Source organism: Anaerosalibacter bizertensis, assembly GCF_009696605.1.
GTDB lineage: Bacteria > Bacillota > Clostridia > Tissierellales > Sporanaerobacteraceae > Anaerosalibacter > Anaerosalibacter bizertensis.
The window spans coordinates 57,672-109,979 of the sequence record NZ_VULR01000009.1 but is presented as its reverse complement, the minus strand read 5'-3'; the positions used below and the strand labels follow the sequence as shown (position 1 = coordinate 109,979).

The window sequence follows — 52,308 nt, the reverse complement described above, 5'->3', positions numbered from 1 at the left end:
CGTATAAGCCTTAAGTTTTAAATAAAATATTTGACCTTCTATTAAAAATTGATAGTATCTAGACCACTTTAATTTAAAACTTCTATGTCTACGCATTGTTTAAATCCCTCCGGATATGTTATAATAAATTAATAATAGTTTTTCTTTAATTGACCTTTTCAGACTGCCATCTGAACTGGTCTTTTTTTATTCTTTTAATCATTTTTTCAGTTTCTCTTTTAGCTCTAATCTGTCCCTTTCTAGCATTTGCTTTTTTAGCTCTATCTCTCTTTGACACTTGTCCACCTCCTAATCATTTTCCCTATGCATATCTATAGCTAAAAGCACCAGGTACGATATGCCTAAGATAAAAGCTACTGCAGGACTTAAAGGACTAGTCACAAAGTTGACCATCTATTCCACCTTCCTTTTCCAACAAAATTTATCCCATTTGATATCCATAATCTTTTTATCCAACTTTGACACTTCATTTAATTTTTTCTTATAAGGTTTTAAAGTTTCTTCAGATATTAGCCCTGCATTTAATTCTTCCTCTACATCTAAAAAATCATTTAATTCTCTTTCATAGCCTGTCAATGCTCTATTTAATATGTCCAGCTCTTTCTTAGTTAGACTAATTGAAATCTTGTCCATTTATTCCGCCTCCTAATCAATGTTTTTAACGTTATTTAAATCTGTTAAATCCTTGCCTTTGTAAGCTTCTACAAAGGCTATTAGTTCATATCTAGATACCTTTAGTCTCCCTAGTTTAAGTGGTACAAGTAGTCCTGCCTTAAACAGGTCATATACTTTGTTGTTATTAACTTTTAATATTTCAGCTACTTCTGGAACTGTAAAAAGTAAATCATCACCCATGTTTAGCCCTCCTTTTTCTTTGTAAAAAATCCAGCTTCCAACAGATAAAAAATTATATTTGCAATTAGTAAAAACGCTACAAAACCCCAGTCAATTTTTATGCTTAACGTCTCCACTCCCTCTCGCCCCCTACATCACCTTTTCTAAATTTAATTGTTTATTCATTTCCTCTATTTCTCTTAAAAGCTTGCCTTGTGGCTGCCAGTTATCTAAGAATTCTATGCCTTTATCAAATTCTTTTTTTAAAGTATCCCTATAACTCCCTATCATGAAATAATCTTTGTAATCTCTCCAAATGCCACTAAATACCTTAGACCTTATACTTTTATCTTTATAAGCATGACTTTCTATACCGCCCAAACTTTCTAAAGCTTTTGACTTTGCTTTATTTTGTAACCTTCGTTGTTGCCCAAAATCTACTGTCATATTATCCTCTAGATAGTCCACTCTTTCATCTATTTGTTCCACAGTTCCAAGTAAAGCCCCAACTTGTTCATTTACTAATTTGATTGCCTGTAATGAATTATTTGTTCTTGCTAAGTAACTGCCTGTTTTTCTGATTGATGGTAATACTTCTGATGTAACCCAATCTGTAAATTTTTCTGCTTCTGGCTTTCTAGATTGAAATACTACTTTGTAAAAATTTGATTCATTTATAAATGTAGCTTGTTGTTTTCTTCCCATTGAGTCAATGACCTCGGTAGTACCTACCCCATCTTTATTTAACCTTGATTTTGTATCGCTTACATTTTTAATACCTAAAACTTTACAAACATCATTTAACATTAAATATGGTTCATTATTCAAAATTGCTGTTCTTATTTCCCCAAACTCATTATTTTTAAAAATCTGTAACTTATTTTCCATTTTCTTTTCTTCCCCCTTTGCTTTTATTTAATTGCTTACTCGCTACACGTTTTGTGTTCATTATGGTTAAAAAAAATTCTATCAACATCAATCATAGGAAATGTTTTTTTGAAAGCTGTAATAAAATTAAAACTTGGGTTTCTATCTCCATATTCTATCTTTTCATAGAATGATGTAGACACTCCAACCCTCTTAGCCATTTCCTCTGTAGTTAAACCTAATGACTTTCTAAATTCTATTAACAAAGTATTCATGATTCACACCCTTTCCTTACACATTTCGTGTATTTAATTAATATTCTACTACACCTTGGGTGTAATGTCAATGTTTTTCCACACTTTTCGTGTAAAAAGATTTTATTACACATATTGTGTGGTATAATTTAAGCAAATACACGAAAGGGGACATAATATATGTTTGGTGATAGAGTTAAAAAAGAAAGGATTTTAAGACAGATGACACAAAAAGAATTAAGCGAACTTTTAGGTGTATCTCCTAGCACTGTTGGAATGTATGAACAAAACAGGAGGCAACCAGACAGCGATACAATAATAAAACTTTCTGAAATATTCAACGTATCAACCGACTATCTTCTAGGCAGAACAGATATAAAAAACCCATCTGATGAAATATCTAATGCAGTAGAAGACGATCCAGAATTAATAGAATTTTGGAATGAATTAAAAGAAAGAGAAGATTTACAACTACTATTTAAGCAAACAAAAAACCTATCTCCTAAAGATATTAAGCAGATAATTAGAATAATAAAAGCTATTGAAGATGAAGAAGATATGCTAGATCAATAACACGGTTCAAAGGGGGAGATTACAATGAATATAGATATCTTAGATAAATCTTTACTTAAATCACTTATAGATGGAAATATTTCTTTTCATGAAGTAATGAATGCATATAATATTAAAACTTCTATAGCATGTAATATTTCTTCTAATGTACTAGGATTTGTTTATGTTAGTAGAAGGGGAAATTATCATTTAATATTAAATGGTAACGTTAACTATGAGACTCAATGTAAAACTTTTATACATGAAATTAAACATATTACATATGATTTGCCTAGCATGGGTTATATAATAGGTTTGGACATGCAGCATACATATTTTGAGGGTGAAGCAGATAGGGTGGCAGAGAAGATTGTACATTATGGAAAATGAAGGAGGATAGTCATGGGATTATTTAATTTTTTTAAAAAAATTAAAACAGAAAATGAAGTTAGGAAATGGCAAAACCGAGAAAAACCTTACTTTAAAATTGAAACTATTGGACCAATAAATGGTTTAGTCACAGAATATGATTTAAATAACATTCGAGCTATAGGAACAAGTAAAAGAACATGGTGGTATTTATTAGAAGGGTCAAATAAGAATGTGGCAATAAAAGACATACTGTTGCTAAATAAATATATAGCCGAATATGCCAAGAGTAATCCAAAAATATCCAAAGTTCGTCTCTATGAGAGTTCAATAAGGTTCTATGAATATGGAAGAGCTACTGAAAACGATGATTTTACAAGGCTATTAGTTAATCCTTACACCGAGAAAGGTAATCTAAAGAAATACCCTCTCATATTAAAATTTAAGACACTATCAAATGACGAAGATTTTGCATCAATGGCTAATGGTAAACCAAACATATTCGGTGATATTCACTATTTAAAAAGTGGAGATATTGGAAAGTATAGAGTTATTATATGGATACAGCACAATATGTACGAAATCAAAGGAAATTGTAAATAATAAAAAAGGAGGATTATTATGTTTTTTTTCTTTAAATCCCAAAAGCAAAAAGAAGCTAAATTCATGGCTTCCCAATGGATAAAACAAGTTAATGAAAGTGCTAATTTAGTAAATAACACTAAAAATCCCGATACCTTTTTCTCTAGATATGAGTTCATGATTGAAAAAGTTAATGATCTGATTAGTATCCAAAAATATTTAAAATTCAAAGGTGATAAACCTACTGATATGCTTAGACAGATTAACGATAAAAAAATAAATACTATAAATGATTTTATTGACAGATACTACAGTGATATTTTAGAACAGATTAATAAACTCAAAACAGATAAAGCAAAACAAAAAAGAATTGATAAGTTTTATTCATCACTAGTACCATATTTTGATCAAATGGAAAAGGAAAACATTGATAAAATAGATAAACTAAATCTTAATTTAAAAAATAATTCAAGCTTTAATTTAGGCAATAACAACGGTTTGATAGAAAAAAGCAATGAAGTAGAACTTTCAAATCTTAAGTGGTACATAATGATATCTTTTGGGAAATCAACATCTAAAAGCTATAATAAAGCTGTTTATTTAGCCCAAAATAGCCCAAAATATGATGCGATTACAGATGAAAATGGTAACATTACTCATACTGCTACATACACAAGCTCAAAAAAAGATTTCTTGGATTTTATTATTCTATACGATCTAGTTTCTAACTGGAAATCTACCTTTTTTATTATAAATGGTGATTTAGTTGATAAGAAAACAGTTGGCAAAATTAAATATTGCTATGGAGATAAATGTAGGAGTGTAAAATCTAATTTCTGTTATGGTGCTAGCTATATGACTGCTAATCCTTTTGGCTGCCATAGATTACAGATAAGTCAATGTAATAATCCATGGTGGGAATATTACATAAAAGAAGGTGCTCACTATAAATTAGATAGAGACAAACTCATAAAAAGAATCGAACTAACAAAAGAAACTTTCAAATATTGTCCATCTTTTAACGTTGAAAATATAATGAATGTGGCTATGTCATTTCCACTTATATTAAAGAAAAATGAATATAAAAAAATTGTTAGTGAAGAAAGTAATATATATTTATAGCAATCATATGTTCTGTTGGTAAGAGTTTTATTTTTAATTTGGACATGCAAGGTAAAGCTGATAGGGTGGCAGAATGTATTTCAGGATATGTTTATAAAATAAGGAGGTTTTAATATGCAAGGCGGAGTAAGAAAGAGAGGTAAAAGGTGGTATTATTATTTTGATGTTGGAACTATTGGTGGTAAAAGAAAGAAAATAGAACGAGTTGGAGGTGACACTAAGGCAGAAGCCCTGAAGGCTTTAAGAAAAGCAATCACTAAGTATGAATATGGTTATGTAGAACCAGAAAACATGACTGTTGAAAAATACTTTGTAGATTGGCTAGAAAACTTTATAAAAGCAAATAGAAAAATAAACACATACAATCGCTATAAAAGTATTATAAACAATAGTATAACACCTAATATAGGTGGAATTAAATTAAGCAATTTAAAACCTATCCATATTGAAAATCTTCTGTTAGAAGAAAAAAAGAAAGGTTTAAGTGGTTCTACTTTACAAAACATATATGTAGTTATGAATTCAGCCTTAAACAGAGCTGTTAAATTACAAATACTATACAATAACCCCTGCCAACATGTAGAAAGGCCCAAAAGAGAAAAATTTGTTGCTAGTACTTTAACTATTGATGAGTTTCACCAGATACTAAATTCTTTAAATGAAGATAAATACAATGATTATATCTTTAGCTTCATATTAAAAATTGTATTAGAAACTGGATTAAGACGGGGTGAACTTGCTGGGCTTGAGTGGGAAAATATTGACCTTGATAATAATATTCTAACTATAAAAAATAATTTGGTTTACTCTCATGGAAAAGTTTATCTTGATACGCCAAAAACAGAAGAAGGGGAAAGAACCCTATATTTTTCAGATACAATAAAACAGCTCTTTAAAAAGCATAAAGAAATACAAGATAAAAACAAAGAGAAATATGGCCAATATTATATAAAAAATATTTTTAATAATAGGGAATGTGATTTTATTATAACTTGGGAAAATGGAAAGTATTTGCACCCTAGCTATTATACAAAAAGATTTAATAGAATACTAAAAAAACTTGATTTAAATGAAAAAGTAAGATTTCATGATCTAAGGCATACTAATGCTTCCTTCCTATTAAGTTTAGGAGTAGATTTTAAAACCATTCAGGAAAGGCTTGGCCATTCAGATATAAATACAACTCTTAATATTTATTCCCATGTAAGTATGGAAATGCAAAAAGAAGCCGTTAATAAACTCAATAAAACACTACTTGGTGGCAAATCGGTGGCAAAATAAAAAAACGCCATATGAAATGGCGTAATTTTCAATAACGAGTAGATCTGTAAGCCGAGTTCTGTCTTAGATGGTCATCTATCTATGACCTATTGTTACCAATAGGTTCATGCGACCTACCATTGGGACGACAGCAGGCAACTGTCACCTTTTGTCCCTACTTGGTCTTGCTCCGGATGGGGTTTACATAGCCGACTAGTCACCTAGCCGCTGGTGAGCTCTTACCTCGCCTTTCCACCCTTACCTGATAAATCAGGCGGTATCTTTCTGTTGCACTATCCTTAGGGTCACCCCCACTGGGTGTTGCCCAGCATCCTACCTTATGGAGCTCGGACTTTCCTCATGCTAAAAGCACGCGACCATCCGATCTACTCATTTTATTTCGTTTTTTAACATTACTACTATAACATAAACTAAATGCCTTTGCAAAGGTATTTTATGGATGGATAGGGGAAAATAGTATCCTACCACAGTTTTCACATTGTATTATTTCTTCTCTACTTTTAACCTTATCAAGTAAATAGGTAGGTATTATAACATGACAGCCACTACATTCATCCTCTATCACTTCAGCTATAGCATATCTTTTATTGTTTTTAATAGTATTGTATTTTTCGTACAATTCTTTTTCAATTTTTGATGATACATTATAGATTTGATCCATATCTTTTCTAATCTGTTCTCTTAATTCATCAGTTAATTTTTCATATTCTATAGTAGTTTCCTTAAACCGTTCTTTATTTTCTCTATGCTCTTTTTCTATTTTTTCTATTTCTATTCGTATATCTTCTATATCTTCCATTAGTGATATTATTTCCAATTCTAATTCATTTATGCTATCTTTAATAGATTCACTTTCTTTGTCCATATAGTCCAGTTGTTTTATATCAGTAACAACACCACTATATAGTTCTTTTTCTATTTCTTTTAATTGAAAGTTTAGTTCTTTAAGTGTGGAATCATTTTTTCTTAGTAGTTTATTATTTTCTTCTAAAGATTTTTTCCTATTGCTTAATTCTTGCTCTAAATCTTCCATCTTTAAAGTCATGGTCTCTATATAACTTGATTTAGCTAAATTTTCTAATTTTTCTTTTAGAAGTCCTAAATGCTTTTCGTGCTTTTGTAGTTCCCACAAAAGTTCTAATTGATTCATAATTAAATTCCACCTCCATTATTAGTATATTACAAATGGAGCTGTGCTTTTTTCGTATAGGATTATATCTATATCTTCTTCTATATTTTGTAATAGTTTTTCTTTAATTACTGGCAGTATAATTTTTTCCGTATCAAAATGATTTCCATCTACTAATAAAAGTCCCAGTTCCTTGGCAAGCTGTCCATCATGGTACTTTATATCTCCTGTTAGGTATAGATCTGCCCCTTTATAATAAGCGGATTTTATAAAATCACTTCCACTTCCCCCACATAGGGCTACCCTTTTTATCTTTCTATCTATATCTCCATAGACCCTTAACTTATCTAACCTTAATTCTTCTTTTATTTTATCTAAAAATCTATTTAAAGGTATTTCTTCTATATTTCCTACCCTTCCATATCCATATTGGACACCAGTATTTTCTAAAGGATAGATATCATAAGCTACTTCTTCATAGGGGTGAGCTTTTATCATTTCATTCAATACCCTATTTAGATTTCTTTTTTCTATAATGGTCTCTATTCTAGTTTCTTCTACCTTTTCAAGTTTATTTAAACTTCCTATAAAAGGATTGGTTCCTTCCCTAGGCATGAAAGTACCTATGCCATCTATATTGTATGTACAATGGCTATAGTTGCCTATCCAACCTGCTTTTGCTTCTCCTAAGGCATTCCTTACTTCTTCTACATGGGTTCTTGGTACAAATACTACTATTTTATATAGTTTTTCTTCGTAAACCTTTTCCAATACTTCTATATCTCTTAAATTTAATAGGCTAGCTAAGGTATCATTTATACCTCCTATAGCTAGGTCTAAATTTGAATGGGCATTGTATACTACTATATCTTCTTTTATTAAATCATATACTAATCGTCCTTTATAATCTTCTTTAGTTATTTTAGCCATAGGTTTAAACAATAGTGGGTGATGGGTAATAATCATATCTATATTCTCTTTTTTTGCCTTTTCAAAAACTTCCCTATCTAGGTCTAAGGATACTAAAATCTTTTTTATATCCTTATTTGGATCTCCAATTTGAAAACCTGTACTGTCCCAACTATCTATTAAATAAAGGGGAGCCCATCTGTTCATAATATTTATTATATCAATTGCTTTCATACGTTTTTAGCACCTCCTTATATTTGTCAATTTTTAAATATAGTCCTCTTCTTCTTTCAGCTACCTTTTCTGTATCTTTTTTTTCTAGTTCTTCAAGTATTTTCTCTGTTTTTTCTATTTTAAACTCTAAAAATTCTTTTAACAGAGGATCTTTTCTATCTAATAGCTTTTTGCTGATTTCATAGTATATTTCGTCTTCAATATAGTCTTTACCCCATTTAACATATATTATTTCATAGTATCTGTCTTCTTCTTTTATTATTTTTTCATCTACTATTTTTAAATTATTATTATATAGATATTTTCTAAGCTCTTCTGCTGCTACCATAGGTTGAAATATAAAGTTATTAATAGATTTTGCTATTTCTATATCTTTTTCTATTATATCACTTATTAACAGTCCACCCATTCCTGCTAATATGAGAGTATCTACTTCATAGGGTTTTAGAACTTCTAATCCATTCCCCAATCTAGTATCTATATCTTTTTCATATCCTAGTTCTTTTACATATTCAATTGCTTTATCTAATGAGCCCTTACTAATATCTGTTGCAATGACTTTTTTACTTATATTATTTTCTATTAAGTGGACTGGTATATAACCATGATCTGTCCCTATATCTGCTACTATTGAATTCTTTTTTACAAAATATTGTATAGCTAAAAGTCTTGGTGATAGTTTCATATATATTTCCTTTCTATTTTAAGATAAAAAGTTAAAATTAAAGATTCGCTTATGGCGAATCTTTAATTTTATTCTAAGAAATCTTTTAACTTTTTACTCCTACTAGGGTGTCTAAGTTTTCTTAAAGCTTTTGCTTCTATTTGTCTTATTCTTTCCCTTGTTACATCGAATTCTTTACCTACTTCTTCTAAGGTTCTTGCCCTTCCGTCGTCTAAACCAAATCTTAATCTTAAAACTTTCTGCTCTCTTGGAGTAAGAGTATCTAGTACATCTAAGAGTTGTTCTTTTAACAAAGTGAAAGTGGCAGCTTCTGCTGGTGCTTGCGCTTCGTCATCAGGTATAAAATCTCCTAAATGGCTATCTTCTTCTTCTCCAATAGGTGTCTCTAAAGAAACAGGTTCTTGGGCTATCTTCATAATATCTCTTACTTTTTCTACATCCATATTCATTTCTTTAGCTATTTCTTCTGGTGTTGGATCTCTGCCCAACTCCTGTACTAGTTGTCTTGATACTCTCATAAGTTTATTTATAGTTTCAACCATATGAACTGGTATTCTAATAGTTCTTGCTTGATCAGCAATAGCTCTTGTTATAGCCTGACGTATCCACCAAGTAGCATAGGTACTAAATTTATATCCTTTTTTATAGTCAAACTTTTCAACAGCCTTCATTAAGCCTAAATTTCCTTCTTGAATTAAATCAAGGAATAACATACCTCTTCCCACATATCTTTTTGCTATACTTACTACCAATCTTAAGTTGGCTTCAGCTAATCTACTTTTCGCTACTTCGTCTCCTGCTTCCATTCTTTTAGCCAATTCAACTTCTTCTTCTGCTTTAAGCAAAGGTATTTTTCCGATTTCTTTTAAATACATTCTAACAGGATCATCTACGCTAATCCCTTTTGGCGGCTTTATAACTCCACCTTTGTCTTCTTCATCATCTTCTTCATCTTCAATATCATCTTTATCTAGTAGCATATCTTCGTCTTTATCTCCTACAAGTTCAATACCCATTTCTTCTAGACTTTGATAAACTTTGTCTATTTGTTCTGAGTCTAAGTCTATATCCTCTAAATTATCCATTATTTCTTTATAGGTAAGCATTCCTTGCTTTTTACCTTTTTCCATAAGTTTTCTTACTGCTTCTATTCTCTCTTTTTTATTTTTACCATTTTCCATGTGGTCCACCAGCACTCCCTCCTTTCAGCAAAACTATTGGTGCAGTTTTAGTTTCCTGTCTATTTCCACAAGCTCTGAGCATAACTGTTTTAATTTTTCCACATCCCTTTCATCCTTTTCTTTTTTTATATCAATATTATAAATTTGCTCTGTTATTTTTTTTCTCTCAAATTTTAATTTAGAGGAAATTAGAGTTTCAATTAAATCTTGTATAATTTTATCTATATTTTCATCTGAAGCATTTATATCTAGTTCCAGTATTTCCAATACCTTGTCTAAATCCACATCCACTATGTCATCTAAATATTCAATAAGTCTTTCTTTATTTAATTCCTCATTATCTTCATAACTTTTATATATATAGTTGGCTAAATGTCTACATTCATAGTTCATAAAATCCTCTGGATTTATATGTTCTTTAATTTTTTGAAAAGATTTTTCATCTTTAAAAATAAGATTTATAATAGTTTTTTCAGCAATCAAATGTCCTGATTCCAATACAGATCTTACAGGAATTATTTTATCTTTATTATATCTATAATTAGTATTTATATACTTGTCCTTAGAAATAGTCCTATTATCTATATTTCTATATCCTCTTCCAATTTCCTTTTTTATAGCTTCTTTTGATATATTTGTTTCTTGGGATATTTTATCTAAGTATACATCAATTTCTATAGGGCTTTTTATTCTTTTAAGAAATTTGGCTACATTTTTTGTAAATTTAATTTTTTCATCTAAATTATTTAAATTATATTGTTTTTTATAAAAGTATATTTTAAAGTCTATATAGCTTAATGAGCTATCAAATAGCTGTTCAAACTTTTCTTTTCCTTCTTCCTTTATAAAATCATCTGGATCTTTTCCTGAAGGTAATGGTAGAACTTTTGCATTTATACCTTCTTTTTTTAATATTTCTAAGGCTTTATCTGTAGCTTTAAGTCCAGCTACATCTGAATCATAGCATAGATACACTTCATCTCCATACCTTTTTAAATATTTTGCTTGTTGTTCTGTAAAAGCAGTTCCTAGACTAGCTAGTGTATAATCTATGCCTCTACTATATAAAGAAATTACATCCATATATCCTTCAACCAATACTACTTTCTTTATATTAGAATGTTTCCTCAAAATATTCAGTCCAAAGAGATTATTCCCTTTTGAAAATACAGGGGTCTCTGGAGAATTTAAATACTTAGGATTGGATGAATCTATTACCCTACCTCCAAATGCTATGACTCTCCCCCTCGTATCTATAATAGGAAATATGATCCTATTTCTAAATCTATCATAATAACCATCTTTTCCTTTTTTCTTGATTATTAAACCTGCTTTCTCAATATCTGCCTCTTTATAGCCTTTTCTAGTTAAATAACTGTATAGGCTATCCCAACTTCTATCTGCAAATCCCAATCCAAAAACTGTGGCTGTTCTTCTATCTATAGCTCTTTGTTTTAAATAAAATAGTGCCTGATTGTTTGCCTTTAAATTTTTATAAAAATATCTAGCAGCTTCCCTATTTATTTCATAAAGTTTTGCTTTTTTATTTTCTAGCTCTTTATTCTTTTTAAATCCTTTCTCTTTTAGAGGAATACCTACTTTATCTGCTAAAAATTTAACTGCTTCTGGAAAAGATAAGTTTTCCTTTTTCATAATAAATGAAATTACATCTCCACCTTCTCCACAGCCAAAACAATGATAAAATTGTTTTGTATCTGATACAGTAAAAGAAGGAGTTTTTTCACTATGAAAAGGACATATTCCGACATAATTAGAGCCTGTCCTTTTAAGATTTAGGTACTCTGAAACAATATCCACTATATTATTACTCGAACGAACCCTTTCTATTGTGTCATCATCAATATAATAGCTCATAATAAATCACCCTTACTTCCAATATAAGAAGTAAATACAAAAATAATAATTATATCCGACAAATAATATTCGACAAATCTTCTTGTTTTCCTTCTTTTTTTAATATTTTTTCCACGGTTTAGGTATGAAAATATTATAAAACAGATTTATTGCATATCTATCAGTCATTCCTGCTATATAGTCGCAAACCATATCTTCTTTTGAAAAACTTTTATCTTTATAAATTTTCTTATGCTCATAAGGAAGATTGTCTGGATTTTTCAAATAATATTTATATAGCTCTTCAATAATATATTCTGCCTTTTTTTCTTCTGATTTTGCATGGTTGTCTAGATATACTTTATCAAACATAAATTTTCTTAATTCATTGGTATACTTACTTATACATTTACTCATAGATACCCACTTTTTACCTGCACTATTTCTAATTATATCCAATATCATAGTATTGATTCTTTCTCCATGGCTTTTCCCTAAAACTTGCACACATTCTTTAGGTATATCTTCTATAGAAATTACATTTGCTCTTATAGCATCATCTATATCATGGTTTATATATGCTATTCTGTCAGCATATCTAACTACTATTCCTTCCAGAGATTCTGAATCTTGTTCACCAGTATGACAATATATGCCATTTCTTACTTCATAAGTTAAATTAAGACCTTGTCTTTTTTCATTGTGCTCAAGAAAATCTACTACTCTTAAACTCTGTTCATTATGTCTAAATCCATTGGAATGAAGTGTGTTCAATACATTTTCCCCTGTATGGCCAAATGGTGTATGTCCTAAATCATGGCCTAGTGCAATTGCCTCTGTTAAATCTTCATTTAATCCTAAAGCTCTAGAAATAGTTCTAGATATCTGTGATACCTCTAATGTATGTGTAAGTCTAGTTCGATAATGGTCTCCTTCTGGGGCTATAAATACTTGTGTTTTATGTTTCAGCCTTCGAAAGGCTTTTGAATGTATGATTCTATCTCTATCTCTCTGGAAATCAGTCCTTATTTCACATTTATCCTCTTTTATAGTTCTTCCTTTTGTTTGTGAACTTAAAGTGGCATATTTTGAAAGAACTTTTCTCTCCATTTGTTCCGTTTTTAACCTAACATCCATGTTTTATATACCCCTTTTATTACTTCTTAAAATTGGCGTTGTTATTATATATACAACAAAATTGTCCATAATCCTTTATTTTTATAAGTTTTTTTATAAAAACATTTAACATAAAAAGAAGTGCTGTTATAACAACACTTCTACTTTAACTAATCTTCACCAAAATTTTCTTTCATTATATCTATTATAATACCTGCTGTTTCTTCTACTGCTTTATTTGAAACATCTATAACTTTACATTGTAGTCTTTCCATTATTTGCTTAGAATATTCCAATTCTTGTTCTATTCTATCTATACTAGCATAGTTTGCATTATTGCTAAGCCCTAAAGACCTTAATCTTTCCTGTCTTATTTCATTTAGCTTAAAGGGATTTGCTATAAGTCCAAAAACCCTTTTAGTATCTTTTTCGAACAACTCATCTGGCGCTGGTACCTCTGGAACTAAAGGTACGTTAGCTACTTTATAATGTTTATGAGCTAGATACATACTTAAAGGCGTTTTGGAAGTTCTAGATACCCCTACCAATATAATATCTGCTTTTTTAATACCTCTAGTATCTTTTCCATCATCATATTTAACTGCAAATTCAACAGCTTCTACCTTTTTAAAATATTGTTCATCTAATCTTCTTATAAGACCTGATTCTCGTTTAGGTTGAAAACCTACTACAGTTTGTATGGAATCTAAAACTGGAGTCATCAAGTCTACAGCAGGTATTTCATACTCTTTTGCTTTCATAATAATGAATCTTTTTAGTCTTTCTATCACAACTGTAAAAACTATTATGCTTTTTTCTTCTTTTGCTTCTTCAAAAATTTCAACAATCTGTTCTTCATCTGTTATATAGGGAAATCTCCTTATTTCATATTTACCTGAATTAAATTGACTAGCTGCAGCTCTAGCTACCTGTTCTCCTGTCTCACCAATAGAGTCTGATAATACATAGATTACTACATTAGTGTCCATAAACCTACCCCCCTTAATTACTTTCCCCAAGTTCTACAAATAATCGGGTAATATTAGTTTTTGATAATCTTCCAATAATCTTATATTCTTTTTTCTCTTCATCTACTTTAACCTCTTCTACTACAGGTATAGAATCTACTTCATGATCAATCAATTTTATAGCTGCATTTAGTACACTTTCATCTGGAGTTATAGTTACAATATTAGGCATTCTTGTCATTATCACACCTACAGGTATTTTATTTAAGTCTATTCCTCCTATAGCATTTTTAAGAAAATCTTTCCTAGATACTACACCTGTTAAATATCCATTAGATGTTACAAATATAGTACTTACATCTTCTAGAAAAAGGGTTACTATGGCATCGTATATACTAGTTTCTTCATCTATAGCTACAGGAACAGATTTTATCTCTGATACTTTTATCTTTCTAATACTTTCTGATACGAAGCTTAGAGCAGTCTTTCCTGTATAAAAATACCCTACTTTTGGCCGAGCATCTAGTATACCAGACATAGTTAATATTGCCAAATCTGGTCTTATTGTAGCCCTTGTTAATTTTAAATGTTTTGCTATAGTTTCTCCTGTAATAGGTTGATCATTTTTAACTATATCTATTATTTTTTCTTGCCTTTCACTTAATTGAATATTAATCACCACCCCTTACTTCCAATGGGTATTTAAAATAAGCCCACTGTAGTGGGCACTATTTATTCATTATTTTGGATAGGTCACAGATTAAGAGCATAGTATTTGAAATTTGTTTGACTAATCCTAGTCTATTATTTTTCAACTCTTCATCTTCTACCATAACCATAACATTGTCAAAGAACTGATCTATAGGCCCTTTCAATGAAACCATATAATCTAAAGCCTTGTCATACTCTTTACAGTTTAAAGAGTCTTTTACTTTTTCTTCTACAGAATTAAATGTTTCATAAAGTTTTATTTCCTCTTCCTCTACTAACAATTCCCTTTTCACTTCATCAGTTTCTGCTTTTTCCGCTAAAGTTTTCACCCTATTAAAGGCTGATAAAACTTCACTTAAACCTTCTTTATCTAACCATAGGTTCAATTTATCTGCCCTTAGTTTTAAATCGAAAACATCATCAATATCAGTTCCCAATATGGCTTCAACTACATCATATCTTATACCCATATCTATAAACATGTTCTTTATTCTTCCATCAAAGAAGTTTAGTATTTCATCTTTTACTTTATAATAGTCAAAAGCTAAGCCATTTTCTTCTACATAGATGTATAATGCAAAGTCTACTAATTCTTCTAAAGAAAGATTAAGTTTTTTATCTAATATTATATTTATTATACCTAGAGCTTGCCTTCTTAAACCATAAGGGTCTTGAGAGCCTGTAGGTTGTATACCTATTGCAAAAATACCAGCTATTGTATCTAACTTATCCCCTATACTTAGGATAGCTCCTGCTGTTGTTGTTGGAAGTTCGTCATTAGAAAATCTAGGTAAATATTGTTCATATATTGCTAAACTAGTGATTTCATTTTCTCCTGATTCAGCTGCATATTCTCTTCCCATTATACCTTGAAGCTCTGAAAACTCGCCAACCATATTGGTTACTAAATCTGCTTTTGAAAGATATCCTGCTCTTTCTATATTTTTCTTAGTTTCTTCTCCTACTTCTAGATAACTGCCTATTTTTCCTGCTAATTTTTGTACTCTCATAGTTTTATCATATAATGTACCTAGTTTTTCTTGAAATACTATGTCTTTTAAATCTTCTACATAGTTTTCTAAAGGCTGTTTTATGTCTTCATAGTAGAAGAACTTAGCATCTTCTAATCTTGCCCCTAATACTTTTTCATTCCCTTTTACTACTATATCTAAATACTCTTCATTTCCATTTCTTACAGTTATAAAATATGGAAGAAGTCTATCTTTATCATCTACTACAGGAAAATATCTTTGATGTTCTTTCATAGGTGTTATTAAAACTTCCTTAGGTAAATCTAAATATTCTTCTTTTATTCTCCCTATCATAGGTGTTGGATATTCAACTATGTTAGTTATTTCATCTAATAATTCTTCATCAAATAATAGATTTCCACCTTTTTCCCTTGCTAATTTTTCACAACCATATTTTATTTTTTCTTTTCTTTCATTCCTATCTACCATTACATAATTATCCTTAAGAGCCGTAAAATATTCATCTATATTATCTATTTCTATATGGCTGCTTCCTAAAAATCTATGTCCTCTTGTTATATTGGCTGCTACTATTCCTTCTAAGTTAAATTCTAATACCCTATCATTAAATAGAGATAATAACCATCTAATCGGTCTTGCAAAACGTAGGTTTTTTCCTCCCCACTTCATAGATTTAGGAAAAGAAATAGATTTTATCATATCTGGCATACTGTCTTTTAAAATTTCTTCAACTGATCTACCTTTTTCTATTTTATTTGCAAATATATATTCTACATTGTTATGCTCTCTTGTAGATATATCCTCTAAGGCTACCCCTTGGCCTTTCATAAAACCTTCTAAAGCTTTTGTTGGATTGCCTTCTTCGTCAAAAGCTATTTTCTTTGAAGGACCTTTTACTTCTTTTTCTAAATCTTCCTGTCTTTCTGGAAGACCTTCTATAAGTAGTACCAATCTTCTTGGAGTGGAATAAAACTTCATTTCATCAAATGGTATTCTTTTTTCATTTAATTTTTCTGATACATATTTTTCCATTTGAGCTAAAGTAGTCTTAACAAATCTAGCTGGCAGTTCCTCTACTCCTATCTCTAACAAATATCTATTCATTAGATACACCTCCCTGTTTTATAAGAGGATATCCTGATTTTTCCCTTTTCTCTAAATGTTTTTGAGCTACTAGTTTTGCTAAATTCCTAACCCTACTTATATAATGGGTTCTCTCTGTTACAGAAATAGCACCTCTTGCATCTAGTACATTGAATACATGGGAACATTTTAGTACATAGTCATAGCATGGAATTACTAAATCCCCTTCAATTGCCTTTTGAGCTTCTTCTTCATACATATTGAATAGCGTTGTAAGATTTTCTATACTAGCTTTTTCAAAGCTATAGACAGATTGTTCATATTCTGCTTGTTTAAATATTTCTCCATATTTTATTCCTTCACACCATTCAATATCAAATATATTGTCCACATCTTGAAGATACATGGCTATTCTCTCTAGTCCATAGGTAAGCTCTGCAGATTCTAAATCACAGTTTATACTGCCAATTTGTTGAAAGTATGTAAATTGAGTAATTTCCATTCCATCTAACCACACTTCCCAACCTAAGCCCCAAGCACCTAGTGTAGGAGCTTCCCAGTTGTCTTCTACAAACCTTATATCATGTTTTAGTGGTTCAATTCCTATTGCTTTTAAACTGTTTAAATAAAGATCCTGAACATCTTCTGGAGAAGGCTTCAGTATTACTTGTAATTGATGATGCTGATAAACCCTATTGGGATTTTCACCGTATCTAGCATCTGCCGGTCTTCTTGAAGGCTCTACATAAACTACCTTCCAAGGTTCTGGCCCCAAAGCTCTTAGAAAAGTATGAGGATTCATAGTTCCTGCCCCTTTTTCTATATCATAGGGTTCTAATATTAAGCATCCCTTACTTCCCCAATATTGAAGTAATGTCAGTATCAAGTCCTGAAAATACATTTTCTTGACCTCCTTGATCTTAGTTCGTATTATTAATTATAAACATAAAAAAACCTTTACATCCCTATAGGGACGAAAGGTTACTTCCGCGGTTCCACCCTACTTAATACCTAGCTAAGGTATTCCCTCAGTTATATATGCTCAGAAGTGCCTTTCACCAATCTATTATACTAGGCTTTCACCGTCCCTAGCTCGCTATTATAATATATATTGATTACCTTCTTCTTCACAGCATATAATTATTAATTAATCTATAGTTAATAATCTAGCAAAAAAAATCTTCATTGTCAATATAGATTTAAAGCTCTTCTTTATCCTCTTTATTGGTAGAACCCTTATCTTTACTGAATTCTTTTTCTACAGCTTCATTTATATTGATTATTTCTCCATCTTCTTTTACTATCTCAAACGTACATTTAGAAAGAAAGGCTACACTAAATCCTAACAAGGCTATTTGTGGAGCTAGAATAGTTCCTATTGTTCCAGCAGATACGGGAATATTCATTATAGTTTCTCCCTCTTTTTTTATTATAATTTTAGTTACGTTGCCTTTTCTTACATATTCCTTTAACTTATCTAATAACTTTTCTCCTTTGTTCCCTATATTTTCTGTAAAACTCTTGTTTTTATTTTCAATATATATTATAGCTTCCAATACATCACCGTTATTTTTTTCTAAAGCTTCCTTTGCTTCTTTATAGCTAACTCCAGTCCTTTCCACTATCATATCAATTTTATCTAAAGATGTATCCATTCTATAACCCTCCATTTTTTTTAATAGATTCCATAAAATCTAATGAATTAAATTTATTTTTTTCAATATTGGTTAATATATATTTTATCATAATATCTTGTATTTTAATCATGACATCTTTAGGAATTTTTATATTGTCTAATTCATCAAGGGATGTATATAATAACTGTTTTAAATAGTTTAGCATGTTTTTATCCATTTTTTTACTGCCAGGATCTAATTTAAAGCATCTTTCACAAATTACCCCTCCATGGGATATGCTAAATTTCAATGTATCATTTATATCTTCTCCACATAGTACACATTTATTTAAATATGGTCTATAACCTAGGAAAGATATGTATTTAATTTCAAAACCTATAATAAATTTTAAAAAATCTTTGTTTAAACTGGATAGTACCTTTAAGCCTTTTTTTAACAATTCAAAAAGCTTTTCACTTGGAACTCCTTCTACTGTAGAAGAATCTACAAGTTCTAATAAATATGCTCCATATAGAAGTCTATTCATATCTTCTCTAATAGGATAAAAAGAGTCTATAATGTCTCCTTGGTTTACATGATAAAAACTTTTCCCTTTATAAAAATTATAATCACTATATGAGAAAACCTGACTACTGGCTATAAGAGGACTTCTTGGTCTTAAAGCTCCTCTTACCATAGCAGTAATTTTTCCATATTTTCTAGAAAATATGGTTAATATTTTATTTGTCTCTTCAAATTTTACTTCTCTTAAAACTATTCCTTCTGATTTTACAAGCATTTAGTCACTCCTAGTACTATTCGTAACCAAAGTATTTTATTTTATTTTCCTTGTCTCTCCAATTTTTTTCTACTTTAACCCATAGTTGAAGATTTACTTGGCTACCTAAAAGTCTTTCTATATCTATCCTTGCACTTTTTCCTATACCCTTTAACTTTCTACCATTTTTACCTATGATCATACCTTTGTGAGAAGGTTTTTCACAGTAAATAGTAGCGTATACATCTATTATTTCTTTTTCTTCCCTTTTCTTTATACTATCTATTGATACAAATATTCCATGAGGAATTTCTTCATGAAGATAGTATAGGGTTTTTTCCCTTATAAGTTCTGATATAATAAATCTTTCTGGTTGGTCCGTGATCATATCTTCAGGAAAATATTGTGGTCCCTCTGGCAATATTTTTTTAATTGTATTTAAATACTCTTCTATATTAGTTCCATTAATTGCAGATACAGGTATAATGTCATCAAAAATATTAAACTTCTTATACATATTCATTAAATTAGCAATATCTGTTTTTTTCACTTTATCTATTTTATTTATAAGGAGCACTTTAGGTGTATTTATACCTTTCAATTGAGATATTATATATCTATCTAAATCATCTATTGTTTTATTATTGTCAACCATAAATGTAATTAGATCTACTTCTCCTAAAGTACTTTTTGATGTTTTAACCATATGTTCACCAAGCCTATTTTTAGGTTTGTGAATACCAGGTGTATCTAAAAAAACTATTTGATAATCTTTTTCTGTATAAACACATTGTATTTTATTCCTTGTAGTTTGAGGTTTATCTGAAATAATTGAAACTTTTTCTCCTATTATATGGTTTAATATAGTTGACTTTCCTACATTTGGTCTACCAATTATGGTTACAAATCCTGATTTGTACATAAATCTCCTCCTATTTTTTAGCGTTATTTAAATCCTCTGGTCCAAAACTATATGGCAACAACTCTTCTAATGTATACTCCTTATATTCATCTTCAGATTTAGCAATTATAACAATTGCATCTAGGCCAAACTCTCTTATAACTTGTCTACAAACTCCACAGGGATAAGTATATCCTGAATCCCCTACTATTGCTATGGCTTTTATTTTTCTTTTTCCTTCCGATACAGCTTTAAATATGGCTGTACGTTCTGCACAATTTGTTGGACTATAAGAAGCAGATTCTATATTACAACCTGTATAGATAGATCCATCCTCCATTAAAACAGCTGCTCCTACATGAAAATTAGAATAAGGTACATAAGCTTTTTCTTTAGCTTTAAATGCACTTTTTATAAGCTCTCTTTTGTCCAAGGCCATCACTCCTACTCAATTATTATATCTGATTTTTCATCTATTATTTGAATCCACGTAATCCCTTTGTTTAAAAATATCTCTTCCCCTTCTTCGTCATAATACATAGTCTTTCCATCTTTAGAGCCTTTTGTCCAACTAATATCTTTAAATTTTCCATTAGATATGTATATGCCTTTTCCACTATCTACTAAATCGATTTCTAATCTTCCTTCATTATCTATAGGTTTAGTCTTTACTTGTTGAATAATAATATTCTTTGCTACAATTGGAATATTATAATATTCGTCTATATGGGCTTCTCCGTCCTTATACCTTTCATATACCCTATCTACTTCATTATAAATATAAGAAGTAGAATTTTCCCTATTATATTTTATTTCAATTGTAGTTCCATTGTCTCCTTGTATCTCTGTATCTTTTTCATAAAAATTAAATCCTTCATAATCTCCCGTAGAACTATAACCTCTTCCTATTTGAGCATTTCTTATATTTTCCATATTTGTATAAAGGTTGTGAGGACTCTTCTTTCCTACTTTAGTATTCCTAAAAAAAGCATCTTCTGAGTTAGTCAAACCATCTATATCTGCTATTTCTAATTGTTCTATATATTCTTTTGCCTCTTCACTTCCTCCTGCTCTTACATATATAGGATCATATTCAAGTAAAGTTGTTATAAAATAAGGTCTTGCACTCCTTATAGGTCCTAATTCTTCTGGATCATTTATAAGATATATACCCATGTATCTTGTATAAGGATATTCCACAAAAAATTCATATACAATTTCTGCTTGACTAAGTCCTGCTTGCCATCTAGCATTTGGATGGTTGTCAAACATAACTGCCACTGGACGCCTTTCTACTTTAGATATTGAGGCAGAAATACCACTTAGTGGAGATAAAATTTTATTTTCATTCTCCTCTTCTAAAATCTGATCATTCTCCTTATCAGATATATTGTATATCAAAAGAACTGCAACTAAACAAATTAATAGTATAAATACTATTTTTTTCATAAAATCCCCCTACTAACCTATTATTTGGAAAACTAAAATTCCCATTAGTACCCCTAGTATACTTCCCATAAACACTTCAAAAACACTGTGAATCTTCCCTTCTATTCTACTTTCTCCCACCAATATAGCTATAAAATAAGCTAAGGTTGTAATTAAAACATTTTCACCTAAAAAACTAATGCTAGTAGCAAGTAAGAATGCTACTGCTGCATGTCCACTTACAATTCCACCTTTAAATGGAGTACCACTTTGGGCTATGGTTTTTATAACTACAGTTATAATTATAACAAGTAAAAGAGATACAAATGTTAAGTGTACTGGAGAATTTTTTAATTTAAATAGTATCAAATTTGAATGAAGATTTATTCTGTCAAAAAAAAGTAAATATCCAACTACTATAGCATTTATAGCTGAGATTAGAACAGCTCCTGCTGCTACATTTTTTGCTATCTTAGCCAGTGGATGATATTCTTCTGTAATCATGTCAATAGTTTTTTCTATAGAAGTATTGATCATCTCTGATACCATTACAAAGGCAATAGTTAAAAGAAGCATTAAAAATTCTAATCTGCTAAAATCTAAAAATAGGCTTGTGAACAATACTACTGTAGCTATGCTAAAATGTATTCTCAGATTTCTTTGAGTTTTTAATGCATATATTATTCCAGCAACAGCATAGTTAAAACTATCTATTATATTTCTAGATTTCATCTTATCACCTAGTTTATTCTAAATTATTTTTAAATATTCCTAATGATTTCATAACCTGTTTTTCCTTCTTCCTCATGACTTGTTTCTCATCTTCCTTCATATGATCATATCCTAGGAGATGGAACATACTGTGAGCTGTTAAATAAGCTACTTCTCTATTGAAAGAATGACCATATTCTTCTGCTTGAGATAAAGCTTTCTCTAAGGATATTACAATATCTCCTAAAATAGGTATATGGCTTAAGGAAAAATCATCTGTCATTGGAAAAGATAGTACATCTGTAGAGGAATCTACATTTCTATATTCTCTATTTAGTTCCTGTATTTCCTTATTATTTACAAATGAAACACTTATTTCAGTATCGAGACTCTTTTCTTCTAATGCTAAGCATTCTTTCATTACTTTTTCCATTAATTCTATAAGTTCATCATCTATTGTTATTTCATCTTGTCTATTGTCTATATAAACTTCCATTTAATTCTCTCCTTTTACCTCTTTTATATCCAATTTTGGATATTCTATTCTATCATGAAATATTCCTAGAAGTACATTGCTGAAAGTATTGGCTATTATACTCAAATCTTTTAAAGTTAAATTACAATCTTCTAATTGTCCGTCTTCTAATCTGTCTTTTATTATATTTCTTACCATCTCTTCAATTTTCCCTTTATTAGGGTTTTTTATAGATCTGACTGCCGCTTCTGAAGAGTCTGCCAACATTATTATAGCTGCCTCTTTCGTTTGAGGCTTAGGCCCTTTATATCTAAAATCTTCTAATTTAACATTTTCGCCATCTTTACCTTTTGAAGCTTTATAATAGAAAAAGGTCAATACAGTCTCTCCATGATGTTGTACAATAATATCTTTTATCTCTTGTGGTAATTCATATTCTTCTCCCAATGCTAGTCCATCTTTCGTATGATTGGTTATTATCAAAGTGCTTAAAGTAGGATTTAGTTTGTCATGGGGATTATCCATCCCAAACTGGTTTTCTTTGAAAAAATAAGGTCTTTTAAGTTTCCCAATATCGTGATAATAAGCACCTACTCTAGCTATAAGAGAATCAGCACCTATTGCTTCAGCTGCAGCTTCACTTAAATTACCTACCATCACACTATGATAATAAGTTCCTGGAGCCTCCATTAAAAGCCTTCTAAGTAATGGTTGGTTTGGATTTGAAAGTTCTAGAAGTTTTAAAGGGGTTAGTACTTCAAATATATTTTCCCACAGAGGTAATGTTCCAATAGTGAGAATAGCACAAAATATCCCATTTAATAAGCCATGTCCACTTCTCAGTACAATATCTAAAGCATCTGAATTCTTTATAAGTCCAAAAGAAAAAATAGTTATAATATGTGCTACCCCTAAAATTAATCCATTGAAGAATATATTATATCTCTGGGATGAATTCATCACGCTAAAGGCTACCACACTTCCTCCTACTAACATGGTAGCTATTACGCTGTCATCAACTCCTAAAATCATTCCCATTAAAAATGTTAAAATAAAGTTCACTATTAATGCTAATTTAGGATTTACAATAAGGGTTATTAGCATAGAAGATGTTGCAATTGGCATTAAATAGGGTGAAATACCATAGACTACTTTTGATATTATGACTATGGAAATAAAAATAATATCTAGTATTATTATCTTTGATGTATTTAATACTTCCCTATTAAAATTGTAAAGGTACAGACCTATAATAAATTGAATGATTAATATAATAATTAATGTGCCTAAAATTGTACTAATTTCATAGCCATCTTTTTGCTTTAATAGTCCTGATTCTTTTATTAATTCATAGGTATGGGAATTTACCTTTTCACCTTTTCTAACTATTACTTGGTCTTCTTTTATAATTATTGGCTCAATTTTTTCCGATTCTTCTACTTTCCTTCTTTGAGTAGCTTCTACATCTAAAAACTTATTTGGTTTAATAGTTGTATTTATGATTTTTATTCCTAATTCTTCTTGATTTTTATCCATATTTAAAGAATCAAAAATACTTTTAACATTACTTTTTTCATATTCTAACTCTTCTTCTTTAATTCCACTACCCATTATTTGGTCTATTATGTCATGTATAGTGGTTTCTAGATTGTTTAAATCTTTATTTTCAAGTTCTAAAGCTACCCTATAATCTTTTTGTGATAGATTTAGATTTGATTGTTCTTGCAAAGTAGATACTTTTTTATTTATATCCATATTATCTAAGTTTTTTACATCCTTTACTAACCCAAAAAAAGTTCTTATATCATTTTTCATCTGCATCTGTATCGAGGGATTGACCCTATTTATAGGTTCAATCTTTTCCATAGCTTCATTCTGCAATTTTTCTGTAGTCCTTTTGTCTTCTATATCTTTTGTAGCCCTTATTTCATAAGGGGATATATTTCCTATTTTTATGTTGACTTTTTTAGGCTCTATATTGTCTATTATCACTAAAAATAACAATATAGTAAATATACTTTGTAAAACAATTAGACTAATCTTTGTATTCTGAGAAAAGAAGGAAAAAATTTTTCTAGTTTTACTATTCTTCCTTTTCTTTTCTTTTTTCTCTTTTATGTTTTCTTTTAACATGGGATAACCTCCCTGTAGAATGGTTTTTTAAGCCTTTCCTTCGTATTCATCATATGCTTCTATTATTTTTTGAACCAATGGATGCCTTACTACATCTAGTTTAGTAAGGTTAACAAAATCTATTCCATCTACTCCTTCTAGGATTTTTGAAACTGTTTTGAGACCTGAAGACTTCCCTTTTGGCAAGTCTACTTGAGTTATATCCCCAGTAATAATAGCCTTGGAACCAAATCCTAATCTAGTTAAAAACATCTTCATCTGTTCATTTGTAGTGTTTTGAGCTTCATCTAATATAACATAGGATGAATCTAGGGTTCTCCCTCTCATATAAGCTAATGGAGCCACCTCTATAAGCCCTTTTTCTACAAATTTTACATAAGTTTCAAAACCTAATATATCAAATAATGCATCATATATAGGCCTTAGGTAAGGATCTACTTTTTCTTGCAAATCACCAGGCAAAAATCCTAAACTTTCTCCTGCTTCTACTGCTGGTCGAGTTAATATTATTCTCTTAACTTCATTGTTTCTAAAGGCATTTACTGCCATTGCCATAGCAAGATAAGTCTTTCCTGTACCTGCAGGCCCAATTCCAAATACTATATCATTGTTTTTTATTGCATCTACATACCTTTTTTGTCCTAATGTCTTAGGTTTAATAGCTTTTCCTGAAGCTGTTATGCAAATAATATCATCTAATAATTCTTTAACCTTATCTTCTTTTCCCTTATAAATAAGTTGAATTGTGTACATAAGTTCTTGTTTAGTTAGCTTTTTTTGTCTTTTGAGTATATCTGCTAGTTTATAGATAAGTCTTTCTACTAGCTCTACTGCCAACTCTTCCCCTATAACTTTGATTTCTTCTTCCCTAATAAGGATTTCTACATTAAATTCTTTTTCTATAATCTTTATATTCTCATCAAACTGGCCAAATAGTCCTGGTATAATGCTATTGTCTTCTATAGCTATTCCCTTTTCTTGTATATTTTTTCCCAAAACTAATCCTCCTTATTGTATATAATCTGCTTTTTACCAATATCTTCAATTACTTCTATAATTACTTCCGTAATAAGTTTATTTTCCTCTTCTAAATATTTTACATCTTTAGAGATGATCTTTGCATCCTTTGGCAACTTTTTATTTATTTCTTGTATGGCTAATACTTGGGTAGATTTTTTTAAAGAATCTACATTATGCTTAATTTTCTTTTTTTCTACTTCGATATATTTATGTGTTACAACTTTTACTGGAAAATCGTCACCGAATTTTTCTATAAATGGTTCCTCATCTACTTCTTCTATATATTCCTTAAAAGGTATATCTGTCTTTGAGAGCTTGATGACTTTTTTACCAAATTTAATTTCTTTTATAGTATATATATTTCCAGTTTCTTCTTTTATAGTTTTTTCTATAAGTTCTTCTTTTTTATGGGAATATCTAGTTCTTGCTAATGCTTCCCCTTCAGAGTGTACCAATATATTATTCTCTAATAATTCATCTTCTATTACTCCAGTTATTAATATTTGACCTTTTTTTACTACTTCACCTTCACTTACTATTCTTTTACCATTTTTGGCAATAACTTTTTCAATTACGCCCTTCTTTTTTGCTACTATATTGCAAGGAATATCTTTATCTATTTCCTTAGGCGGTAGATCCTGTTCTTTTACTTCTATTAAAAGTTTTGTGCCTTTAAATTCTACACTGGCAAAAGATAATCTTTGAAAATTTCCTAAAATATTAGACTGTAATTTATCTAAGTTAACTTTATGTTTAAATCTTCCTTTACCTACATCCATTTCCTCAAGAAAGTTTATAATTTCTTCATCTTTTATTTTCTCATTTCCTGAAATTTCTATATTCCATATAAAAGAAGTTAAAAAAAATATCAATCCTATAAAGATGATAAAACCAAAACCAAGCATCTTCCTTTTTCTTAACTTTTCTAATAAAAAAGGAAAACCTCTTTTTTCTACTATATATGCTCTACATCCTACTTTTCTGACTATTTTTCTTAAAGATTTAAATCCCTTTATACTTACTTTTGCTTCTATAACTGTATACTCTATTCGCTCTATATCCCAAAGGTATATATCTTTGTTTGTAGCTAAGTTTAAGAATTTTTCCAACGTAAGTCCTTCAACTCTAATAATAACATATCCCCTAAAATAATTCCATATTTTAATGGCTAGCATATATACACCCCTTAATATAAAAATTCAATTCCTTCTATAGTACCATTTATTATTATTTCTTCTGTTATAATGGTCTTTATACACATATCAGCCCCGATTATTTTAAGCACTCCACAGTTTGTATTTATCCGTATAATATTCTTTGTATATTCAATTAGACCTTTGTGATTTGTTACTAGTACTTGCATATTGCCTACAATAGTTATCTTAGGTAAATCCATTACTATATCTTTTGGCAATTCAAATATGTCCGAAACATTTGATTTTATTTGGTCCATCCGTTTTTTCACAAAAAGCCCTCCTTCTCTTATTTAAATTTATGCTTAATAAACTAGCTCTATTACAAATAAAAAGAGTATGCAGCATTTAACTACATACTCTTTTATCTATCTCATTCTATTTTGCATACATTTTGGTTCTGATAATACTTCTTTTAATACTATTCCTTTTAGTATATCTTCTTTTGTTAGTTCATTTAAGCTATAAGAAGATTTTTTAGGCTTATTTGATTCAACTCTCTGTTTAATTCTTTCTTTATATACTGGTATATCTTCTACTTTTGATTTTAATTCTTCATATTCTCTTTCTAGTTTGTTCATATCTATTTCTTTTACTTTCTCAGTATCCGTTTTTACTTCTTCTATATTTTCTTCTTCTATTTCTATATTGTTTACCGAAATAGGCTTGTTAGGCATTCTAATAGGCCTTTCTTTAGGTCTATTGTAGGGAGTATGTCTTCTTTTTTCTTCAGCTGTCTTTTTCTCTTTAACGCTTTTGATAATTGCTGGACCTAATATTACTAAAATTGCAAATAGAATATCCATATTAACACATCCCTATGATTATTCTTTAGGCTTTTCATCTGTTTCGCCTATTTTAGATATAGAACTTCTCATTTCAGTGTCTGCTAAAAGATTTCTCATATTGTAATAATCCATAAATCCTATCTTTCCATCTTTTAATGACTTGGATATTGCTAGTGGTACTTCTGCTTCTGCTTCTACTACCTTTGCTTTCATAGCTTGAACTTCTGCAATCATCTCTTGTTCTTTGGCTACAGCCATAGCCCTTCTTTCTTCTGCTTTTGCTTGGGCAATCCTCTTATCTGCCTCTGCTTGATCTGTTTGAAGTTTAGCTCCTACGTTTCTTCCTACATCTATATCTGCTATATCTATTGAAAGTATTTCAAAGGCAGTTCCTGAATCTAATCCTTTATCCAATACAGTTTTTGATATACTATCAGGATTTTCCAATACATCTTTATGTCTTTCAGAACTTCCTACTGTAGTTACTATACCTTCTCCAACTCTAGCTATTATAGTTTCTTCTCCAGCTCCTCCAACTAGTCTCTCAATATTTGCTCTAACTGTAACCCTTGCCTTAGCTATAACTTCTATTCCATCTTTTGCTACTGCTGAAATTTGTGGAGTCTCTATTACTTTAGGATTTACACTAACTTGGACTGCTTCTAAAACATCCCTACCTGCTAGATCTATAGCAGCTGCCCTTTCAAATTCTAGTGGAATGTCTGCACGCTGAGCTGCTATTAGTGCATCAACTAAAACATTTACATTACCACCAGCTAAGAAATGGGCTTCTAACTCATTTACACCTATTTCTAATCCTGCTTTTGTGGCTTTAATCATAGGACTTACAATTCTTGATGGAACTACTCTTCTAAGCCTCATCCCTATTAAATTACCTATGCCTATCTTTACACCTGAGAAATAAGCTGTTATCCATAATCCTACAGGAACAAAAGTGAAAAACAATATTACTAATAAAATAATTAATATGCTGATACCTATTGTAAAAACTGCACTTCCTGGCATTTTACAACCTCCTTACAAATATTTTTGAACCTTCAACTTTTACTACTTTGACCTTTTTATTTTTTTCTATATAACCACCTTCTGATAGAGCATCTATTCTTTGACCATCAATTTCAATTATTCCACTAGGTCTAAGTTCTGTTGCAGATATTCCTTCTTTTCCTAAATACTCTTCCCTTGGATTTGCACTAGTGTATCCACTTTCATTTTTTTGTTCTGTAGACAATATTATTTTACTAAGAAAAGGGCTTTTATATCCATACTTTATTAAAAATATGGTTATTATAACTGTTATTATAAGGGCTACACTTAAAGATAGTATTGCAGTAGATAACGAAGCCATTGAAAATACAATTCCAATTGAAACCAGTATTATACCGCTTATTCCAGGAAGGCCAAAACCTGGAACCATAACTTCTATTATTAGGAGTATAAGACCTGCAACAAATAGAATTATAGATGTCCATTCAGAATTTCCCACAAGCATATTTCCACCGAAGAATAAGGCGAAGGCAATGATACTTAAAGTACCTCCTACACCAAACCCTGGGGTAAATATTTCAATTATCATTCCTATAAAACCTAATGTAAGCAAAATTGTTGATATATATGGATTTGAAAGAAATTTAGCTATTTTAATTTCTGCTCCTTCTTCTACTTCTACTATATTTGAATACTTTATATTGAAATAATCTAAAATTTCACCATAATCATCAGAAATTAAATCTGATATACCATAAGCTTTTGCTTCACGAGAATTTAGGTTTAATAGTTTGCCTCCCTCTATTATACCCTCTATTTCTATATCTCTATCAGCCATAGCTTGAATTATTTGTGGGTCTCTTCCTCTTATTTCTGCTGCATCTCTTAAGAAGCTTAGCCAAAGAGACATGGTTTTTTCATTATTTGGTATGGTTTCTGCTGAACCTATAGTTGAACTCTTTGCCATTACAACATTCTGGCTAGATATAGTTATTAAAACTCCCGCAGATTCGGCTTTATTGTTTACAAAAGAAATAGTAGGAACCTTAATATCCATAATTAAATTTTTAATCTTCTCTGCTTCATTTATAAGCCCACCATAGGTATCTATTTCAAATATAATTGCTTTTGGATTTTTACTTAATGCATCATCAACAGCATTTTTTAAAAAATGGTAAGTGGCTTTATTGATTTCACCTTTTATGGGGATTACATATACATTTCCTTCATTTTCTGAATAGGAAATAGAATTTATCAGTAAAAATATAACTAAAAAACAGAATAACCATTTTCTATTTTTCATTAAGTCACCTCCATTTTTTTTAGAAAATCAATGGTGTTTATATTATATTATTTATATGTAGAAAATACAATTTTTTATATATAAAAATTTTTATATATAAAAAACCTAGGTATTTAAACCTAGGTTTATTTTAAATATTTTTTGGCTACTTTATTCACAACACTACCATCTGCTCTGCCTTTAATTTTTGGCATAACATTTTTCATTATAATTCCCATATCTTTCATAGACTTAGCATCTACTTCTTCAATAACTGCTTTAACGATTTCTTCAACTTCTTCTTCAGTTAGTTGTTCTGGCAAATATTTAAGTAAGATTTCCATTTCTTTTTCTGTTTGTTCTACTAAATCTTTACGTCCGCCTCTATCAAATTCTTTAATAGCATTCCTTTTTTCTTTTAATTGTTTTGCTATTATATCCATAATATCTTCATCATCAAGCTCTCTTCTTTCATCTACTTCTTTTTGCTTGATGCCGGCTCTAACCATAGTGATAGTGTTTTTTCTTAAAGTATCTTTATTTTTCATGGAAGTTTTCAAATCTTCCATAAGACTCTTTTTAAGAGACATATTTACACCTTCTTAATTAATATCTTCTCTTCTTTTTTCTTCTTGCTGCCTCGGATTTTTTCTTACGTTTTACACTAGGCTTTTCGTAGTGTTCTCTTTTCCTAGCTTCAGATAAAACCCCTGAGCGAGCACATTGTCTTTTAAATCTTTTAAGTGCATTATCTAATGATTCATTTTCTCCTACTTTGACTTCTGACATTTATTTCTCCCTCCCCTCATCTACTGCAAAACTGCTTATCACTACAATATTTGCAGTAAGCGGAATTCGGCACTAGAATATTATACATTATATAAATTTTTTGTGCAACTCAATTTTAGCCTGGTGGCCACATTAACTGTCTTCCACCTAATACATGAAAATGGAGATGTTCTACTGTTTGTCCTCCAAATTCACCACAATTATTTACTATTCTATAGCCTTTATCATCCAATCCTTTTTCCTTTGCTATCTTATTAATAACTAATGTAATATGATTAATTATATCTATGTTTTTTTCATCTATATATTTAATAGAAGGAATATGTTCTTTAGGTATAACTAAAAAATGAACAGGAGATTGTGGGCTTATATCATTGAAAACTAAAACTTTATCATCTTCAAATATTTTATCTGAAGGAATTTCTCCATTGGCTATTTTGCAGAAAATACAATCACTCATCCCAATCACCTCCTAAAAGTTTTTAGCCCTAAGCTTATAATAATTATATTCTACGAAAAAATTAAAATTCCTCTATTTCCCCTATTAAATTTTCTTTATCTATTCCTATTATTTTTACAGGTAGTATTTTTCCTTCTATATTAGATTTTCCTAAAGCTCTTACACGTGTATAATTTGTTGTATATCCTTCCATATATTCAGAATTATCCTTTGATTCTTCTTCAAATAATACAGTCATATTTTTCCCTATAAGTTTTTTGTTAAATTCTTTCATTAATTTTTCCCCGAGCTCTATTAACTTTTCACTTCTTTGACTCTTTATACTTCCATGAACTTGATCTTTAAATTTACTTGCAGGGGTGCCACTTCTAGGAGAGTATTTAAATACATGGATTCTAGAAAAACCTATTTCTTTTACAAAATCATAAGTTTCTTTAAATTCTTCCTCTCCTTCGCCAGGAAATCCTACAATAATATCTGTTGTAATACCTGCATAAGGCATATATTCTCTTATTAAATGGACTGTATTTCTATATTCATCAGTAGTATATTTTCTGTTCATCTTATCTAGAATTTTATCACTTCCACTTTGCAGAGATAGGTGGAAATGATCGCATACTTTTGGCATCTTTATTATAGTTTCCATAAATTTTTTGTCTATTAAAGTAGGTTCTATGGAACTTAGTCGGATTCTTTCAATACCTTCTATTTTATTTATCTCTTTTATAACATCTAATAAGGTATAATCTCCCCTATCTTTCCCATAAGAAGCTACATGTATTCCTGTAAGTATTATTTCTTTAAATCCTGCTTCAGAAAGCCTCTTTCCTTCTTTTATTATATTCTCTAATGGTCTACTTCTTATAGGCCCTCTTGCATAAGGTATTATGCAATAGGAACAATATTGGTTACAACCTTCTTGAATTTTCATATATGCTCTAGTTTTAGATTTTAAATCTTCTATTTTTAATTCTTCGAAATCTTTTAATTCTCTAAAGTCTTTCACTTTATTTATTTTTATGTTATTTTCTCTAGCCTCTTCACATAGTCTAACGATTTTTTCTTTATCACTAGTTCCTATAATTACATCTACGCCTTCTATTTTTTCTATTTCATCAGGAAATACTTGGGCATAACAACCTACTACTGCTATAGTAGAGTCTTTATTTGTTTTTTTAGCCCTTCTTATAAATTGTCTTGACTTCCTATCTCCTAAATTAGTAACTGTACAAGTATTTATTACATAAATATCTGCACTTTCCTTAGGATTTACTACTTTATATCCTTCTTTTTGAAATATTTCTTCCATTGCTTCAGTTTCATACTGGTTGACTTTGCAACCTAGAGTATAAAACGCTACTGTCTTCATCATAACCACTCCTATAAATTAAGGCTTACATATCCCCTAACTCATATAATAAAATGGACAAAGCAACTAGACCTGCTGTTTCTGTTCTAAGTATTCTTGGCCCTAAAGATACTATTTTACTCCCTATATCTTCTAATTCATCTATCTCTTCTTCTTCAAATCCACCTTCTGGTCCAATTATTATATGAACTTTTTTATTTGAAAAATCTTTTAAAACATCTTTCATACTTGTTGTTTTTTCATTTTCATATGGTACCAATATATTTTCTTCGTCTTCAAGTAGTTTTATCATTTCCTTGAAGGAAAGTATAGATTTAACCTTTGGTACATAATCCCTTTTACTTTGTTTTGCAGCTTCCTCAGAGATTTTATTCCATCTATCTATTTTATTTTTCTCTTTTTTCTTATTATCTATTTTTACAACAGTCCTTTTTGTTTTAATTGGATATATTTCTTTAACCCCAATTTCTGTTGCTTTTTGAATAATAAAATCCATTTTACTGCTTTTAGGAAGTCCTTGGTACAAAATTATTGAGATTGGTGGCTCATGATCACCTGACTCTCTATGTAAAATCTTAGCTATAACTTTTTTCTTTTCAATTATGGATATTTCACATATATAAAGAATTCCTTCAGAAGATATTTCTATCTTATCCCCTTCTTTAAGCCTTATTACATCTCTTATATGCTTTACATCTTCGCCTTCAATAGTTATAAGCTCTTCGGATATATTTTCTTTATCTATAAAAAATCTATTCATATTATTCTTCCATCTCCAATTGTGCTACTACACAAGCCCAATCTTTCATTTTAGATACTTCTAAAATGCTAAATCCTTCTTCTTTAAGAGCCTCTTCTACTAAAGGTAGCTTCTCTAATATTATACCTGAAGAAATAAATATTCCACCACTATTTAAGTATCCTTTTATATCTTTAATTAAATCTACTATTATTTCTGCAATAATATTGGATACTATTAGATCTGCCCTTTCATCTACTACATTTAATAGATTTCCTCTTCTTATATCTACTATATCTTGAACATTATTTAAAACTATATTTTCTTTTGATACTTTTACAGGTAATTCATCTAAATCTACTCCTATAACCTTTGATGCCCCTAGTTTTGCCGCTACTATACTTAGTATGCCACTACCACAACCAATATCAAATACTTTATCATCTTTTTTAACATGGTTTTCCAACTGTCTAATACACATAGATGTAGTTTCATGGGTACCTGTACCAAAAGCCATACCAGGATCTAGTTCCACTATAATTTCATCTTCTTTTTTTTCATACTCTTCCCAGGTCGGTTTTATAACTATTCTTTCTCCTATTTTTTTAGGTTTATAGTATTTTTTCCATGCTTCTGCCCAATCCTTTTCATATACTTCTGTTACTGTTACTTCTCCAAGACCTTTGTCTAAATTATATTGAGGTATTTTTTCGATATTTTGTCTGATTAGCTCTATCTTATCTATTAAATCTTCACTTTCTTGAAAATATCCTTTTATAATGACCCCTTCGAAATCTTGTTCTAAAAGTTTTTCATCTATATAGTCCCAAGCCTTTTCATTTTCAGTAAAAGCTAATACATCCTTTGGATCTTCAATAGCCAGTCCTCCAACTCCTGCCTCATATAATATATTGGCTACAGCCTCTTCTGCCTCTGTTGTAGTTTTAATTTGCACTTCAATCCATTTCATTACATTCACATCCTTTAAAAACAAGTTGAATCTTTCATTATTATATCCTATTAGCTAACTAAAAAAAAGCCTTATTATGAATGTTTAAAATTAAAGCAATCACCCATTATTTAGAGTGATTGCTTTTTTAATTAAAAGCATCCTTGAATTTATCAAATAAGCCTTTCTTTTCATCTTTAAGATATTCTCCACTTTCCTTTGCAAATTCCTTTAAAAGTTCCTTCTGTTTTTCATTAAGTTTTTTAGGAACTTTAACTTCTACTTTAAAATAAAAATCCCCTTGTCCATAGCCCCTTACATTTGGAACCCCTTTATTTTTCAACTTAAATTGAGTCCCAGTTTGTGTACCTGCAGGAATATGGTGTTTTACAGTTTCTTTTAATGTAGGAACTTCTATTTCTGCACCTAAAGCTGCTTGAGTAAAAGTAATTGGAATATCACAGTAAATATCGTTTCCTTCTCTTCTAAAGAATTCATGAGGTTTTACCCTTATATAGATATATAAGTCTCCAGGAGGGCCTCCTCTTTCTCCTGCATGACCTTCCCCTTTTAAAGATATAATGGAACCATTATTTACCCCTGCTGGAATCTTCACTTTAATCTTATTGGACTTCCTTACCTTTCCTGTACCATCACAAGTTGTACATTTATCTTTAATTATTTCTCCTGTTCCATTACATGCATCACATGTACCAACTCTTACAAATTGTCCAAAAGGGGTATTTTGAGAATATCTTACTTCTCCTGTTCCATTACATTGAGAACATGTAGATTTGCTACTTCCTGGCTTTACTCCACTACCACTGCAAGTAGAACAATCTTCTACCTTCCTAATTTGTATCTCTTTTTCAACTCCAAAAACAGCTTCCTTAAACTCTAAATTAAGATCATATCTAATATCTGGACCTTTTCTTGGTCCTGGTTTCTTTCTTGAAGAAGTTGAAAAGCCACCACCAAATATATCGAATATATCATCAAATATATCTCCAAAACCGTCAAATCCTCCTGTTTGTCCATCTACACCAGAGTGGCCAAACCTGTCATATCTAGCCCTCTTTTCTTGATCGCTTAATACTTCATAAGCTTCACTTACTTCTTTAAATTTCTGCTCTGCTTCTTCTTTATTACCTTGATTTAAGTCTGGATGATATTTTTTTGCTAATTTTCTATAGGCTTTTTTTATGTCCGCATCTGTAGCATCTTTAGATACATTTAAAACTTCATAATAATCTTTTTTTGCCAATATTTCACCAACTTTCAAACTCTATTAAAAATTCTTCAAAGATATTCTATCAAAAATCAAAGCTAAATGATATCATTTAGCTTTGATTTTTTTAATTTATTTATCATCATCATCTACAACTTCATAGTCTGCATCTACTACATCGTCATCATCATTTGAATCTTGGCTTCCATCAGCACCTTGTTGAGCTTGTTGCTGTTGTGCTGCTTGTTCATACATTTTTTGAGATATAGCATGGAATTCATTTGTAAGTTCCTCAGTTTTCTTCTTAATATCTTCTGTATCATCGCCTTCAAGTGCTTTCTTCAATGCTTCTAATCTATCTTCAACTTTAGCTTTTTCATCTGCAGAAATTTTTCCTTCCATTTCTTTTAATACTTTTTCTGTCTGGAATATCATTGAATCTGCATTGTTTCTAACTTCTACTTTTTCTTTCTTCTTCTTATCTTCTTCTGCGAATTTTTCTGCTTCCTTGACTTTTCTTTCAATATCTTCATCTGATAGGTTAGTTGAAGATGTAATAGTTATTTTTTGTTCTTTTCCTGTTCCTAAGTCTTTAGCAGAAACATTTACTATACCATTGGCATCTATATCAAATGTAACTTCTATTTGTGGTACTCCTCTTGGTGCTGGTGGGATACCTGTAAGTTGGAATCTACCTAATGTTACGTTATCTTGAGCCATTTCTCTTTCACCTTGTAGTACATGTATATCAACAGAAGTTTGATTATCAGCTGCTGTTGTGAATATTTGGCTCTTTTTTGTAGGTATTGTAGTATTTCTTTCAATTAACTTTGTAGTTACTCCTCCTAAAGTTTCAATTCCTAGAGATAATGGTGTTACATCAAGCAATAATAAATCTTTAACTTCTCCACTTAGCACTCCACCTTGAATTGCAGCCCCAATAGCTACAGCTTCATCAGGATTTACACCTTTGTGTGGCTCCTTTCCTATAAGCTTTTTAACTGCTTCTTGAACTGCTGGAATTCTTGTAGAACCTCCTACTAAAATAACCCTATCTATATCTTGTGGTGACAATCCACCATCTTTTAATGCTAATCTAACTGGTTCAAGACTTTTTTCAATTAGATTTGAAGTTAATTCTTCAAATTTAGCTCTAGAAATATCCATATTTAGATGTAATGGTCCGCTTTGTGTTGCTGTAACAAATGGTAAGTTTACATTTGTAGTCATTGTACTTGATAATTCTTTTTTAGCTTTTTCTGCTGCTTCTTTTAATCTTTGAAGAGCCATTTTATCTTCTCTTAAATCTATACCATTTTCTTTTTTAAATTCTTCTGCCATATAATCGATTAATGCTTGGTCAAAATCATCTCCACCTAAATGGTTATTTCCTCTAGTTGATACTACTTCAAATACTCCATCTCCTAATTCTAGTATAGATACGTCAAAAGTTCCTCCACCTAAGTCAAATACCATTATTTTATGTTGAGCTTCTTCTTTATCCATACCATAAGCAAGGGATGCAGCTGTAGGTTCATTTATAATTCTTTTTACATTTAAACCTGCAATTTTTCCTGCATCTTTAGTTGCTTGTCTTTGACTATCTGTAAAGTATGCTGGAACAGTAATAACTGCATCTGTTACTGTTTCTCCTAAGTAATTTTCCGCATCTGATTTTAATTTTTGTAAAATCATTGCTGAAATATCTTGAGGTGTATATGTTTTACCATCAATATCTATTTTATAATCACTACCCATTTCTCTCTTAATAGACATAATAGTCCTCTCTGGGTTAGTTATAGCTTGTCTTTTTGCAGTCTCTCCAACTAATCTTTCACCATCTTTTGTAAATGCTACTATAGATGGAGTCGTTCTATTACCTTCCGCATTAGGAATAACTGTAGCTTCTCCACCTTCCATAACAGAAACACATGAGTTTGTAGTTCCTAAGTCAATTCCTATAATTTTTCCCATATAAATTCCTCCTTAATTTTCAATTTTTCTTTATTTGGCAACCTTGACCATACTAGGTCTTATAACTTTATCATTCAATTTGTATCCTTTTTGGAATACTTCTAAAACTATTCCTTCTTCATGTTCTTCAGATTCTTCCTGAAATACTGCATGATGATAATTAGGATCAAATTCACAATGAAGAGCTTCTATTTCTTCAAGCCCATTCTTCCCAAGAACTTCTAACAACTGTTTATATATCATATCCATTCCTTCATAAAAACTATCTTCTTTATTAGAGCTACTTGAAAGTGCTCTTTCAAAATTATCCACTATTGGTAAAAGAGAGTTTATAATTTCTTCTGAAGCATAAGAATATATTGATTCTTTTTCTTTTTCTACCCTCTTTTTATAGTTAACAAAATCTGCTTGAAGTCTTAAATACCTTTCATTAAGCTCTTCTAATTCCTTTCCACTGCTACTTTCCTTCTCTGTTTCTTCCTTAGCTTTTGCAGCATCTTCTGTTTTTTTCTCAACTTCGTCTGCTACCTCTTCTTTTTCTTCATCATTCATTTCCTCTTTAAGCTTATCCTCTTTAATATCCATACAATCACCTCTTATTTCCTACTATGTCCCTAACTCTAACTCTAAATAGAGTGTAAGTTTAACTTACACCCTATTATTTTATAAAGAAACTATCTATTATCTCATTTAAATTAATAGAAAGAAGCTTAACTGAACTTATTACTGTGATATAATCCATTCTTGTAGGTCCTATTACTCCAATCTTTCCTATAGTCTGACCATTTAATTTATAAGTTGCAGTTATTAGGCTACAATCTTTAATTTCTTCACAAATATTCTCATTACCTATACTTATTTCAAAGTCATCAAATGTATTTTTCAAAAGCATATTTGCTACTGAATCCTTATCTTCCATAAATCCTAGGAAAGTCTTTGCTTTAGCTACATCACTATACTCTGGAAAATTTAATATATTTGTTACACCATCTGCATATAGTTCTACATCTTCCATATCTTCTAACGATTGATTAATAATAGGTATGATATTTTGTATAATATTTTTAAATTGATACATTTCTTTAAATATTTCTGCATCCATTTCATTACCTATTTCTTCTAAGGTAAGACCTTTAAGTTTTTCATTTAGAAAATTAGATATAAGGACTAATTGATTTTCTGGTATATTATTTTCCACTTTAAAAATAGTATTTTTAACTACTCCTGAATCACTTACTATAACTACTAATATTTTATCATCATCTATAGATATTAATTGTATATGCTTTAATGTACTCTGTTTAAATTGGGGTGCTACAGCCAAAGCAGTATAGTTGGTTATCTCCGAAAGTATCTTTGCTGCATTCTGGATTAATTGTTCTACTTCCCCTGCTTCTCTCAATAAATGTTTTTTAATCTTTTTTCTTACGTTTCTATCATTTAATAAACTTCTAGATTTAACTTGTTTCATAAGAGTGTTTACATATAATCTATAAGCTTTATCTGAAGGAACCCTTCCAGCAGATGTATAAGGTTTATTTAAATATCCTAGTTCTTCTAAATCTGACATTTCGTTTCTTATAGTTGCTGAACTGACTCCAAGATCATATCTTTTAGATATAGTTCTAGAACCAATAGGCTCTGCACTAATAATATAGCTATTTATTATGGCATTAAGAACCCTTAACTTTCTTTCATCTAACATTTCATCACCCCAATTATATGTTATTTTAATTATAACAAAGGGTTTATTAGCACTCTCATTAAATGAGTGCTAATGCTTATATTTTAAAGTTACCATTACTATTAAAATTTGTCAATAGCTTTTATGAATTTATTTATTTTAAGGAATCAAATCAACAAAGATTAAATTGGATAAATCTAAGCCTTTCTCGGTTAATCTTATATTATCTCCTTCTATATTAAGAAGACCATTTTTAAAGTGTTTGTTTAAAATATCTCCATAGACTTCTTTTATCGAAATATTGAATCTTCTAAAAAAATCTTTCATATATATTCCATCTATTAGTCTAAGTCCTAAGATTGTATACTCGGCCATTTCCATGGTTTTATCTATAACCTCATTTCCTTCTATAGGAAGTTCATTTCTAGATATAGAATTAAAATATTTATTAAAATCTGTAAAATTCCAATATCTTAATCCTTCAATATTAGAATGGGAGCCAGTTCCTATTCCAATATAGGGTTTTAGTTTCCAGTAAAACAGATTATGCATACACTCATAGCCTTCTTTAGCTAAATTAGATATTTCATAATGATTATAACCTTTAGATTTTAAATATTTTATTCCTTCATGATACATATCTCTTTCTTCTTCTTCATCAGGCAATATTAGCTTCCCATTATTATACCAATTATAAAACTTTGTTCCTTCTTCTATTATTAAACTATAAAAAGATATATGGTCTACTTCTAAGTTATTCATAGTTTCTAGTGTAGATATAATATCTCCTTTAGTTTGATCAGGCAATCCAGAAATTAAATCTACATTTATATTAGAAAAATCTATTTTCCTTAAAAGTTCATATATTTCAAAGAAATCTTTTGCTTTATGAATTCTTCCTATTTTTTTTAGAATGTGATCGTTTAAAGATTGTACCCCTATACTAACCCTATTTATTCCTATTTCTTTATATATTTTTAACTTTTCCTCATCTACAGTCTTTGGATTTAATTCTATAGATATTTCTTCTAAGCTATCTATATTAAATACTTCATATGTTTTGTTCAATAATTTATATATATATTCTCCTCTTATAAATGAAGGTGTGCCTCCACCAATAAATATGGTCTTTAACGAATGATCTTCTACTTTACTAGAATATAGTCTTATCTCTCTTATTAAATAATCTATATAATCCGATATCAACTCATTTTTATTGGAAAAAGAATTAAAGTCACAATAATAGCATTTACTTTTACAGAAAGGAATATGAATATATAACGCCAATTCTTTCATATTTACCTCCAAAATATAATGTACACAATTTGTGTACATTATTTCTTGTCATCGTATTTTAATACAGATAAAAATGCTTCTTGAGGTATCTCTACATTTCCTATTTGTCTCATTCTTTTTTTACCCTCTTTTTGCTTTTCTAATAATTTTTTCTTCCTAGTTATATCTCCACCGTAACATTTAGCTAGTACATCTTTTCTTAATGCCTTTACTGTTTCCCTAGCTATTATTTTTGAACCTATTGCTGCTTGAATAGGTATAGCAAATTGATGTCTTGGTATTACATCTTTAAGTTTTTCAGCTATATTCCTTCCTCTTTCATAAGCTTTTTCTTTATGAACTATTAGTGAGAATGCATCTACAAGTTCTTCATTTATCAGTATATCTAATTTAACTAATTCTGAAGGTTTGTAACCTTTTAGTTCGTAGTCAAGGGAAGCATAACCTCTTGTCTTTGATTTTAATGCATCAAAGAAATCGTATATAACTTCATTTAATGGAAGTTCATAATGCATAACAACCCTTGTCTCTTCTAAGTATTCCATATTTTTGAAAGTTCCCCTTCTATCTTGACACAATTCCATTACTGCTCCAACATAATCTGATGGAGTCATTATAGATGCTTCTACAATAGGCTCTTCCATATACTCTATTTCTGATTCTGGTGGAAGATTTGAAGGATTTTGAATAGAAAGCATACTCCCATCACTTTTTTTTACTTTATATATTACACTTGGTGCAGTAGCAATTATATTTAAATTAAATTCTCTTTCCAATCTTTCTTGAACAATTTCCATATGAAGAAGTCCTAAAAATCCACATCTAAATCCAAAACCTAAGGCTGCAGACGTCTCTGGTTCAAATACTAAACTTGCATCATTTACCTGTAACTTCTCTAAAGCTTCTCTTACTGAGTTAAAGTCTTCTCCTTCTGATGGGTATATTCCGCAATATACCATAGGTACAACTTTTTTATATCCAGGAAGAGGTTTGTCTGTAGGATTTTCATGGCTTGTAATTGTATCTCCCACTCTTGCATCCTTTACGTTCTTCATACTTGCCGTTACATAACCTACATCTCCCGCTTCTAATTTATCTACAGATATTTGTTTTGATGCATTTATACCAACTTCTGCAACTTCATATATATTTCCTGTAGACATCATTTCTATCTCCATACCTGGTTTTATAGATCCTTCAAATACCCTTATATAGGCTACTACCCCTTTATAGGTATCATAATATGAATCGAAGATCAATGCCTTAAGAGGTGCCTCTACGTCTCCTTCTGGTGCTGGAACGTCTGAAACTATTTTTTCTAATACATCTTCTATATTTATACCATTCTTTGCTGAAACTAATGGTGCATCTGAGCAGTCTATTCCTATTACATCTTCTACTTCCTGTTTTACTTCTTCTGGTCTTGCACTTGGTAAGTCTATTTTATTTATAATAGGAACTATTTCAAGATCCTGGTCTAAGGCTAAATAGACATTTGCTAATGTTTGAGCCTCTATGCCTTGAGTTGAATCAATAACCAATATCGCTCCTTCACAGGCTGCAAGGCTTCTTGAAACTTCATAGTTAAAATCAACATGCCCTGGAGTATCTATTAAGTTGAAAATATATTCTTCACCATCTTTAGCTTTATATATAAGCCTTATAGCTTTTAGCTTAATAGTTATTCCTCTTTCTTTTTCTAATTCCATGTTGTCCAACATTTGATCATGCATTTCTCTAGATGTTAAAAGACCTGTTTTTTCTATTAATCTATCTGCTAGAGTAGATTTTCCATGGTCAATATGTGCCACTATAGAAAAGTTTCTTATTCTTTTCTGCTTATCTTTATGCATATTTTTCCTCCTTAGAGTATGAGAATAATCTGAGACAATTATAGCAAAAAAAAGAGTATATGTAAATTAAATGACCAGATTTAACTGGTCATTTAAGCACTTTCTTATATATTTTATTTAAAACCTCTTTAAAATAATTTAAATTATAGTTTTTTCCAAATAATTGTATATTAAATTCTCCATTTCCTAAATCTATAAAAAACATTTTTCCTGTATTTTCTCTAGACAAATCTTTAATTGCTTTTTCAGTTGCAATTAATCCTAAAAAAAGTAGAGCAATGGAAGCATAAACAATAAATCTTCTGAAAAACTTTTTTCTTTTTTCTTTTTTCCTTCTTTTGGTTCTTTCCATCCTAGTTTCCATAATAATCACCATAATTATTATGGACAATTTTTTCCTATTTTATACTATTTTAACTTTCCAAATCTATCGTTAAAGGGAAAATATCTAAAATCTGCCTTTCCTTTTATAGTATCTACAGGAATACAGCCAAAGCTTCTGCTATCTTTACTTGCACCTTCTTCTCTATTATCTCCTAATACAAACACATATCCTTCTGGTACTTCCCAATAGCTTTTGTCATAAGTGTGGGTATATGCCCCTTCACCTATATATTTTTCTTCTAATAATTGTTCATTTAGATATACACTCCCATTTTTAATCTCGATTATATCTCCTTCTATACCAACAACCCTTTTTATATAATCTTTGTCTGGATTATCTGGCGCTTTTAATACTACTATATCTCCTCTATCTGGTTTTGAAAAATACATAGTTATCTTATTTGTAAAAAGTCTATCTCTTTCTTGAAGGGTAGGATACATTGAACTTCCTAGAACATAGGTGGTGTTAAATATAAAGGTCTTAATTAAAATAGCTACAACTATTGCAAAAACTATACTTTTTATCCATTCCATAGCTTCTTTCTTCGCTTTCTTTTTTTTATCTTCATCCATTGAAACCCCTCCTAATGTCTAACCAATTTACTATATTATAACATTTTTCTTCTATAAAAAAAAGTAAAACTATTCTTGGAGATTTTCAATAACTATACTTAGAATTTCACCAATTACTTTAGCAGATTCCTTAGCTTCATCAATAGTATTTAAATTGCTTCCTACTTCTATTAATGCATAGTGATCCGATACAAACTGATTGAATTTTCCTTTTGGTTTAATAATGATCCCTTTACAAAGGCCTGGATACATTGTATCCGAAACTTGTTTTATATATTTAGCAAACTTTAATACTTCATCTTTATTTGGAGATTCAGGTCCTATTACTATTGAAAATGTTGCTACATCTTTTCCATCTATTTTTATCTTTGATTGAGAAAGGGCTTTATTTTTATAACTGGCATTTTCTGATACTCCATCTCTATGAACATCAAATACTACTTTTAAATTTTGTTGCTCTTTCATTTTAGCATTAATTGTATTTAATGACTTTGCATAAGATTTGTTATAAGAAGGTATGTCATGGAATGTTTCTATATGTAAAACCTTATGTCCATTGCTTTCTAATTTTTTTTCAATTATTTCTCCTATAGTTAAAACATTATATTTTTTATCTTGGGTGTGGTATTGATTTTGCTTTATAGGTAAATAAGCTTCTGTTCCATGAGTGTGATATATGGCTATGTAGGGCTCGTTCTTATTTGCTTTAAAAGTTTTTATCCCTTCTGCTTTAGGGATTCCTTCCTTATCTTTTTCTGTTAATTTTTCTTCTTCTAAAAGCTCTCCTTCTTCTTTTTCCATCATATCATCTATAAATACAATATCTTCTAAAATCTCTGGTCTTTTCTTGTTTTCAAATCCTTTAATAGATATTCCTTTCTCTTTTTCTAAAAAAGTAAATGCAGCTGGAAATTGTGATTTTATATAATCGTCTATATTAAAAATTTCAGGGATATTCTCCATTATACTAAAAGATATGTCTTCTTTGTTCTTAATTTTTTGTTTTAAAAATAAACTCATAGATGAGTTAGAATTAGATAATATTTTTAAGAAAAACTTATCTATATTTTCTATTACATCTTTATCATAGTTAAAAACTTCTATGGTTTCTACATCTGTAGTTTTCTCATCTACTACATTCTTTCCATCACTTTTTACAAATTTCATTACTATAGTTGAGCCTATTAAAAAAATCAGCATACATAATAAAGCAAAAATTAAATAGTCTACTCTTGTCCTCTGAGTTTTTACCCACATATTAATGCACTCCTCAATTTTTAGTTTATTTTATCCTTTCAATTTAAAAAGCCGTTATAAAAATATATTCTATATAAATATTTATATGAAAAAAATATAAGGTAAGCCAACTATTGGACTTACCTTATATATCTATTCACATCTTTCAAATCTATTCCTGGATGAAGGGATATATTCAATCCATTTGCTATTATTACTGAAAGGTTATCTATAATCTCATCTACTTCTTTTGGAGTTACAATAGTATTGGGCATAAAAGGCTCTAGTACTTCTTTTATTAAAGTGTATTTTTCACTTTCTGATAGTTTTTCAAGCATTGAATAAAATTCTGTACCTACTTCTGCTTCTTCTTTCATAGAATTAACTATTAAATTCATAGTATCATTTATCATAGTAGCTGCATCTACTACAGTGGGAATTCCTATGGCTATTACTGGCACTTTTAAATATTCTTCATTTAACCCCTGTCTTTTATTGCCAACACCGCTTCCTGGGTTTATACCAGTGTCTGATATTTGTATAGTAGTACTAATCCTATCCATATTTCTAGAAGCTAATGCATCTACGGCTATAACTATATCTGGATTAGTTTTTTCTACAACACCTTTTACTATTTCTCCTGTTTCTATCCCTGTAGTTCCCATTACTCCTGGAGATAGTGCAGATACATTGGCCATAGTTTCATCTTCATCTTTTTTATATGCTAAGAAAAAATGTCTTGTAACTAAAACCTTTTCAACTACTTTAGGACCTAGGGCATCTGGTGTTACATTCCAATTCCCTAATCCAACTATTAATGCTTTAGTTTTGTTATCATTTTTTATTAAATCTTTAATTTCTTTTGCCAATTGTATACTTACTTCTTCTTTCAAAGCTTCATCTGGATTTTTTAACTTGGGCACTTCTATAGTTATATAATTTCCTATAGGTTTTCCCATTTTTTCTTCACCTATTTTATCCAATATCTTAACCCTTGTAATACTGATATCCTCTTTTTCTTCTTTATTTACTTCTACTCCTGGTACTTCTTGCCTCGTTCTTTCTTTATATAATTCTCTTGATTCTATTGCTAAATCTGTTCTTACTTGAAACATTTATTCCCTCCTTCTTAAAATCTAATTTATATTTATTATGCCTATTATTTTAAAAACTATTTTGCCTTGCTTTTTATCCTTCTTCATGGTAAAATATTTTTTGTTAGGTTGGGAGGTGAAACTGTGGCAAATATTAAATCTGCTAAGAAAAGAATTGGTATCACTGCAAGAAAAACTGAAGTAAATAAAGCGAGAAAATCTGAAATTAAAACATATATTAAGAAATTTGACGAAGCAGTAGAAAATGATAATTTAGATGAAGCTAGAGAATTACTTAAACTTATAGACAAAAAGTTGAAGAAAGCAGTTGTTAAAAATACTATTCATAAAAATACTGCTTCTAGAAAAGTTAGTAATCTAACAAAAAGATTAAACGCAAAAGAAGATAAAGCTATGTAATATAAAACTTCGGTGATGACCCGAAGTTTTTTTATTTATTAAATATTATTTTATTGAACCATTGTTTACCTAACTACACATTCTAACTATTAGCATTTCTAAAGCAAGCTTATCATCCATAACGCCAGTTTTTATATTTTCATCAGATTCTAAACACAGATTCAGTGATTCTTCTAATTTGGCATTTGAAAAGTTCTTACTTTGATTAGAAAATATTTTATACTGATAGTCACCAATCCTAAGTTTTCCCATGATAGTTCTTTTATCATAACCTTTTTCTTTTAGCAGCTTTAGCATAAGTATTAGTCTTAACTGTCTAATAATCATATGTAATATTAAAGGTATAGGTTCATTAGAAACACACATTTCATGGAAAACTTTTAGTGAATTGTTAATATCTTTTTCTCCAATACTATTGAGTAAATTAAATATATTTGTATCTAAAGATTTAGTCATAACTTCATCTATGTCCTTTACATTGATTTCTTTCCTATCTCCTGTAAAATTAACTAATTTAATTATTTCATTTTCTAAGTCATACAGACTCTTATTTATATCCCTATCAAAATAAGAAGAATGTTGAATAAAATAATTTATATTATTATAAGATATAATTTTTCCATATTTTTTAAAAACTTTTTCTATCCAATTATTTAAATCTCTGCCTTTAAGTTTAGTAAATTCTATAACCCTTCCAAATTTATTAATACTTTTTATAATCCCTTTTCTTTTATCAATATTGGTGTTTTTCTCTACAAATACAAGGCATATATAGTCTTCTAATGTTGAAATATAGTTTTTTAGCTCATCTTTTTTTTGATTGAAATACTCTGCCCCTTGTCCTTTTGTCTTGCTTCCAAAAATCCCTAAATTTTTTATAATAACTACCTTCTTTTCTGACATAAAAGGTAGGGTTTCACAGGCATCATAAATATGGCTCATTTCTATATTGTCCCCATCTAATACTATATAATTTAAAGTCTCTAACCCTTCATTAACATATTTTTCTTTCAATGATTTTATTGAATAATCTATTAAATAATCTTCTTCTCCATAAAAAAGATAAACAGATTTTATTTTATCTTCTCTCATATCCTTTATAAAATCTTCAAATCTCATATATATCCAACTCCTCAAATAAATAGGAATTTCTCTTAATAATAATATAACTTAACACTAAATATATTATAGTAAAATTTATTTCAAGTCCATAATCTATAACTATATCACCAATAGATAATCTATCCCTATTATAAATAGAAATATTAAATTCTTTAGGCATTATACTTAAGGTGATAAGTCCTGACTCATCGGTTCTAAAAACTTTTATATTCCTTCTTTCATATCTTTTCAATACTTCTTCACTAGGATGATTAAAACTATTGTTTTCTCCTACCTGTATAAAAGCATAGTCCGGGTGGAAAAAGTCTATAAAATTTTCTCCTGATGATGTGTTGCTACCATGATGAGGGACTTTCAAAAAATCTATTTTCCCCTTCTTGCCACTCATATTTTCTAATAAATGTGTTTCTGCAGCTTCTTCTATATCCCCAGTTAATAAAGTTTTTCTTCCAAAACTTCTAAGGAGCAATACTAAGGAAAGATTGTTTTCATTTTCTCTATTTTTCGATATGAATTCTTCTAAAGGACTTAAAACCTCTATGTATGAATCTTCATTAATAAAAACTTTATCACCTTTAGATAGTTTATATATAGGTACAGATTCTTCCCTAGAAGTATTCACTATATTAGTATACAGTTTATTATCTTTATTTTCATATCCTATAAATACTTTTTTTATATTTATGTTTTTTATAAGGGTCGATAAGCTTTTACAGTGATCATCATGAAAATGGGTTATAAAGACTCCATCTAATGTAAATATACCTTTTTTAACTAGATAAGGCAATAAAATATTTTCTCCTATATCAAAATTACCAAAAATACTTCCTCCTGTATCTACTAGATAGAATCTATTTCCATCTTCTATTAATATACAATCTCCTTGCCCTACGTCTATAAAATGGATACATACTCCATTTTCAATAAAAGGAATAATGGCAGTAAATAATATACATATAATCAAATAAAAAATAATAGCCTTATTGGTAAAATTATCAAATACATCTAGTTTAATGATTTTAAATATAGAAAATACAATAAAGTAATATAGAAATACCTCTATTATATTGGGAGAGGAAAATCTAATCTTTCCTAAAGGTAGCCCATAAATTCCCTCAGAAATAAAATAGTTTATATTTAGTAATAGATTTAATATTTTTCTAATGATTGATGAAATTCCACTACTGAAATATGAAAATAGCAACAATGAAAATCCTAATACTACAGATTTTGATAATATAGGAATAAGTATAAAATTTCCTAGAATGCTTATTATAGAAATACTGTTGAAATAATAAAAAAGTATAGGGGCTAGTCCTATTTGTACTGATAATATAGCATAGAGAGAAGTCCCAAGTTTCTTATTATATGGATAAAATTTTGTCCTCAGTATAGGTGTTAAAAAAGTTATAAAAAAAGTTGCTCCAAAAGATAGTTGAAAACCGATATCGAATAACCATAGTGGATTTATTGAAAGAATTATAAACATGGCAAAAAACAGGGTATTTATTGAATCATATCTCCTAAAAATAACTTTTGAATAAAACAATAAGGTAAACATAATTAAGGCCCGTAAAACTGATGGAGGATATCCAATTAAAAATCCATATATCCAGATAATTATTAGGGTTAAAATAGTATTTGTTTTTCTCTCTACACCTAAATAAGCAAGGAATGTAATTAAAAATATAGATATAATGCCTATATGTAATCCTGATACTGCCATAATATGAGTCAATCCTAGGTCTTTGAATTTATTGTATTCTTGTTCTTCTAGATAAGAAGATTGTCCTAATAGTATGGCTTTCATAATAGAGCTATTTTGTTTTTCTAAATATGTTTCGCAAGCTAATTCCACATGATCTGTGAAGTTTAATTTCATATTTTCATACCAAGGTAAAGTTTTTTCGTCTACTTTATTAATTTCATGTTTTTTTACTGTAATAGTTGTATAAATTCCTCTAGTTTGAAGGTATAATCTATAATTAAATAATTTAGGGTTTGTATTTTTATTTGGCCTTTTAAGTACTCCAGATAGTAGGACTTTATCTCCTACTTCAAATTTGTTTTCCCCAATGACCTTTAAAGACAATTTCTCATTTAGAAAGTATGAAACTCCATCATCTACTATCTTTTCAACATTTAGAATATATTTACTAATGTCTTTTTCATTATATATTATTTCACTTATATTTCCCTCTAATTCTATATCCTTATCTGAGAATTTTATCAATGTACTACTTTCAAGTTTCATATAAGTTATTAAGATACCAATTGCAAAGAAAAGAATTATTATGTATCTTTTTTTAAAAAACCCAAATATAATTGAACACAAGAATATTAGAAAGCTTGTTAGTATAATAATTAAGAGAAAAGAACTATTAATTTTTAAATAATAGGAAAATATTATTCCCAATATCATAGGGATTGTAATGATTATAAAAGGCTTTTTCAAATATATCCCTTCCTTTTATCCTTAATTTAAGGGTATATTATATTTAGATAGAGGACAAATATATGATTTTATATCTAAATTATATCATAGTAATATATTTTCAGACCTACTCTTTTTTTAAAAAAATGATAAAATGTTAATTAGAATAAAATAAATGAGGTGAAAGTATGACGGAGCATATTTATCTAGAAAATCCTTATTTGAGAGAAATTAGTGCTAGAATTGTAGATAAAAAATATATGAACAATAAATTTTATTTAAAGTTAAATAGAACTATATTTTATCCAAATTTAAAGGGAGGACAACCTAGAGACAAAGGTACTATCAATGGATTAGAAGTAATAGATGTTTATGAAGAAGGCGACGATATAATACATGTAATAAAAGAAAATATTCTTAGTGACAAAGTTCAACTCTCTATAGACTGGAATACAAGGCTTGATTATATGCAACAACATTCAGGCCAACACCTTCTTTCTTCTATATTTTATAAGCTCTATGGTGCTGAAACTATAGGTTTTTATCTTGGTAAAACTTGTGTCTATATAGATATTGACATTCCTAAACTTAAAAAGGAGGATATAGTAAAAGTAGAGGATTTTGCAAACAAAGTCATATACTCTAATTTTGATATAAAAACCTATATTATAGGAAAAAAGGATATAGATAAAGTTCCTATAAGGAAATATCCTAATGTAAGGTCTGATATTAGAATTGTAGAAATTGACGGTATGGACTATTCTCCTTGTTGTGGAACCCACCATAGAAGCACAGGAGAAATAGGGATGATTAAAATAAGGAATTGGGAAAAGTATAAAGGAAATGTTCGTGTGGAATTTGTATGCGGAAATAGAGCTTTAAAAGACTATGCTTGGAAAAATGATTGTATAAATAGTATATCCACCCTTCTGTCTTCAAAAGATACAGATATTTATGAAAAGATTGAAAAACTGTACTTAGAAAAAGAAAAATTGGAAAAAGAAAATAGGGATTTAAAAGAAGAATTATTGAAATATAAAGCTAAAGATTTGCCAGAAGAAAAAAGTCACTCCTAATTTAATAGGATGTGACTTTTTTCTTCTATGCTATAGTCATTATTTGTTTTATTATTTTTTCTCTTTCTTTTTCTATTCCATTAAAATCTATAGCTGGGTGATAAGCTTCTTCTAATATATCATGATTCTTTTTCGCTTTAGATAAACTATATACTCCTCTATCTATTAGATTATTAAAAGTATTATAGTCTTCTTGGTTTTTAGTATCCCCTTTTAAAAATTGATTTAAATCTATTTTTTTGTAGTGATTATTTTTTGCATAGTCAGCTACAGAAAGTGCTAAATTTAGTTCTGATATGATTATAGTGTTTATTTTTTGTGGAATTAAAGGTTCATGATATATTTCTATATTATACCCTCTTAAAAGTCCTTCTTTGGAAATTATATCCATGAGGGTGGATTTGCCAGTACCATATTCTGCGTTTATATAGTATACTTTTCTATCCTTTAAAAGAGTATCTGTATAATCTGCTATACCACTAGGAGTAAAGGCTCTATTAAATAAATGCCTTTCCTCACCTATATGATTAAGTGTTTCATTGCCATATATATCTTCTTTTAAATCATATATTAATCTATTAATACCTCCAAAATCTACTTTGCCACTATTTGCATATACTATTTCATTTAATATTTCCTTTGCTGCTCTGAAATAAGAATAGGTTTTTCTGTAGCAACTTTTGTTGTTTCCCTTAGCTTCTAATATTTCTTCTTTGTTCTCAAATAGCTTTGATCTGTCTATATATCTTCCAAGATCTATTATATCATCTGACAATCCTACTAGTTTAGGCTCTAAAATATGTGGCGCTGTTCCATCTAGTATTGCTACTTTCAATTCTTTTATAACTATACCATCTATAGAACTTTTATCTGAAGCACAATGGTGATATTCTATAGAAAGGTTATGCTTAAGCATCTCATTTGCTATATTTTTCATTAGGGAAGATTTTCCAGAACCTGGGCCACCTTTTAAGATAAAAGTTCTACCCTCATTTAAAATATATTTATGGTAGGAAAAAAATCCTTGTGAAGTATTGCCTCCTGGAAAAACTCTTCTAATTTCCGACATAAAAAATCCTCCTTAAATATTTTATTTATATAATTAGTTTATGTAAATAAAATATTTTGTATCATAATATATTTTTTAAAATATGGACTAAATATATAATTTAGAGATAAATTATATATTTAGCGATATAAATGTTCTATTTTACATAAATTTATCGTGAAATTAAAAGTTTCTTCTAAAGTACAATAAATTCTACTTCAGACAATGCTTGCTGTAATTTAAAAGTAATATTTTGACTCTCTCTTTTATCTGGTTCTGGAGAAGCTCCCATTAGGATATGGGTTATATTGTTCTCATTTGCAAAATCTTTAATAGTCTTTACTACATCTTTTGATCTTAAAACAGCCAAATCAGCTCCCACTTTTTTTGATACATTAAATAAGTATTCTAAAGCTTCACCATCGCTATTCTTATCTAAAAATTTGTCTTTTTCATTTACTACATGTATTACATATAATTTATCTTCCTCTTTCTCTTTCATACTATAGCCATTTACTATTAAT

At 29.5% G+C, this 52,308-nt stretch carries 56 protein-coding genes, 1 other RNA gene and 1 other annotated feature (1 of these 58 cut by a window edge); of the genes, 7 read left to right on the top strand and 50 right to left on the bottom strand.

All coding sequences use genetic code 11. From position 1 onward, the window contains the following. Positions 1-145: 145 nt before the first annotated feature. The 5 genes from FYJ27_RS12920 to FYJ27_RS08075 all read right to left on the bottom strand — a co-directional run bounded on the left by FYJ27_RS12920 (position 146) and on the right by FYJ27_RS08075 (position 1,976). Positions 146-277, bottom strand: coding sequence for a hypothetical protein (locus tag FYJ27_RS12920; RefSeq protein ID WP_268234919.1), 132 nt, complete (start codon positions 275-277; stop codon positions 146-148). 116 nt (positions 278-393) lie between these two features. Further along, complete coding sequence (locus FYJ27_RS08090) at positions 394-633, bottom strand: hypothetical protein (RefSeq protein ID WP_154484341.1); 240 nt, start codon at positions 631-633, stop codon at positions 394-396. A 12-nt stretch (positions 634-645) separates the two neighbouring features. Further along, entirely contained in the window at positions 646-855 is a 210-nt protein-coding gene (locus tag FYJ27_RS08085) for a helix-turn-helix domain-containing protein (RefSeq protein ID WP_154484340.1), read from the bottom strand. A gap of 129 nt (positions 856-984) precedes the next feature. Then, positions 985-1,722 carry an ORF6C domain-containing protein gene (locus FYJ27_RS08080; protein ID WP_154484339.1) on the bottom strand — a complete coding sequence of 246 codons (738 nt, stop codon included), beginning with the start codon at positions 1,720-1,722 and terminating at the stop codon, positions 985-987. Between the two features lie 35 nt (positions 1,723-1,757). Next, complete coding sequence (locus tag FYJ27_RS08075; protein ID WP_154484338.1) at positions 1,758-1,976, bottom strand: helix-turn-helix transcriptional regulator; 219 nt, start codon at positions 1,974-1,976, stop codon at positions 1,758-1,760. 159 nt (positions 1,977-2,135) lie between these two features. On the opposite strand from FYJ27_RS08075, the gene FYJ27_RS08070 reads away from it, so the two are divergent. The 5 genes from FYJ27_RS08070 to FYJ27_RS08050 all read left to right on the top strand — a co-directional run bounded on the left by FYJ27_RS08070 (position 2,136) and on the right by FYJ27_RS08050 (position 5,861). After that, on the top strand, positions 2,136-2,528 hold the full coding sequence (locus FYJ27_RS08070) for a helix-turn-helix domain-containing protein (RefSeq protein WP_154484337.1): 393 nt from the start codon (positions 2,136-2,138) through the stop codon (positions 2,526-2,528). A 24-nt stretch (positions 2,529-2,552) separates the two neighbouring features. Further along, positions 2,553-2,897, top strand: a complete 345-nt coding sequence (locus FYJ27_RS08065; RefSeq protein ID WP_154484336.1) for a hypothetical protein — start codon at positions 2,553-2,555, stop codon at positions 2,895-2,897. A gap of 12 nt (positions 2,898-2,909) precedes the next feature. Beyond that, a complete protein-coding gene (locus tag FYJ27_RS08060; RefSeq protein ID WP_154484335.1) occupies positions 2,910-3,479 on the top strand; it encodes a hypothetical protein in 570 nt (189 codons plus the stop codon). 18 nt (positions 3,480-3,497) lie between these two features. After that, positions 3,498-4,580, top strand: a complete 1,083-nt coding sequence (locus tag FYJ27_RS08055; protein ID WP_154484334.1) for a hypothetical protein — start codon at positions 3,498-3,500, stop codon at positions 4,578-4,580. Between the two features lie 114 nt (positions 4,581-4,694). Then, positions 4,695-5,861, top strand: a complete 1,167-nt coding sequence (locus FYJ27_RS08050; RefSeq protein ID WP_154484333.1) for a tyrosine-type recombinase/integrase — start codon at positions 4,695-4,697, stop codon at positions 5,859-5,861. A gap of 31 nt (positions 5,862-5,892) precedes the next feature. On the opposite strand, the gene rnpB is transcribed toward FYJ27_RS08050, so the two are convergent. The 41 genes from rnpB to gpr all read right to left on the bottom strand — a co-directional run bounded on the left by rnpB (position 5,893) and on the right by gpr (position 45,705). Next, an RNA gene (rnpB, locus tag FYJ27_RS08045) (RNase P RNA component class A) lies at positions 5,893-6,233 on the bottom strand. A 61-nt stretch (positions 6,234-6,294) separates the two neighbouring features. After that, on the bottom strand, positions 6,295-7,011 hold the full coding sequence (locus FYJ27_RS08040) for a zinc ribbon domain-containing protein (RefSeq protein WP_154484332.1): 717 nt from the start codon (positions 7,009-7,011) through the stop codon (positions 6,295-6,297). Positions 7,012-7,032: 21 nt separating this feature from the next. Beyond that, positions 7,033-8,133 (bottom strand): Nif3-like dinuclear metal center hexameric protein, encoded by a 1,101-nt coding sequence (locus tag FYJ27_RS08035; RefSeq protein ID WP_154484331.1) that lies wholly within the window; start codon positions 8,131-8,133, stop codon positions 7,033-7,035. Beyond that, positions 8,120-8,818 (bottom strand): tRNA (adenine(22)-N(1))-methyltransferase, encoded by a 699-nt coding sequence (locus FYJ27_RS08030; protein ID WP_154484330.1) that lies wholly within the window; start codon positions 8,816-8,818, stop codon positions 8,120-8,122. Before FYJ27_RS08030 ends, FYJ27_RS08035 begins: the two co-directional genes overlap by 14 nt. Before the next feature lie 68 nt (positions 8,819-8,886). Continuing rightward, on the bottom strand, positions 8,887-9,999 hold the full coding sequence (gene rpoD, locus FYJ27_RS08025) for an RNA polymerase sigma factor RpoD (RefSeq protein WP_154484347.1): 1,113 nt from the start codon (positions 9,997-9,999) through the stop codon (positions 8,887-8,889). A 33-nt stretch (positions 10,000-10,032) separates the two neighbouring features. Continuing rightward, a complete protein-coding gene (gene dnaG / locus FYJ27_RS08020; RefSeq protein ID WP_154484329.1) occupies positions 10,033-11,874 on the bottom strand; it encodes a DNA primase in 1,842 nt (613 codons plus the stop codon). Between the two features lie 99 nt (positions 11,875-11,973). Continuing rightward, positions 11,974-12,990, bottom strand: a complete 1,017-nt coding sequence (locus tag FYJ27_RS08015; RefSeq protein WP_154484328.1) for a deoxyguanosinetriphosphate triphosphohydrolase — start codon at positions 12,988-12,990, stop codon at positions 11,974-11,976. A gap of 149 nt (positions 12,991-13,139) precedes the next feature. Next, complete coding sequence (locus FYJ27_RS08010) at positions 13,140-13,958, bottom strand: pyruvate, water dikinase regulatory protein (RefSeq protein WP_154484327.1); 819 nt, start codon at positions 13,956-13,958, stop codon at positions 13,140-13,142. 13 nt (positions 13,959-13,971) lie between these two features. Beyond that, positions 13,972-14,616, bottom strand: coding sequence for a helix-turn-helix transcriptional regulator (locus tag FYJ27_RS08005; RefSeq protein ID WP_326831057.1), 645 nt, complete (start codon positions 14,614-14,616; stop codon positions 13,972-13,974). Positions 14,617-14,665: 49 nt separating this feature from the next. Beyond that, on the bottom strand, positions 14,666-16,744 hold the full coding sequence (gene glyS / locus FYJ27_RS08000) for a glycine--tRNA ligase subunit beta (protein ID WP_154484326.1): 2,079 nt from the start codon (positions 16,742-16,744) through the stop codon (positions 14,666-14,668). Next, positions 16,737-17,624: a glycine--tRNA ligase subunit alpha gene (glyQ, locus tag FYJ27_RS07995; protein WP_154484325.1), complete on the bottom strand. Its 888-nt coding sequence runs from the start codon at positions 17,622-17,624 to the stop codon at positions 16,737-16,739. The genes glyS and glyQ overlap by 8 nt, the downstream gene beginning before the upstream one ends. A gap of 65 nt (positions 17,625-17,689) precedes the next feature. Then, positions 17,690-17,863: a binding site (T-box leader), on the bottom strand. A 59-nt stretch (positions 17,864-17,922) separates the two neighbouring features. Then, on the bottom strand, positions 17,923-18,378 hold the full coding sequence (locus tag FYJ27_RS07990) for a DUF4342 domain-containing protein (RefSeq protein WP_154484324.1): 456 nt from the start codon (positions 18,376-18,378) through the stop codon (positions 17,923-17,925). A 1-nt stretch (position 18,379) separates the two neighbouring features. Continuing rightward, the gene (gene recO / locus FYJ27_RS07985; RefSeq protein WP_154484323.1) at positions 18,380-19,138 is read right to left on the bottom strand and encodes a DNA repair protein RecO; all 759 of its coding nucleotides are present in this window, start codon (positions 19,136-19,138) and stop codon (positions 18,380-18,382) included. Positions 19,139-19,154: 16 nt separating this feature from the next. Continuing rightward, a complete protein-coding gene (era, locus tag FYJ27_RS07980; protein WP_154484322.1) occupies positions 19,155-20,039 on the bottom strand; it encodes a GTPase Era in 885 nt (294 codons plus the stop codon). A 10-nt stretch (positions 20,040-20,049) separates the two neighbouring features. Continuing rightward, a complete protein-coding gene (locus tag FYJ27_RS07975; protein WP_154484321.1) occupies positions 20,050-20,451 on the bottom strand; it encodes a cytidine deaminase in 402 nt (133 codons plus the stop codon). Between the two features lie 11 nt (positions 20,452-20,462). Further along, positions 20,463-21,467, bottom strand: a complete 1,005-nt coding sequence (locus FYJ27_RS07970) for a DUF3048 domain-containing protein (RefSeq protein WP_154484320.1) — start codon at positions 21,465-21,467, stop codon at positions 20,463-20,465. Between the two features lie 12 nt (positions 21,468-21,479). Further along, positions 21,480-22,178 carry a diacylglycerol kinase gene (locus FYJ27_RS07965; RefSeq protein ID WP_154484319.1) on the bottom strand — a complete coding sequence of 233 codons (699 nt, stop codon included), beginning with the start codon at positions 22,176-22,178 and terminating at the stop codon, positions 21,480-21,482. A 13-nt stretch (positions 22,179-22,191) separates the two neighbouring features. Continuing rightward, a complete protein-coding gene (gene ybeY, locus FYJ27_RS07960) occupies positions 22,192-22,653 on the bottom strand; it encodes an rRNA maturation RNase YbeY (protein WP_154484318.1) in 462 nt (153 codons plus the stop codon). Then, complete coding sequence (locus tag FYJ27_RS07955; protein ID WP_154484317.1) at positions 22,654-24,765, bottom strand: HD family phosphohydrolase; 2,112 nt, start codon at positions 24,763-24,765, stop codon at positions 22,654-22,656. It abuts the gene before it with no gap. 27 nt (positions 24,766-24,792) lie between these two features. Then, positions 24,793-25,761, bottom strand: a complete 969-nt coding sequence (locus FYJ27_RS07950) for a PhoH family protein (RefSeq protein ID WP_154484316.1) — start codon at positions 25,759-25,761, stop codon at positions 24,793-24,795. Positions 25,762-25,763: 2 nt separating this feature from the next. Next, positions 25,764-26,960 (bottom strand): sporulation protein YqfD, encoded by a 1,197-nt coding sequence (gene yqfD, locus FYJ27_RS07945; protein ID WP_154484315.1) that lies wholly within the window; start codon positions 26,958-26,960, stop codon positions 25,764-25,766. A gap of 11 nt (positions 26,961-26,971) precedes the next feature. Beyond that, complete coding sequence (gene yqfC / locus FYJ27_RS07940) at positions 26,972-27,250, bottom strand: sporulation protein YqfC (protein ID WP_216384799.1); 279 nt, start codon at positions 27,248-27,250, stop codon at positions 26,972-26,974. A 96-nt stretch (positions 27,251-27,346) separates the two neighbouring features. Beyond that, positions 27,347-27,784, bottom strand: a complete 438-nt coding sequence (locus tag FYJ27_RS07935; protein WP_154484314.1) for a hypothetical protein — start codon at positions 27,782-27,784, stop codon at positions 27,347-27,349. Between the two features lie 18 nt (positions 27,785-27,802). Beyond that, positions 27,803-28,792: a flotillin-like protein FloA gene (gene floA, locus FYJ27_RS07930; RefSeq protein ID WP_154484313.1), complete on the bottom strand. Its 990-nt coding sequence runs from the start codon at positions 28,790-28,792 to the stop codon at positions 27,803-27,805. A 1-nt stretch (position 28,793) separates the two neighbouring features. Continuing rightward, complete coding sequence (locus tag FYJ27_RS07925) at positions 28,794-30,077, bottom strand: NfeD family protein (RefSeq protein WP_154484312.1); 1,284 nt, start codon at positions 30,075-30,077, stop codon at positions 28,794-28,796. A 125-nt stretch (positions 30,078-30,202) separates the two neighbouring features. Further along, complete coding sequence (locus tag FYJ27_RS07920) at positions 30,203-30,646, bottom strand: GatB/YqeY domain-containing protein (protein ID WP_154484311.1); 444 nt, start codon at positions 30,644-30,646, stop codon at positions 30,203-30,205. 16 nt (positions 30,647-30,662) lie between these two features. Continuing rightward, positions 30,663-30,845: a 30S ribosomal protein S21 gene (rpsU, locus tag FYJ27_RS07915; protein ID WP_154484310.1), complete on the bottom strand. Its 183-nt coding sequence runs from the start codon at positions 30,843-30,845 to the stop codon at positions 30,663-30,665. A 115-nt stretch (positions 30,846-30,960) separates the two neighbouring features. Continuing rightward, positions 30,961-31,305 carry a histidine triad nucleotide-binding protein gene (locus FYJ27_RS07910; protein WP_154484309.1) on the bottom strand — a complete coding sequence of 115 codons (345 nt, stop codon included), beginning with the start codon at positions 31,303-31,305 and terminating at the stop codon, positions 30,961-30,963. A gap of 61 nt (positions 31,306-31,366) precedes the next feature. After that, entirely contained in the window at positions 31,367-32,677 is a 1,311-nt protein-coding gene (gene mtaB, locus FYJ27_RS07905; RefSeq protein ID WP_226807931.1) for a tRNA (N(6)-L-threonylcarbamoyladenosine(37)-C(2))-methylthiotransferase MtaB, read from the bottom strand. A 22-nt stretch (positions 32,678-32,699) separates the two neighbouring features. Next, on the bottom strand, positions 32,700-33,434 hold the full coding sequence (locus FYJ27_RS07900) for a 16S rRNA (uracil(1498)-N(3))-methyltransferase (protein WP_154484307.1): 735 nt from the start codon (positions 33,432-33,434) through the stop codon (positions 32,700-32,702). 1 nt (position 33,435) lies between these two features. Beyond that, entirely contained in the window at positions 33,436-34,383 is a 948-nt protein-coding gene (gene prmA / locus FYJ27_RS07895) for a 50S ribosomal protein L11 methyltransferase (RefSeq protein WP_154484306.1), read from the bottom strand. 127 nt (positions 34,384-34,510) lie between these two features. Continuing rightward, the gene (gene dnaJ / locus FYJ27_RS07890) at positions 34,511-35,626 is read right to left on the bottom strand and encodes a molecular chaperone DnaJ (protein ID WP_154484305.1); all 1,116 of its coding nucleotides are present in this window, start codon (positions 35,624-35,626) and stop codon (positions 34,511-34,513) included. A 96-nt stretch (positions 35,627-35,722) separates the two neighbouring features. After that, positions 35,723-37,564 carry a molecular chaperone DnaK gene (gene dnaK / locus FYJ27_RS07885; RefSeq protein ID WP_154484304.1) on the bottom strand — a complete coding sequence of 614 codons (1,842 nt, stop codon included), beginning with the start codon at positions 37,562-37,564 and terminating at the stop codon, positions 35,723-35,725. A 30-nt stretch (positions 37,565-37,594) separates the two neighbouring features. After that, positions 37,595-38,149, bottom strand: a complete 555-nt coding sequence (grpE, locus tag FYJ27_RS07880) for a nucleotide exchange factor GrpE (protein WP_154484303.1) — start codon at positions 38,147-38,149, stop codon at positions 37,595-37,597. Between the two features lie 73 nt (positions 38,150-38,222). Continuing rightward, positions 38,223-39,269 (bottom strand): heat-inducible transcriptional repressor HrcA, encoded by a 1,047-nt coding sequence (gene hrcA / locus FYJ27_RS07875; RefSeq protein ID WP_154484302.1) that lies wholly within the window; start codon positions 39,267-39,269, stop codon positions 38,223-38,225. 138 nt (positions 39,270-39,407) lie between these two features. Then, the gene (hemW, locus tag FYJ27_RS07870) at positions 39,408-40,544 is read right to left on the bottom strand and encodes a radical SAM family heme chaperone HemW (protein WP_154484301.1); all 1,137 of its coding nucleotides are present in this window, start codon (positions 40,542-40,544) and stop codon (positions 39,408-39,410) included. Between the two features lie 38 nt (positions 40,545-40,582). Then, complete coding sequence (gene lepA / locus FYJ27_RS07865) at positions 40,583-42,397, bottom strand: translation elongation factor 4 (protein WP_154484300.1); 1,815 nt, start codon at positions 42,395-42,397, stop codon at positions 40,583-40,585. An 88-nt stretch (positions 42,398-42,485) separates the two neighbouring features. Continuing rightward, a complete protein-coding gene (locus FYJ27_RS07860) occupies positions 42,486-42,761 on the bottom strand; it encodes a hypothetical protein (RefSeq protein WP_154484299.1) in 276 nt (91 codons plus the stop codon). Positions 42,762-42,805: 44 nt separating this feature from the next. Further along, positions 42,806-43,354: a signal peptidase I gene (lepB, locus tag FYJ27_RS07855; RefSeq protein ID WP_154484298.1), complete on the bottom strand. Its 549-nt coding sequence runs from the start codon at positions 43,352-43,354 to the stop codon at positions 42,806-42,808. 69 nt (positions 43,355-43,423) lie between these two features. Next, positions 43,424-44,611 (bottom strand): stage II sporulation protein P, encoded by a 1,188-nt coding sequence (spoIIP, locus tag FYJ27_RS07850; RefSeq protein WP_154484297.1) that lies wholly within the window; start codon positions 44,609-44,611, stop codon positions 43,424-43,426. A 119-nt stretch (positions 44,612-44,730) separates the two neighbouring features. After that, positions 44,731-45,705, bottom strand: a complete 975-nt coding sequence (gene gpr / locus FYJ27_RS07845; RefSeq protein ID WP_154484296.1) for a GPR endopeptidase — start codon at positions 45,703-45,705, stop codon at positions 44,731-44,733. 123 nt (positions 45,706-45,828) lie between these two features. Between gpr and rpsT the strand changes: the two genes are divergently transcribed. After that, positions 45,829-46,104 (top strand): 30S ribosomal protein S20, encoded by a 276-nt coding sequence (gene rpsT / locus FYJ27_RS07840; RefSeq protein WP_216384821.1) that lies wholly within the window; start codon positions 45,829-45,831, stop codon positions 46,102-46,104. A 69-nt stretch (positions 46,105-46,173) separates the two neighbouring features. Here rpsT and holA read toward each other — a convergent pair whose 3' ends face one another. Next, a complete protein-coding gene (holA, locus tag FYJ27_RS07835) occupies positions 46,174-47,223 on the bottom strand; it encodes a DNA polymerase III subunit delta (RefSeq protein ID WP_154484294.1) in 1,050 nt (349 codons plus the stop codon). After that, entirely contained in the window at positions 47,213-49,681 is a 2,469-nt protein-coding gene (locus tag FYJ27_RS07830; protein ID WP_154484293.1) for a DNA internalization-related competence protein ComEC/Rec2, read from the bottom strand. Before FYJ27_RS07830 ends, holA begins: the two co-directional genes overlap by 11 nt. Before the next feature lie 167 nt (positions 49,682-49,848). On the opposite strand from FYJ27_RS07830, the gene FYJ27_RS07825 reads away from it, so the two are divergent. Beyond that, the gene (locus FYJ27_RS07825) at positions 49,849-50,736 is read left to right on the top strand and encodes an alanyl-tRNA editing protein (RefSeq protein ID WP_154484292.1); all 888 of its coding nucleotides are present in this window, start codon (positions 49,849-49,851) and stop codon (positions 50,734-50,736) included. A gap of 25 nt (positions 50,737-50,761) precedes the next feature. Here FYJ27_RS07825 and FYJ27_RS07820 read toward each other — a convergent pair whose 3' ends face one another. Then, a complete protein-coding gene (locus FYJ27_RS07820) occupies positions 50,762-51,805 on the bottom strand; it encodes an ATP-binding protein (protein ID WP_154484291.1) in 1,044 nt (347 codons plus the stop codon). A gap of 175 nt (positions 51,806-51,980) precedes the next feature. Beyond that, positions 51,981-52,308, bottom strand: partial view of a universal stress protein gene (locus tag FYJ27_RS07815; RefSeq protein ID WP_154484290.1) — the 3' portion only. Its footprint extends 62 nt past the window's final position; only the last 328 of its 390 coding nucleotides appear in the window; the start codon falls outside the window, past its right edge — the gene reads right to left on this strand; it ends in the stop codon at positions 51,981-51,983.

Bases quoted from the DNA above. Each gene is read 5' to 3' on its own strand.
- floA (WP_154484313.1), bottom strand. From the start codon at position 28,792: ATGCCAGGAAGTGCAGTTTTTACAATAGGTATCAGCATATTAATTATT.
- FYJ27_RS08030 (WP_154484330.1), bottom strand. From the start codon at position 8,818: ATGAAACTATCACCAAGACTTTTAGCTATACAATATTTTGTAAAAAAG.
- FYJ27_RS07955 (WP_154484317.1), bottom strand. From the start codon at position 24,765: ATGTTAAAAGAAAACATAAAAGAGAAAAAAGAAAAGAAAAGGAAGAAT.
- grpE (WP_154484303.1), bottom strand. From the start codon at position 38,149: ATGGATATTAAAGAGGATAAGCTTAAAGAGGAAATGAATGATGAAGAA.
- FYJ27_RS08080 (WP_154484339.1), bottom strand. From the start codon at position 1,722: ATGGAAAATAAGTTACAGATTTTTAAAAATAATGAGTTTGGGGAAATA.
- FYJ27_RS07990 (WP_154484324.1), bottom strand. From the start codon at position 18,378: ATGGATACATCTTTAGATAAAATTGATATGATAGTGGAAAGGACTGGA.
- FYJ27_RS07970 (WP_154484320.1), bottom strand. From the start codon at position 21,467: ATGAAAAAAATAGTATTTATACTATTAATTTGTTTAGTTGCAGTTCTT.
- mtaB (WP_226807931.1), bottom strand. From the start codon at position 32,677: ATGATGAAGACAGTAGCGTTTTATACTCTAGGTTGCAAAGTCAACCAG.
- hrcA (WP_154484302.1), bottom strand. From the start codon at position 39,269: ATGTTAGATGAAAGAAAGTTAAGGGTTCTTAATGCCATAATAAATAGC.
- FYJ27_RS08050 (WP_154484333.1), top strand. From the start codon at position 4,695: ATGCAAGGCGGAGTAAGAAAGAGAGGTAAAAGGTGGTATTATTATTTT.
- FYJ27_RS08040 (WP_154484332.1), bottom strand. From the start codon at position 7,011: ATGAATCAATTAGAACTTTTGTGGGAACTACAAAAGCACGAAAAGCAT.
- FYJ27_RS07825 (WP_154484292.1), top strand. From the start codon at position 49,849: ATGACGGAGCATATTTATCTAGAAAATCCTTATTTGAGAGAAATTAGT.
- dnaG (WP_154484329.1), bottom strand. From the start codon at position 11,874: ATGAGCTATTATATTGATGATGACACAATAGAAAGGGTTCGTTCGAGT.
- FYJ27_RS08085 (WP_154484340.1), bottom strand. From the start codon at position 855: ATGGGTGATGATTTACTTTTTACAGTTCCAGAAGTAGCTGAAATATTA.
- glyQ (WP_154484325.1), bottom strand. From the start codon at position 17,624: ATGTATTTTCAGGACTTGATACTGACATTACTTCAATATTGGGGAAGT.
- rpsU (WP_154484310.1), bottom strand. From the start codon at position 30,845: ATGTCAGAAGTCAAAGTAGGAGAAAATGAATCATTAGATAATGCACTT.
- FYJ27_RS08090 (WP_154484341.1), bottom strand. From the start codon at position 633: ATGGACAAGATTTCAATTAGTCTAACTAAGAAAGAGCTGGACATATTA.
- lepA (WP_154484300.1), bottom strand. From the start codon at position 42,397: ATGCATAAAGATAAGCAGAAAAGAATAAGAAACTTTTCTATAGTGGCA.
- FYJ27_RS07820 (WP_154484291.1), bottom strand. From the start codon at position 51,805: ATGTCGGAAATTAGAAGAGTTTTTCCAGGAGGCAATACTTCACAAGGA.
- FYJ27_RS07920 (WP_154484311.1), bottom strand. From the start codon at position 30,646: ATGTCTCTTAAAAAGAGTCTTATGGAAGATTTGAAAACTTCCATGAAA.
- era (WP_154484322.1), bottom strand. From the start codon at position 20,039: ATGTACAAATCAGGATTTGTAACCATAATTGGTAGACCAAATGTAGGA.
- prmA (WP_154484306.1), bottom strand. From the start codon at position 34,383: ATGAAATGGATTGAAGTGCAAATTAAAACTACAACAGAGGCAGAAGAG.
- FYJ27_RS07935 (WP_154484314.1), bottom strand. From the start codon at position 27,784: ATGGATATTCTATTTGCAATTTTAGTAATATTAGGTCCAGCAATTATC.
- rpoD (WP_154484347.1), bottom strand. From the start codon at position 9,999: ATGGAAAATGGTAAAAATAAAAAAGAGAGAATAGAAGCAGTAAGAAAA.
- FYJ27_RS08060 (WP_154484335.1), top strand. From the start codon at position 2,910: ATGGGATTATTTAATTTTTTTAAAAAAATTAAAACAGAAAATGAAGTT.
- FYJ27_RS07910 (WP_154484309.1), bottom strand. From the start codon at position 31,305: ATGAGTGATTGTATTTTCTGCAAAATAGCCAATGGAGAAATTCCTTCA.
- hemW (WP_154484301.1), bottom strand. From the start codon at position 40,544: ATGAAAGAATTGGCGTTATATATTCATATTCCTTTCTGTAAAAGTAAA.
- ybeY (WP_154484318.1), bottom strand. From the start codon at position 22,653: ATGGAAGTTTATATAGACAATAGACAAGATGAAATAACAATAGATGAT.
- FYJ27_RS08015 (WP_154484328.1), bottom strand. From the start codon at position 12,990: ATGGATGTTAGGTTAAAAACGGAACAAATGGAGAGAAAAGTTCTTTCA.
- FYJ27_RS07925 (WP_154484312.1), bottom strand. From the start codon at position 30,077: ATGAAAAATAGAAAATGGTTATTCTGTTTTTTAGTTATATTTTTACTG.
- FYJ27_RS08035 (WP_154484331.1), bottom strand. From the start codon at position 8,133: ATGAAAGCAATTGATATAATAAATATTATGAACAGATGGGCTCCCCTT.
- glyS (WP_154484326.1), bottom strand. From the start codon at position 16,744: ATGAATAGATATTTGTTAGAGATAGGAGTAGAGGAACTGCCAGCTAGA.
- FYJ27_RS08065 (WP_154484336.1), top strand. From the start codon at position 2,553: ATGAATATAGATATCTTAGATAAATCTTTACTTAAATCACTTATAGAT.
- FYJ27_RS08010 (WP_154484327.1), bottom strand. From the start codon at position 13,958: ATGGACACTAATGTAGTAATCTATGTATTATCAGACTCTATTGGTGAG.
- FYJ27_RS08070 (WP_154484337.1), top strand. From the start codon at position 2,136: ATGTTTGGTGATAGAGTTAAAAAAGAAAGGATTTTAAGACAGATGACA.
- dnaK (WP_154484304.1), bottom strand. From the start codon at position 37,564: ATGGGAAAAATTATAGGAATTGACTTAGGAACTACAAACTCATGTGTT.
- recO (WP_154484323.1), bottom strand. From the start codon at position 19,138: ATGCTTGTAAAATCAGAAGGAATAGTTTTAAGAGAAGTAAAATTTGAA.
- FYJ27_RS08055 (WP_154484334.1), top strand. From the start codon at position 3,498: ATGTTTTTTTTCTTTAAATCCCAAAAGCAAAAAGAAGCTAAATTCATG.
- spoIIP (WP_154484297.1), bottom strand. From the start codon at position 44,611: ATGTGGGTAAAAACTCAGAGGACAAGAGTAGACTATTTAATTTTTGCT.
- FYJ27_RS08075 (WP_154484338.1), bottom strand. From the start codon at position 1,976: ATGAATACTTTGTTAATAGAATTTAGAAAGTCATTAGGTTTAACTACA.
- FYJ27_RS07900 (WP_154484307.1), bottom strand. From the start codon at position 33,434: ATGAATAGATTTTTTATAGATAAAGAAAATATATCCGAAGAGCTTATA.
- FYJ27_RS07965 (WP_154484319.1), bottom strand. From the start codon at position 22,178: ATGAAATCTAGAAATATAATAGATAGTTTTAACTATGCTGTTGCTGGA.
- gpr (WP_154484296.1), bottom strand. From the start codon at position 45,705: ATGTTTCAAGTAAGAACAGATTTAGCAATAGAATCAAGAGAATTATAT.
- holA (WP_154484294.1), bottom strand. From the start codon at position 47,223: ATGAGATTTGAAGATTTTATAAAGGATATGAGAGAAGATAAAATAAAA.
- lepB (WP_154484298.1), bottom strand. From the start codon at position 43,354: ATGGATGAAGATAAAAAAAAGAAAGCGAAGAAAGAAGCTATGGAATGG.
- yqfD (WP_154484315.1), bottom strand. From the start codon at position 26,960: ATGCTAGCCATTAAAATATGGAATTATTTTAGGGGATATGTTATTATT.
- FYJ27_RS07860 (WP_154484299.1), bottom strand. From the start codon at position 42,761: ATGGAAACTAGGATGGAAAGAACCAAAAGAAGGAAAAAAGAAAAAAGA.